Origin of the sequence: Cytobacillus sp. (assembly GCF_032154635.1) — a bacterium.
Taxonomy (GTDB): Bacteria; Bacillota; Bacilli; order Bacillales; family Cytobacillaceae; genus Cytobacillus.
This window is the reverse complement of the sequence record NZ_JALDXW010000020.1, coordinates 1-57,412: the sequence shown is the minus strand read 5'-3', so window position 1 is coordinate 57,412 and position 57,412 is coordinate 1. Positions and strand designations below refer to the sequence as shown.

Sequence of the window (57,412 nt, the reverse complement as noted above, 5' to 3'; positions counted from 1 at the left end):
GGCGAAATTACGAAGAGATTAGTTAAACAAGCTCAAGCTCAAATGGCAGGAAATAATAATCCACAAATCTAAATAGAAAAAGTCCGGTTATTCACCGGACTTTTTTTAGTCATCTTTATAATTTTTATGTTGGTCTTTTTTCTCTTTATCATTATTTTGTGATTTTCGATCACTATTATTATTCCTATGATCTTGCCCTTTTTCCTGTTTATTATTCTGACCAGGGGGATTAGGCTTATCTTTGTTATCCCTGTCCTTAATAGGCTGTTGTTGCGTTTTCTCCACTTTCTTTTCATGGCCTGGAGGGTTTTTTGTCCCGTTATTAAACTCTTTATTGTTTCTATTGCTATTGCCTCTGTTATTGCTATTTTTATTTTCATGATACTTTCCTGGCGATTGCACTTCTGTCTTTTGCTCCACCTGTTGTTCTTGCGGTTTCTTTGATTGATTTTGAGTTACATTCTTCTTTTCAGTCGGCTTTTCTAAATTTTGGGAAGTATTCTCTATTGGCTTTTTTTCTGTTTGTTGGGTAGATTCAGGTTTCGTAATATACTGTTTTATTTTATATTGACCTGTTGTTAATCCCTCTTCAATCGCCTGTTTTCTGTCTTCTCTTGACCCTTCGACAACCTTCAGCTCTAAATTTTCTCTACTAATAGCATTTTTAATTTCATTCATTTCTGTTTCCCAACGCTTTTTCTTCTCTTGTTGTTCTTCTGTATAAACGGTAGCTATCACTATTTCTCGATTCTGTTTAATATATCCCTGTACTTTCATCTCATGAAGAATTTCACTTGTTAATACATGGATATTTTTCTTTTTCCAGTGTTTGATTTGTTCGATTAATTTTTTTCCTTCATTGTTATACGCCACAAATTCGATCACTTCAAATTGTTCATTTATCCCTAGTTCAATACTCGGATTTACATCAATGGACATATAGGCGTATACGTCATTCGATCCTATCAATGGAATAAGACTAGCAAAGGTTAACATTAGGATAAGTGCGACAGAAAAAATAGCTTTCCCTTTAAAGCTTTGAAAAAAGGGAGGAAGGACTGACTTCTTCGTTTCATCTATTTCAACCGGGAAAAACTCTATTTCTTGTCCAAGCTGATAATGATTATGATGGTTATGTGCACGAAGAAACTCACCTTCGGGGGTTAACAGTGTTAAAAAACGCTCGTTCATTTCCATTATGATTCCTGTTTTCACGTTTCTAACACCCCTTTAATATAATCCTTTAAATAAACATAATCACCAATTAGTATAAGAGCGATCGCTATAATGTATTTACGGTTTCTTTCGATCGTTTTCCGACTAATCGATACCTCCTTTTCAAGTTGTTTGATAGGGAGTCTTTTCTTGTCTAGTAGTATTCGTTTAAGCTCTTCATTTTCCGTAAGCTTCTTTGCCACAATCATGGCGTTCTTCCTTGCATCTGCATGTTTTGGAGATTGCTCAAGCAATGCCTGAAAGCTAAGCTCAAACTCATGGAGTAAAGATGTAAATTGAACAATTTCGTCCCTTCTAAGTTGTTCATCGGTCTTTTTTCTAAATTCATCTATCGACCGTTCATTTTCTACGATCATACCTGCCTGCTGCTCTTCATCTTCGATAAAGCCATAGTTGAAATCAACACTTAAATTTTGATATTTTGCCTGTTGCCGAATATAATCAATCACTCGTCTTTTTATTAGAACTTCCGCAAAACTGATTAATGAGCTTCCTTTATCAGAACTATACTTTTGAATCGCTTCATTAAAAGCAATGAGACCAATGCTAAATTCATCATCCGATTCATGAATATATCTCTTACACACAGAGGAAACTGTTTTAGCGATAAATGGCTTATAGGAATCTATGATTTCATTCTGTAAGGCCGCATCACCTTGCTGTATTAAATGAATCGCTTCTTCCAGCGTTCTTTTTCGTTTTTTTGCCATGAATAGCATACTTAGCATAGCCTCACCTCTTCATTCAAGACATTATATCATACGATGTCCCGTTAGAGTTTATAAGGGTACGCTAGAATGAAAAGGAAAAGTAGTCCACATTTGGACTGCTCTTCCTTACCTATTAAAGTTAACAAATTAATTAATGGTTTCCTTTTTTTTCTTGTTCTTTTTCCTTTTGTTTCCCTTTATCTTTTTCTAATTTTTTTTCTTCCTTTAATGCCTTTTTATTCTCTTTTATCTCTTGCTTTTCAATTTTTCGAGTATTTTTGCTTTCTTCTTTAATCAAAGCTTTTTGAATTTTTGCCTCTTCATGAGTTGCTTTCTTTTCTTGCCTTTGTACAGCTTTTTCTTGTATTTTTTGTTTTACTGGAAGGGCATCATCTTCCAGTTCCACTTTTGTTACTTCTTCTTTTACTTTAGCATTTTTTTCTGCTGGCATATTTACAGTCAAGTTTTTATCTACTGGTAATGCTGTACTTGTAGTGCTCTCTTCTATCGCCTCATGATCTTTAATTAGATCTTTATTTAGATCTTTTTTTTCCATTTTTTCTATTTTCAAAGCGATCTTGGCATAGCTTTTTTCAATATTTTTTTGTAAAGCAGCTTTCGCTTTTGGATTTTTCACTTTCTCCATGGCAGCGGTTAATGCAATAATATTTTGCGATAATAACTTATCTACATCCGCATCTTCTTCAACGTCTACTTCCTCTGATTTAACATCTGTTTCTGATTCATCTGCTTTAGAATCATCCCTTTCTGTCTTTTCCTCTGCTTCAGCAGCATTATCGACAGACCCTTCTTCTCCGATGATAGATTCTACATTTTCTAAGCTTTCAAATGCATGCTTGATCGCCTCAAGAGCTTCATCTTCCTTGCCCTCTTTGAAAAGTGCCTCCGCCTCGGCTAAACGCTCTGCTGCAAAAGCAGCCAATAGCTTCGCTTCTTTTTCTTCATTAAATGTGAATGCAAGTTTTATTTTTTCTAAGGCAATTTTGGCAAAGTAGAAAAAGCTTCCCGGTAATAAAGAGGGAGCTTCATTTTCGACTTTCTCCCCCTTAGCTTGTTCAGGATTTACTTTAGGTACATCCAGATTATCTGGTAGGTCAACTGTTTCATATTGATCTGTTTCATTTGTGTTTTCAGCGGCAGAGGCCAATGTAGTTGAAAATGTAAATGTCCCTGCTAGCACCCATGCTAAAGTTGTTCTTCCTAATTTTTGTAATTCTTTGTTTGATAAAAACTTCAACTCTTTCACCTCATAAAATGTTTTTTAGCGGCCGCTTGTTCATTACAACTGTACGATACGCAATGAGGTGTTTTTGGGGGTTGCTGAATAAAATTTATTAAAGCCTTAAATCAATGAGATGTTTCTTATTTCTGCAAACGGTATTTTTTTATTGATAAAATGATCCACCTGATTATGAATCCAATCATTAAACCTGGAATTAAAGAAAGCATAGGTAAAAAAACTGGTCCAATTAAGATGCCAAATACTTTTATCCTGGTAGAGTACATTAAGCCTACTGTAACAAAATAGGCGCTAAAAACAAATGGGAGAAAGGATAATTCTTCCTTCTCTGGCATCGACGTCCGGTAAGCATCCCACATCGCAAAAAAGTATAGACAAGGATAAAACATCAGCCATTGAAAATTTGTTACTTGGATGGCATGATCAATTTCTCCTAGAAAACTGAACATGATAGCAGAATTAAAATTACTATACATATTAATAACGAATTCAAGTAATACAAAAAGCGTGCCCTTAATTATTTGGCCCGAAAGTAGCTGACTGAATCCTGGTAGTGCAATACTCCATAAAACAGCCTCAAGTTTACCTAGCGTTTTCACCCTAAATCACCAACCGCTCCATTATTGGATCACTCTCTTTCGATCAAACTAATTCTAATTTCCCATTTTTGATATATATCTTATTATTACTTTTATGGCGTAAAAAAACCGCTAATCGACTGATTAACAGCAAATTTTTATTTATTGGAAATAAAAAAGTGCAAAGACAGCAATTTATGCTGCAGCCTTTGCACTTTTTGTAATTGTTAAGCCGGTCAACCCGAATCCAACTGTTAGTATGGGCGAAAGTAAACAGAAGAAGGTGAATGGTAAATAGTCGATTGTAGCAACACCTAAAACCCCTGTTAGAAAAACACCACAAACACTCCAAGGAACTAATGGATTAATGACCGTTCCTGCATCTTCAAGTACCCTAGATAAGTTTTTCCGTTCCAGACCTGCCTTATCATAAGATTCTTGAAAAGCATTTCCGGTTAATAATATGGAAAGATATTGTTCCCCAAGAAGAAAATTAATTCCGATTGCTGTTCCAGCAGTCGCAGAAATTAAAGAGGACCGCTTACTTAAGAATCCCTTTATACCTTCTAAAAGGGCAGGTAATATCCCTAGTTTAAAGAGAAGGCCACCCATTGAAAGAGCTAAAAGTACTAAGGAAATAGAGAACATCATACTTTCCATCCCTCCCCTTGTTAAAAGGGAATCGATTTCTTCTACTCCAGTATCTGATTTAAACCCAAAAAATAATAAATCCATCATCTTCTGAACACTTATATCGTTCTGGACGAAAAAGCTAATCACTAAAGCAGCTAAAATGCTTGATGAAAGCGTAATAAGCGCAGAAATTCTCTTTATCGCTAGAAACGTTAATAGAATAAAAGGAATTAATGAATACCAATGTACAAATTCTAGCTCTATTAGCTTTGCTTTCAGCATATGAATCATTTCAAAGCTTGCCGAAGCTTCAGTTGGCGATAAAAAGGCAAATAGGATGAGTGTGATACCAAAAGCTGGGACTGTCGTCCAAGCCATATTTTTTATATGTTCAAAAATATCCACCTTAACAATCATGGAAGCAAGACTCGTTGTATCTGATAATGGAGACATTTTATCACCAAAAAAAGCACCAGAAATAATTGCGCCAGCTGTCATCGCTTCTGACAACCCTAGTGCTGAGCTTACACTCATGAAAGCAACCCCAATCGTAGCTGCAGTTGTAAGTGAACTGCCCACACTTAATCCGATAATGGAAGAAACAATAAAAGCAATGGCATAAAAGAACTTCCCATTAACCACCTCTAAAGCAAGATATATAAAAGTTGGAATCGTTCCGCTAGCCATCCAGCTGCTGATTAACATCCCAATAAAGAAGAAGATAAAGACAGCACCAAGACCCGATTTTGCTCCTTCTATTAGTCCCTCTTCTATGTCCTTTACGGGAACCCGTTTAATTAATCCATATGCCATTAAAATAATAACTGCTAAAACAATTGGAACGTGTGGACCAACCCCAGTAAAAATGATTGAGTAGCTGATTCCACCTAAAAGTATAAGTGTAATTATAAGTGCTTCTAGCGGCCTAATCGTTAATTTTTGCTGTTCATGCTGCATAAAAAATCCTCCTCTAGTTGTATACGCAGCATTTATTCTGCGAAACTACCTTTTCACTATTTTACTTAGACGCTTTTTGGCGTTAAAGCAAAATAACATGCTATTACTATAATATTTTTAAAAAGGCTTGTCAATGAACACCTAAAAAAATCACGGTGGATGAACACCGTGATTTATCTATCGAGTCTTTAGAATGGCATGTTCTTTTAATCCCTTTCCAGTTATTCCAAAAGCCAAAACAGTCATTATAGTAAATATGCCTGGGAATGTTACATACCACCAGCATGTGAACAAGAATTCTCTTCCTATATTCATGAGAAGCCCCCATTCAAGCTCAGGCGGCTGGGCTCCAAGACCCATAAATCCTAATGCAGCTACCATTAATATAATTGTCCCCATATCTATTAATACCCGGGAAAGGAATAAGGCCATGTTGTTACTTGAAACAATTCGCTTAAAAATTATGATCCATGCCGAGCCATCTAAAGAATGCGTTGCCTCAACAAGCCCGCGTTCTTTCAATGAATCAATTTGTTTCAAAATTGGGATCGTATACCATGGCCACCAAGATACAGAAATAGCGATAATTGCCGACTTCATAGAGGCACCCACTAAAGTAGCAATTCCGATGGAAAATAAGAACGAAAGCGCTGGAAACTTTTGGAATATCTCACAGATGCGCTTAATCGTTTCAGAAACCCTATTTCCAAAATACAACACCCCTGCCCCAAAAAAGAACCCAAGCGCTGCTGACAAACTAAGTGAAATTAGACCAACTTGGAAAGCTATTCTTGTACCATAAATCACACGACTAAATAAATCTCTTCCTCGTTCATCTGTTCCAAAAAGATGCTCCATATTAGGCGGCTGAAACTTTTTTTCTAATTGAGAACCTCCATTAATATCATCAGGATAAGGAATTATAATAGGGGCAAAAATGGCAATTAAGATCAAGATTGAAAGAAAAATAAAACATACAAATGAAAGTTTTTTCTTTTTTATAAGTGTACCTATCTCCTTCCATAGCAGTTTTCTTTTCGCTTGCTTCTTTATAAGAACCTTTTCCACTGAAGTAGAAGGTACTTGTGAGTCTTCATTTTTGATTTTATTTACCTCCTCATTCCTATTTGCCATCCATTAATGCTTGATATTAGTATAATTGTCTATTAATAACATACAATATTTTCCTAACAATCAAAGTATACTAATTCACAACTGGCAGATTAATAAAAAAAACGGCCCCGTTATCGGAACCGTTTTTCATATTAATGCTCAGAATCCATGGGATTGTATAATTTAACTTCTGGATTTTTATCTTGGAACCATCTTAACGCGAAATCATTTTCAAATAAAAAGACTTTTTTATCATAACGGTCATGAACAAGAAGGCTTCGAGAACTGGAGAGATTTTCACTTACTTCATCCCCCTCAACCCAACGGACAATTTTCGAACCAATTCTTTCCATGTATACTTCTGTGTTATATTCATTTTTCATTCGGTGCTCAAATACTTCAAATTGAAGCTGACCGACTGCACCAAGCAATAGATCTTCCGTTTTTACCGTTTTATAAAGCTGAATCGCACCCTCTTGTACAAGCTGCTGAATCCCTTTATGGAAGTGCTTTTGCTTCATGACATTCTTCGCAGAAACTCTGACGAAGAGCTCTGGTGTAAATTGCGGTAGACGGTCGAATTGGAAATTTTCCTTTCCGGAAGTTAATGTATCCCCGATTTGGTATGTGCCTGGATCATAAATTCCAATAATATCCCCACTTACGGCAAGATCAACCGTACTTCTATCATCAGCCATAAATTGAGTGGATTGAGCAAGCTTGATCTGCTTCCCAGTTCTCGGAATATTTACGGTCATTCCTCGTTCAAACTGACCTGAACAAATTCTCAGGAATGCAATCCGATCTCTATGTGCAGGATTCATATTCGCTTGAATTTTAAAGATAAAACCAGAGAAATTTTCTGATAGCGGGTTAATTTCACCAGCTGTTGAATTCCGTGGCTGTGGAGATGGTGCAAATTGTAAATACGACTCTAAAAATGTTTGCACACCAAAATTTGTTAATGCGCTACCGAAGAATACAGGCGTTAACTCCCCTTCAGCAATTCTTTCTTTAGAGAACTCATTGCCAGCTTCATTCAAAAGCATGATTTCCTCAAGGGTTTGCTCATACAGCCCCGAATTCTTCAAAGCATGCTCCCCTTCAATTTCTCCTTCTTCATTTAAAGAAATAAAGCGCTTGTCTTCATCCACACGGAATTGCTCAATTCGATTATTAAAACGATCATAAATACCAAGGAATTCCTTCCCCATTCCAATTGGCCAATTCATTGGATACGATTCAATCCCCATGACTTCTTCAAGCTCTGCAAGAAGTTCCAATGGTGTCTTTCCTTGTCGATCCAACTTATTAATGAAGGTGAAAATAGGAATCCCCCTCATTCGGCATACTTTAAAGAGCTTAAGCGTTTGCTCCTCAATCCCTTTTGCAGAATCGATAATCATGACCGCACTGTCTACTGCAGTTAATGTCCGATACGTATCTTCACTAAAATCTTGGTGTCCTGGTGTATCTAGAATATTGACTCTCGCTCCATTATAATCAAACTGCATCACACTGGAAGTTACTGAGATCCCTCTCTGTTTCTCTATTTCCATCCAGTCACTTGTTGCATATTTTCCGGTCTTCTTTCCCTTAACCGTTCCTGCATCCCGAATAGCCCCCCCGAATAGCAGTAATTTTTCTGTTAATGTCGTTTTACCTGCATCCGGGTGGGAAATAATTGCAAATGTCCGGCGTGATAAAACTTCTTCTTCAAACTTTTTTGCCATGGTTAATTCCTCGCTGACTCTCAAATTTATCGCAGATTACCTACCAGCGCAATTGACATCACGCTGAAGGAATTCTCAATTTAATCATACCTTTCATTTTATCGCTCTGAAAAAAAGAATGCAATGCTGCATTTACACATCTTATTGCTTTTTTCTAGAAGGTTCATGAACTATACTAATTATAGACAAAACATTTTGATTCGGAGGTGCTCGATTGGATTCCATTACTCATACTTTATTTGGGCTTGCTTTATACGGAACTGTTGATAAAAAGAACATGGATATTAAGCATAAACGAGCCTATCTCGTTACTGCAGTTGGTGCAAGTCTCATTCCCGATATAGATGTCCTATCCCGCTTTTGGGATACAGAAGGAATGTACCAAATGTGGCACAGAGGCATTACACATTCGATTTTTCTCACCCCTTTTTGGGCACTCCTTTTTTCACTCCTCTGTCTACTATTGTTTAAGAGTAAAGATATAAAACTGTTCTTTCTTGGATGGATAGCAGTCATTATTCATAATACAAGTGATCTATTTAATGCGTGGGGAACCGGCTATTTAGAACCATTTTCATCAGTAAGGATTACATTTGGGACCATTCCCATTGTTGATTTTGTTGTATGGATGATTATGGGTATAGCCTATATTTTTTCAAAGAAGAAACAGGGAATATCTCCATTTTATTTTAGAATGGCATGGATGTTTATCATCCTGCATTTTATGGTACAAACCATACAAGGACTATTTATTTACAACCAGTATAGTGAAAATTATGATCAAGTGGCACTATCCGCTGGCTTTATTCCTTGGACCTATTCTGTGATTACTAAAAAGGAGAAAGAAGTTACAATTTTTTCTGATAGTCTATTTCAAAAGAAAAGGGCGCAGTATGTATTACAGTCATCCGAAGATGCTAATTTGGACATGCTATTTGATAAACGTCCTGAAGCAAAAACTCTATATCAATGGGCACCATTCGTTGTTCTCGTCGATGATAACGATCGCATCGGCTTATTTGATCCACGGTTTTACCGGAATGGACAATCCTTTTTATTTGAATATATCGAGAAAAACAAATAATTACTTTAATGGAGGAAAAAATATGTCAAATAAAAAAGACTATGAAACAGGCTATAAAAAATTTCTTTCAAAAGCTAAAAAATATTTAGACAACCCTCGTGAAACAAATCGTTTACTTAAGAAAACAGAAAAAAAAGCAAGAGTAAACAAAGCATCTTTTACTGGAGTATGGCAGAAATTTCAACTTCTTATTGATCTCGTTAAGTCTTGGTCAAGCGGTGAATATCGAGCAATATCAAAGAAATCCATCTTATTCATTATTGCTTCTATCCTTTACTTTATTTCCCCCCTTGATATCATACCGGATTTCTTAATTGGTATCGGCATGGTGGACGATGCAGCCGTCATTGCATTTGCTATCAAACAGCTTTCTGATGAATTGGAAAAATATAAGAGTTGGAAACAAAATCAGCCCATTGAAGCAGGAGAAAAAGAGCATATATAATCGTGAATATGTTTTTGATGACTGTGATTCTTCCACCGCCCCGATCTTAGAAGCAAAGTGCCTCTTTCCACAAAAAAAGAACATCTCCAAAAATACTCAGGAGATGTTCTTACTTAGCAAAGCGATGATTTCCAATTTCTTCAGTTACTGTTTGTGCTCTTAGCCATGTACTGCTTGTTTTATCGGGATTGAAAAAGTATACGGAGTCATTTCCTTTTCCTTCAAGAACAAGTGCCTCCATAACCGCTTTTTTAGAATCATTGTCAGCAGGCTCGTTAATAGCTCCATTATCCACTGGCTGAAACTGCCTTTCTTCATATATAACATCTTTTATATTATCAGGAAAACGTTTGTCCTTTACTCGGTTTAAAACGACCAGTCCGACTGCAACCTTTCCTTTATAGGGCTCCCCTTTTGCTTCCGCATGGACGAGTCGTGCAAGAAGATCCTTTTCTTCTTTTGTAATTGATTTTGGTAAAATAATCTTTTCACCAGGTTGGACTTTTCCTGAATTTTTATGATTAATCTTCATTAAATCTATCTCAGATACTCCATGTTCCATTCCAATATCAAAAAGGGAATCCCCCTTCTGAACTGTATAAATATCAACATGATCTAAAGTTTCAGCGTATGCGTAATTTTTATCAGTTTGGAAAAACGGGAATGAGAGCATCACGAGCCCTGCAAAAACTACTGCAAGTTTCTTCATCATTTCTCCTCCTTTTTTCCTGCTTGAACAACATCTATAACCGTAACATAGAAAATTGAACACTTCTACACCTCAATTATTCCCATAGAAATCCAGTGAAATATTGGAATTTGTTCAAAATAAGGTGATAGTTAAGATAAATAGTACTTTTTTCTAGTCATTTAGAACATTTCTGTTATAATGGGTTAGGAATAAAATCGCTTTTAAAAAATGAATAGGCAGAATTGTAGGGGAACCGTGTAATCGGTTGAGATTTCATCAATAAGGTGATAACCCTTTGAACCTGATCTGGTTGATACCAGCGGAGGGAACATATTCTAATACATAGATGTGTTTAGTTTATATGCGCCCTGGTTCATGCCGTGGGCGTTTTTATTTTGCAAAAAATCCATAGATTCTGGAGAGCATAAGTATAAATCACCTGGAGGTTAAGAGATGAAGAAATGGATAGCAATCCTAAGTTCTGCCTTGCTGCTTGCTGGATGCAGCGGCGGTGAGAATCAAACAAAAGAAAAGGACAATAACGAGTTAGAAAAGGTTACAGTTGTTCTAGATTGGACACCAAATACGAACCATACTGGCTTATATGTTGCCAAGGAAAAAGGATACTTTGAAGAAGAAGGTCTTGATGTGGAGATCATTATGCCTGGTGAAGCTGGCGCTGATCAGCTAACTGCATCTGGAAAGGCTGATTTTGGCGTTAGTTATCAGGAAAGCATTACACAAGCACGTGTGCAAGGAGTTCCTCTCGTCTCTGTTGCAGCCGTGATCCAGCATAATACATCTGGGTTCGCTTCACCTGCTGAAAAAAACATCACCTCTCCGAAAGACTTTGCAGGGAAAACATATGGGGGATGGGGCTCTCCAGTTGAGAAATCCGTTCTTGATTCATTAATGAAAATCGAAAAAGCAAAAGTTGAGGATGTTTCAATTGTTAATATGGGAGATGCCGACTTCTTCACAGCTGTAAAACGCGATATTGATTTCGCTTGGATTTATTATGGCTGGACAGGCGTAGAGGCAGAGCTGCGCGGGGAAAAAATAAATATGGTTTATTTAACCGATTATAGTGATAAGCTTGACTATTATACCCCTGTACTTGCAACCAATGAAAAAATGATTGAGAGTAATCCTGAAACGGTAAAAGCTTTCGTTAAAGCAGCATCAAAAGGATATGGCTATACCATAGACAACCCTAAAGAAGCTGCAGAAATCCTATTAAAAGCTGCTCCAGACCTAGATGAAGAGCTTGTGAAAAAAAGCCAGGAATGGTTAGCACCTCATTATCAAGACGATGCCTCAAGATGGGGTGAACAGAAGCTAGACGTTTGGAAAAACTATGCAGATTGGATGTTTGAAAACGGTTTGCTTGATAAGAAATTAGAAGCTGAAAAAGCATTTACAAATGAATTTTTACCTGAGTGAGGAGAGTTAGAGAATGGCAAATGCATTAGTAAGTATTCAAATTATACCAAAAACAAAAAACGGGGAAGATGTCATTCCTTACGTTGATGAAGCAATTCGTGTCATTGATGAGTCAGGAGTTAAGTATGAGGTTCACCCGCTGGAAACAACGATGGAAGGTGAATTGGAACAATTATTAAGAATAATAGCTGAAATGAACGAAAAAATGATCGAAAAAGGGAGCAGAAATGTCATTTCGCAAATTAAAATTTTATATCAGCCTTCAGGAATTGAAATGACCGATCTAACGGAGAAATACCGTTCATGATGAACCATTTATTAAAAGGATGGAGACCAGCATTTGTTCTCCTCCTTTTATTCATTATTTGGGAAATGACAGTTAAACTGGCTGATATTCCTGCGTGGCTTCTCCCACCGCCTACAGATATTTTTAAAGAAGCAATAGAAGGCTGGGGAAACTTTCATGCTCATCTTGAATCAACCATTAAACTTTCATTACTTGGATTTTTGATTGGTTCAGCAATTGGATTATTAACAGCTATTATCCTTCATCTCCTTCCTTTAGTTAGAGAATCAATCTACCCTTTATTAATTTTATCACAGAATGTTCCAATTATTGTTCTTGCTCCATTATTGGTCATTTGGTTTGGGTTTGGCTTACTGCCAAAAATCATTGTTATTACACTCGTTTGTTTCTTCCCAATCACTGTTGCAGCTTTAGATGGGTTTAGACAAACTCCACATGAACTGAAGCATTATATGATGATGGCTGGTGCTCATCGAAGACAGCTTTTTTGGAAGCTTGAGCTTCCTTTTTCCTTGCCAGCAATATTCTCTGGTTTAAAGATTTCAGCTACATATAGTGTGATGGGGGCAGTCATCTCGGAATGGCTCGGTGCCAAATCTGGAATTGGAGTTTATATGACCTTGGCTTCCTCCTCCTTCCGAACAGATCGTGTGTTTGTTGCCATTTTATTTATTATGTTGTTAAGTCTATTATTATTTATTATCATTCTGCTGGCAGAGCGTTTTCTTGTCCGATGGAAAAGAAAGGAGGCTGAAAGGAATTGAGTTTACTTTCAATCGAAAATGTCTCAAAAAGGTTTGGGAAGAATGAAGTCATCCGAGGACTAAGTTTGGATGTTAAAGCAGGTGAATTTGTTTCTATCCTTGGGCCTTCAGGCAGTGGTAAGAGTACGATTTTCAACTTAATAGGAGGACTGCTAACTCCAGATGAAGGTACGATTCAATTACAAAACAAGAGCATTATTGGTAAACGCGGGTCCATTAGCTATATGCCGCAAACCCCATCATTGCTTCCGTGGCGAACGATTCTGCAGAATGTATTATTAGGCCAGGAGCTTCAAGGGAATATTAATCGAGATAAAGCGATTGATATGATTGAAAAGGCAGGACTGAAGGAAAATATTCATTCCTATCCTCATGAATTATCAGGAGGAATGAAACAGCGAGTAGCCTTTATTCGTGCACTCTTAAGCCCACAGCCAATCATTCTGCTGGATGAACCGTTTTCTGCATTAGATGAATTGACAAGGCTTGATATGCAAAAGTGGCTGCTCAATATTTGGGATTCTCATAAACCAACCATCCTTTTTGTTACCCATAATATTGAAGAAGCACTTTTCCTTTCTGATCGAATTTTAGTTCTTTCCCATCGGCCTTCACATGTTATTAGTGAGCTTAAGGTTCCTTTTAACCGGCCGAGAGGTGAAGAACTTTTACTTGAAGATCAATTTTTGGCAAACAAGAGAACGATTTACTTTACATTAAAAAGGAGGGATGGGGAATGAAAACAATGATCGATTCACACATTCATCTCGATCATTACAGGGATGAGGAAATACAAGAAATTATCTCTAGTTCCCCATCCATTCAGTCCATTATTTCTGTTTCATATGACTTAGAGTCTGCAAAGAGAAATCTTTTATTATCTGAAAAATTTTCAAAAGTGCAGCCAGCTTTTGGGTATCACCCTGAACAGCAATTACCGAATGAAAAAGAACTGGCAAAACTAATCACATGGATCGAGTCACATAAAGATAACATGGTTGCCATTGGTGAAGTAGGACTTCCCTATTATTTACGAATGGAAACAGCCGATCCATCCTTTCCATTACAAGGTTATATCGAGCTATTGGAAACATTTACTATCCTTACTAAAAAGTGGGCAAAGCCAATCGTGCTTCATGCCGTTTATGACGATGCCCCTATCGTTTGTGATCTTTTAGAAAAACACTCAATTGAAAAAGCTCATTTTCATTGGTTTAAAGGAGACAGCAAAACTGTAGAAAGACTCATTAAAAATGGCTACTTTATTTCCTTTACACCTGATATCGTCTATGAAGATGAGATTCAGGAAATTGCAAAAGTGTTCCCAATTGATCAGGTTATGGTCGAAACTGATGGACCTTGGCCATTTGATGGTCCATTTCAAGGGTTAGTTACTCATCCGCAAATGATGAATGAGACAGTTGGAATGATTTCTAAGCTAAAAAGGTTGCCCAAGCAGGAAGTCTATCGTCAACTACTTGCAAATACACAAAGCTTTTATTCCCTCTAATAGCCGTCTAAACTAAAAAAAAGCAGGAAGTCTCCTGCTTTTTCTAAATCGAATGATCTAGAATCTAAAACAAGCTGCGCCTACAATGATTAGAAGGATGAAAAGAACAACGATTAAGGCAAAACCGCCGCCGTATCCAAATCCTCCACCATATCCACAGCCGCCGTATCCAAAGCCGCCATATCCATACATACACTATCTCCTCCTTGCTGTCTTAAAATTCATATCTCCTATTACTAATATCCGTAACCACCGTAGCCCCATGAAGCACCAATGATTATTAATAGGATAAACAATACGACAAGTAGAGCGAAGCCTCCACCGCAACCTACGCCTCCACATTCATTTCCCATGTTCAAATACCTCCTTTGTTTGTTTCCATATATCCTATTCATTTACCCTAGATTGTGCGATAGACGAATGCACAATTTTAGGTACACTCCCCATAATGAAGGAGGGGTCCTTATTGAAAGGACCCCTCTAAATAGATATATATCTTCATTTTTTCATTCATTTCTTTTTATTAAAATGGGCGTTTAGTGCCTAAAGAGTATGCTTGTTACCTGCTATTGTCACTCACTCTTATCTTCTTTTTGTTTATTCTCTTTCAATTCCAGTGTTAAATGATCTAGGCTTTCACGAACATTAGATTTTCCTGAGAAATTTTCCAATAATTCTTTGACATCAATACCCGATGAAGCTTTCAAGCTTTCCTGCATCGTAGACATAAGATTTGTTGCATATCCAGTGACCTTATTCGCCCCGCCGCTTTTCCCATCACTGCCTGTATCAACTACAGTAATTTTATCAATGTTAGAAAGCGGGCTTGCCACTTGCTTCGCATATTCTGGGAGCATTTTCAAGACCATGTCCATAATCGCAGCTTGACCATACTGCTCGAACGCTTCAGCAATTTTGCGCTTTGCTTCAGCTTCAGCTAGACCCTTCAGACGAATGATCTCAGCTTCTGATTCACCTTGTGCACGCTGTGAGTCTGCTTTTGCAAGTCCATCCGCTCTCACACGCTCAGCTTCAGCCTTTGCTTGTGCTTCAATTCGGTACTTATTGGCATCTGCTTCAGCAAATTGCTTCTTCTTCTCTGCTTCTGCCGCTTGCTCAACCGCATAACGGTCCGCATCCGCTTTTTTCTTTACTTCAGAGTCATATTGGCGTTCTCTTCTTAAAATCTCTTTTTCCTCTAATTCAATTTGCTTTTGACGCTCGATAATCTTAATCTGCATTTCTTGTTCCGTTACTTCCTGTTTAGCACGAGCTGTTTCAAGATCATACGCTTGGTCTGCACGTGCTTTAGCAATATCCTGATCTCTGCGATAATCCGCCATTTTCATTTGGTTTTCTTTTTCTGCTTCAGCAATTTCAGTCGCTCTCTCAAGCTCTGCCTTTTGTGCATCCTTATCTGCTTCAGCACGTTTTATCCGTGTTTCTTTTTCTGCTTCTGCTGTTGCAATATCAGCATCCCGTTTCACTTGTGCAATTCTTGGCTTTCCTAATGAATCAAGGTAGCCATTTTTATCACGGACATCTTTAATTGTGAAGGAAACGATAATCAGACCCATTTTCGCGAGATCCTGTGAAGCCACTCTTTGAACTTCTTGAGAAAATTTATCCCGGTTTTTGTAGATTTCTTCAACAGTCATTGAACCAAGAATGGAACGTAAATGGCCTTCAAGCACTTCTTTTGCTTCATTTTCCCTGTCTTCTTTCTTTTTTCCAAGGAATTGTTCTGCTGCTGTAGCAATTTCACCAATTGATCCGCCAATCTTTATAATGGCTGTTCCGTCAGCCATGACCGGTACACCCTGCTCGGTATATACCTCTGGTGTTGAAACTTCTAATTTACTAGAAAGCAAGCTTAATGGTTCTGCCTGTTGAAATACTGGCAGTACAAATGTACCTCCACCTCTAATAATCTTAATTCTGTTGCCTGATTCATCCACGTGAACATTTTTACTGCCTAAATAGCTTCCAGTTACGATTAAAGCTTCATCTGGCCCCGCCGTCCGATATTTCGAAATAAAAACTCCTAATAAGGCAATTAATAAAAAAGCAACAATCCCAACAACAATCCAAATTTGAAGCATTTTTTCTCCCCCTATCTAATATTCATTTCGAGGTACTACATAAAGAACCCCATCTTTCACATCGATAACAAGAACCTTTTGTCCTTCACCAATGCCTTTATTATCAAAGCTAGCAGCAGGCTTTGAAATCCTTCCACTATAGCTTTCGATCAAAATTTCTCCAAACCCATTCACTGGAATCGGGATGATTACGGAAGCAATTCTCCCTTTTAAAGATTCTTCCGTATAAACAAGTGATTCTTCCGTATTGGCTAATGGAATTAGTACAAAAACATTTAATAAAATATCTAAAATAACAGAGGCAATTGCAGCAATGATAAGTATAAGGACACTATTCATCCCTGTAAGAATCTCCAATAAATAGCCTATTGCTGATAGAAAGGTGAAGAAAGCTAACACTAGAACTGGATTGAGAAACCCAGCAGCCTCAGACAGCCCTTCGACCATGTCGCCAAAAAATAAGTAAAGGATAATTAAGCTACCAGAAATGACAAGTACATAGAGATAAAGTGTTTGAATAGGTACGCCAAAAAGTTCCATTTTTTCACATCCCTTCTTTATCTATTATCAGATGTAATTGATTTAATTTATATACGAATAACCCGTATAAAAGTTTCAAAATTCTAACAAAATAAATAAGCACTAAGAATATACACTCTTAGTGCCTGCCTTTATCTTATAATGATCTGTGGATACCTAGAGCGAGCTGAGCATAACGTGACATTCTATCCTTTGTCCAAGGCGGATTCCAAACGATATCTACATCAACCTTATTGATTTCTGCAATATTATCTAAAATGGCACTTTTCACCCCGCTTACGATTTGCCCAGCCATTGGGCACCCCATTGATGTCATTGTCATATCAATATGCACATCATTCTCTTCATTGATGCTTACTTCATAAATCAATCCTAAATTCACAACATCTATCCCTAATTCCGGATCTATTACTAATTCCAGCTCTTCAAAAATTTTCTCTTTTAAAGTGTTGCTCATATACTTACCTCCTACCTTTGAAAAACATGAAATATAATTGATATTTATTATCATTATAAAAAATAAAAAAAGACAAAGCAGTGAATCGCATCACACTTTATCTCTTCATTGAAGATCTTTTTATCATTTCAACACTGAATCCTGCCATTGCTTGATGACTTAGGCGACGACTGCCCTTAAAGACTGTTTTGCAAATTGCGATAAATACTTTGAATTTAACCTACTATACTGTGAGATTAAATAGGCAGACTGTGTTGAGTTTTCTTTTCTTAACGTATTTAGCGCTTTAATCATCCCTTCTTCTGATTCAATTCCAATCCCGTGACCAAAATATAAACCATTCCCTAAGTAAACAGTATTCTCTCCAGTCCAAACAGGATGAGCAAAATCAGGATTATAAAAATAAACGACATCACCTGGAATAAAATCTCTGCCGACTTTAGTAATAATCCCTAAATCACGGTCATAATTCCAATCCCAAACAAGCAGCCGCTGGAACAACATATTGAAATAGCTTGTCGAGATCGAATCAAGAACTGCTTTATAATAAATAATTACAATTGCTGTAGAACATTCAAATGCATATTGATTGCTATTTATAAAAATATCATTAATTGCTTCAGAAGGCGGAACAGAAGGTTTGAGCAAATACCCATATTTTATCTTTTGCCAAATTTTCGGGTTAAATTTAGACGTTTGAAACGGAGCAAACGCAACATTACTTTCATGAAGCTTTCTGGCCGTTCGAATAATATTTTCTCTCAATTGGAGGTCAAATAGCAATTCATGGAGAGAACCGTACATATGCTGTAGTGGACTATTCTCTAAAGCAAGATAAATCTCTCGCTTTACCCCTTGAAAACTGCCTGCAGCTGGCTTTAATCCATAATCGCTAAGAACGATCATTTTTTCCCCAGCCTTTCTATAAGGTTTTATTTTACCTTATGGCATTTCATACAGGTTGGTTCCAATTTACAAGTCATTCAACATACTTTTCCGACCGTTGGGAATAGAATTTACTTTACAAAAGATTGATTTAAATGCTAACGTAATAAAATAATCTTGTTTTTAAAAAAGGTGAGGACATGAATAAAGAAATTATAAAATTCATACGTGAAAGCTATAATATGACACAACGAGATTTTGCTAAAATTGTTAGTTGCAGTTTTTCGCTAATCGCCTTAGTAGAAATTGGAAAAAGACGTGTAACATCTAATTTAGAAAGTAAAATAAAGGTTGCTTTCGATTTAGATGACCAACAGCTGCAATCAATCGCCTCTCTCGTCTCAGAGTTCAGTAAGGGCATTCCCCCATTTATGTAAATGGAGGATGAATCAACCCTCCTATTATCGGTTATGTTAAAAGCGAGCAAGCATTTAGTTGCTCAAATAATCGTGGTGGGAGTGATGTATCATGGCAAGAAACAAACTTTTAGTACCCGGTGCTAACAATGTATTGGATCAAATGAAGCAAGAAATTGCGGGTGAGTTTGGGGTTCAGCTAGGTGCTGATACGACCGCACGAGCAAATGGCTCTGTCGGAGGCGAGATGACCAAACGTCTTGTCGCCATGGGACAGGAGCAGTTAAAAAATCAGCAAGGTCAATCTTGATGATTTTTTGGAAAAGACCCTCTATGGGTCTTTTCTTTTTATCTACTATTGTAATTGATCCGCTTCCACTATCAGCTTAACTAAAATCTTTGCTCCATAGATAAGTGCCTCTTGATTAAATGACATTTTTGGATGATGCAAGCCGGGAGTTAAATCACAGCCTAAACCAATCATCGTTGCTGCAATGTCGGGATTTTTCAACGTATAAAAATGAAAATCTTCTGCTCCTGGGGATTTACAAATCGCCTGCAGACTTTCTTCATTAAGAATAGAGATAATGGCCCTTTCAGCTAATTTTATAGCTTTGTCATTCTTTATTGCTGCTGGAGAATACTCTTCAAGACTAAAATCAATAACAGTTTCCGTTAACTCAGCCATTTTTTTAATTGTATGTTCAGACTGTTTGATTAACTTTTCCATTGTTTCATTTGTTTCAGCCCTTAAATCAAATGTAAACCTTGCAGTTTCAGGTATTACATTTGATGCCTCTCCTCCATGTAGCTCCGTTATTTTAATCGAATAAGGATAGTCATCCTTTAAACGAATTTGCCTAATGGCCTGGATTAATAGCGCTGCCGCCTCAAGCGGGTTATTTCCTTCCTCAGGACGAGCTGCATGTGCCTGCATCCCTCTTATTGTTCCTTTAATGCTTACAGTTGAACCGTGGACAATGACTGGAGATGCTTTTCCAAAAGGAACCTCAAAGCTTGGGCGCAGATGAATACCTCCAAGAAATTTTACATTCTCTAATACACCCTCCTCCATCATTTTAAGCGCACCTTCTGCTTTCTCTTCAGCTGGCTGAAAAATAAACCGGACCGTATGAGTAAGAGGTATTTTTGTTTTTGCAAGCGCGAGTGCAGCGAACAACATCATGGTACTATGTGCATCATGCCCACATGAATGATTGGCCCGGACTATTCCATCTACCTCCTGCACTAATGCGTCCATATCCGCGCGAAGCGCAATTACATCTTCTTTTTTTCCTGGAATTTCAGCTACCAGCCCATAATGATCAGAAAATGTCTGAGTACTAATGCGGGATGCTACAAGCATTTTTTTTATATATTTAGAGGTTTTCTCTTCCTTCCAGCTTGGCTCAGCTAGTAAATGGAGTTCTTTATACGTCTGAAAAATATGTTTTCGCTCTTGATCAATAAACAAAATCGGATCCAATTATATATGCCCCCTAATCGAAATAGTCAAATAAATTAATAACATCATAAACAAAAATGAATGCTTTTGAAAGAAAAATGATATAGTTGAAACAAGGGGCAGGAGGGTAAAGATGATTGCAAGATGGCTTACAATCAATGTAGTTACTGTCATGTTGATTTTTTTGTGGAGCCTGCATCAAGGGAATAATTCTACCTATATTTTAATCGGAAAAATAATTGCACAGGTTGCGTTCATATTATTGCTAATCAATGTAAATATGTATTTTGTATTCTTGCTTATCCGTAAAAGCAAAGGTAGAAATGTAAAAGTAAGACTGGCGAAAATATCAAAAAGGATGATGAGTTATCATATTCCTATTGCCGTTACAGCTGCTTCACTAGTGAGTATACATGCAGCCATTATGATTTCCTTACACTATGAACACCTTTGGAAAGCAAAAACCGTAAGCGGGGTAATTAGCCTAGGTCTGTTACCGCTGCTTTTGTATAGCGGACTGCTAAGAAGATGGAAGGCCACAGGATATAGAAGAACGTTTCATTATATAATGGCATTTGTCTTTATCATTCATATTTTTATCCATATTTTTACTAAAGGGTCCTCCTGAAATACTATCATCACCAGTACGCCCAGACAATAAAACCAAAAAGATTATGATAAAATAATCGTGAGGTTACAATTAAAGGAGATGTTCATAAAATGAAAAATGAAATTATTGAACGATTTACTACATATGTAAAAATTGATACGCAATCCAATCCGGACAGTGACACATGTCCTTCCACACCAGGACAGATAGCTTTAGGAAAAATGCTCGTTGAAGAATTAACATCAATTGGGATGGATGAAGTCACTATTGATGCCAACGGATATGTTATGGCAACTCTCCCTGCTAATACAGATAAAAAAGTGCCAACAATCGGCTTCCTCGCACATCTTGATACAGCAACTGACTTTACAGGGACAAATGTGAACCCCCAAATCGTTGAAAATTATAATGGAAACGACATCATCTTAAACAATGAATTACATATCGTCCTTTCACCAAAGGATTACCCTAATTTAAGCAACTATAAAGGCCACACTTTAATAACAACAGATGGCACCACCCTTCTTGGTGCTGACAACAAAGCTGGCATTGCAGAAATTATGACTGCCATGGCCTACTTAATCAAACATCCTGAAATTAAACATGGAAAAATTAGAGTAGCATTTACTCCTGATGAGGAAATAGGCAGAGGACCCCATAAATTTGATGTCGAAGCATTCCAAGCAAAATATGCGTACACAGCTGACGGTGGCCCTCTAGGCGAACTTGAATATGAAAGCTTTAATGCAGCAGCTGCCAAAGTTACAATTAAGGGGAATAACATTCATCCTGGTACAGCTAAAGGAAAAATGGTCAACTCCGCTAAAATCGCTATGGAGTTCAACAATAAACTGCCAGTAAACGAAGCACCTGAATACACAGAAGGATATGAAGGGTTCTATCATCTATCCTCTATTAATGGTGATGTTGAGCAAACCGTTTTAAATTATATTATCCGTGATTTTGATAAAGATAACTTTCATGCTAGAAAATCAACGATAGAGAATATTGCCGATGAGCTCCGCGAAAAATATGGGCAAGATACAATTTTCTTAGAGATGAGCGACCAGTATTATAATATGAAGGAAAAAATCGAACCTGTAAAAGAAATTGTCGATATTGCCTATAAGGCAATGGAAAGATTGGATATTAAACCGATCATCAAGCCAATACGCGGTGGAACAGACGGCTCTCAGCTTTCCTACATGGGGCTCCCAACACCAAACATTTTCACTGGCGGCGAAAACTATCATGGCAAATACGAATATATTTCTGTTGATAATATGGTAAAGGCAACGAATGTGATATTGAATATTATTAAGATTTATGAGGAGAAAGGCGAGATTTAGTAAAGTATTTTTCTTTTTTAAAGGTGCTGTTTCAAAGTTGAGGTCTATCAGACATCATCTTAAAAATACTAGAGAGATAATCTCATAAGAAAGTTCCTTGAGAATATCCTCCGAAATCTGAAGGAAATGTCTCATTGTGTACAATTAAAAAACCGGCATATAGCATTTAAAAGTGCTATACACCGGTTTTTTATTTCTTCATACTATTAGTAAGCTAAGCTAAATAGTGCTTTAATATGTGATAAATAACGAACATTACTTGCTTCCTTCATTAATGAAGCAGGCATGCCTTTTAGCGATGTATTGTTTGCACCGATTGTTGCAACCGCATCTTTGCGTCCAAGGCTAGCAAGTGTGCCAGAATTAACTGGTGCAAATGATTCAAACGTTTTCTCTTGAAGGTATGCAAATAGATTGTAACCAACAAGCTCACCCATTTGCCAAGCATTTTGAGCAGTTGGTGCGTATGGACGTCCACCTTCTGCAGGGAATGCAACAGCACTATCACCTACAACAAATACATCATTGTGTGATGTTGATTGGAGGAATTCATTTACAGTTGCACGGCCGCGGTCACATGCAAGACCAGATTCTTCAACGATTGGAAGAGCTTGGATGCCGCCTGTCCAAACAAATGTATTAGCAATGATTTTTGTACCATCTTTTAGATCAATTTCATTGCCGCTAACATTTGTTACAGGAAGACCTGTTAAGAATTCTACGCCACGTGCTTCTAAGCTTGCAGTTGCACGTTCAATTAAGTGATCTGGCAATACCGGAAGAATTTTTGGACCTGCTTCAACAAGCTTGATCTTTAATTCCTTTGGATCTACGCCATAGCTCTTAGCAATTTTCGGCATATTGTCAACAATTTCTCCGACTAATTCAACGCCGGTTAAACCGCCGCCACCGATTAGAATTGTTGCATCCGCTTCATTTTTTGTGTTTGCATATTCACGAATTCTGCCTTCAATATGCTTGAAAATATTGTTTGCATCATCAACTGATTTTAAAACCATACTGTTTTCTTCTAGTCCTGGAATACCGAAGTAACCAGTTTTACTTCCTAAAGATACAACAAGTGCATCATATGTTAATGTTGAACCATCAGAGAGCTTCACTTCTTTATTATCTACTGAGAATGATTCAACCTTTGCGATTTTAAGATCAATATCTTTTCCTTTGAAAAGCTTATCTAATGGCATAGAAACTGCTTGTTCAGAGATTGTGCCACCTGCAAGACGGTGTAATTCCGTAATGATTTGGTGTGTTGGATATTGATTTACTACTGTAACATAAGCTTCATTACTATCTAAATATTTTCGAACAGTTAAAGCTGAAAGAAGTCCGCCGTAACCTGCACCTAGAATAACAATATGTTTCGTCATTATTTTCCCCGTCCTTACTTTGTTGTATAGAAAGAATTATTTTTGGCTGCTGCGTTCTGAAGAAATTTCAAGATATGCTGTTATAAAACGGAAAAGTTTTTGTGCTTGTGGGTCTTTAATCATTTTTAATAGACCAAAAAGACCGATCACTTCATGGCTTGCTTCTGCACGATCCTTTGCTTCAATGGCAGTTGCAGCAATACTTTTCACAGAGTTTTTAACAGGATCAACGATTTCTTTAATAGCCCCAACAGTATCATTCTTTAATACATCATCAGTTGCAACTGATTGAGCAAAGTCATAAGACTTATTCAATACATTGAGAAGTTCAGTTAGTTTTGGCAATTGATCAACTAATGCTGTTAAGGATTCTTGAACTTCTGGTTTTAACAGCTGATCAAGGATATCTTGTCTTTCACGATTGGATGACATGTCGAAATGTTCTTGTTCTGGCTTTGTTTGAGTAAGCGTAGCTGTCATTTTCTATTCCCCTTTGCATCTAAAAATATTTTGAAAATAATAAACTGAAAGGAAATTGTGACTTGTGTGTTTTTTCACAAAAAGGTTCAAAAAAAATTCACTTGCATGCTTCCTATCAGTTACCCCTTAACTACTATACTCCTATCTTTTAAGAATTTCAAATACATATTTAAAAATATTAACATTAGTAATAACTTAATATAGTAAAAAATGACTACAGGGGCTCTCATCATTGGAAAGACCTCCTAATCGTGTATAATTATATTGACAACAAAGAAAAAGGTGCGATTTCTATGATAAAAGTTATGATAATTGAAGATGATTTCAAACTAAGATCAATGATTGCTGAGTATATAGAGAAGTGGAATTTCATGCCTCTCCTACTCAGTGATTTTGAAAGAATTGATGAACAAGTAGCTGATAATATGCCAGATTTAATTTTACTAGATATTAATCTGCCAAGCTTTGACGGCTTTTATTGGTGCGGTAAAATTAGGCGAATATCGAGTGTGCCAGTTATTTTTATATCCTCTCGAACAGAAAATATGGACATTGTGATGGCAATGAACATGGGTGGAGATGATTTTATTCATAAGCCATTTTCTTTAGAGGTTCTTGTTGCTAAAATGAATGCCATTTATCGAAGAGCAAGCCAAAATCATCCAAACGAACGGTTAACGATATCAGCCGGTGATCTTGTTTTAAATCTAAGCAACAGTGTAGCAGCCTATCAAGATGCAGAGACCTCATTAACTAGAAATGAATATCACATTCTATATCTGCTCATAAAAAAAAGCGGTCAGATCGTTTCAAGGGATGAAATGATGAGAGCGCTTTGGGAGGATGAACAATTTATCGACGATAACACATTGACGGTAAATATAAACCGCCTTCGAAAAAAGTTAGAAGCGATTGGACTCTTCCATGCAATCGTAACTAAAAAAAGACAAGGATATTTATTGCAATGAACTTTATAGGCTATTTACGTTCACAAAAATGGCTTGTTCTTATGTTCACTGCCCTAATGATCTTTTTTACGCTCATTACGATACTAGATCCTGTTTATCAAATTCATATTTCAAGCCTGCTTTATATTGAGGGAATATCTATTCTTATTTTTGTTCTATACGGTTGTTTTGATTTTTTCCGCAAAAAAGCTTTCTATCGTGAATTGCAACGGCGAAGTGAATTAGATGCATATACCCCCTTCCCTGATTCAATAAATGATATCGAGAACACATATCTTCAACTCATGAAAACACTGCAGGACAAACATATAAAAAAGCTTGAAATAATGGAGCATGAACGTAAAGAATGGCAGGAATACATGACTTCCTGGTTCCATGAAATTAAGACACCTATTGCTGTTAGCCGCATGATCTATGAAACTGGCGGTACCATGGAGAGCCTAGCTGAGGAAATGGATAAGATTGAGCATTTTATTGAACAAGCTCTTTATTTTTCTAGATTAAATGATTTTCATAAAGACTATTTCATACAAGAAGTCGACCTCGAACGTATTGTTAAAGAAGCCATTAAACTTCATATAAAAACATTTATAGCACGAAAAATCCACATCAACCTTAATTTACAAAGGTTTGAAATACTTACAGACAAAAAAGGGATACTCTTTATTTTGAATCAGTTATTATCTAACTCTTTGAAATATACCGCATCTAATGGAGCTATCTCCATTCATATTGATCCCTTAAAAAGGACACTTCGAATAAAGGATAATGGTATTGGTATTGCGAAAGAGGATCTTCCACGTGTTTTTGAGAAGGGGTTTACTGGAAAAAATGGGCGGCAGTTTCATTCATCAACAGGGATGGGACTTTACTTAACAAAAAAGACAACCGAAAAGCTCGGACATCACTTGGAAATCTATTCAGAAAAAGATCAATTCACTGAAGTTGTTCTGTTCTTTCCCAGTACAGAGGATTCATTATACAGAATAAAAAATTAGCATCGGGAATCCCGATGCTAATTTTTTATTCTATTTTATCTCAAACACTGCTCTATAGATAAACAAGAAGGTGATTATTGTTTGCGGCAAATATAGACAAATGCGGGCGGCATGTTAATAGGGACGAAATTAATTTTTTCAATGATAAAGGAATTTGAAAGCTCCTTCCTCATTTGTAAAGAGTATTGAAAAGCAATAAAATATCCACCAGGTCTTAACGCTTCTACTATTTGATCAAGTAATGCGCTTCGTAACTCTTTTGGAAAATTGAAAAACGGCAGCCCGCTAATAATACAATCTAATTGAGTAAGCCCTTCTTCTTTTATTGCCTCTGTTAAACTTAAAGCATTTGCATAGCACTTGAAGGTAGGAAACTCTTGTTGAAGCATATCCTTCATTCTTTTATCTTTTTCAAATAAAAAAACGTTAGCTGAATCTAAAGTTCTAGTTTGAATAACTGAAGTAATTGCCCCAGTACCGGAGCCAAGCTCTGCAATCGAATGAATCCTGTCCCACGGAACATCCCGTACCATCCTCTTTGCCAAAAAAGAAGAGCTTGGCCAAATACTTCCGATCTGTTTTGGTTTATGAAAGAACTTTCTTAAAAATAATAATGATTGAGAAATTTCCAAAACATCTTTCTCCTCACCCTTCACTTGCAATTTTTGTATATTTAGAAAGAGTAAGAAAGTAATACACCAAATACAATAATAGATAGGAACCAATTGTAATCAAAAATGGTGTAACCATGCTTATTCCAAGAAATGCAGACAGAGCTAGAATGATAATCGAACTATGAGATATCGCAATAACGAGAGGAATCAGGTAAATAACTATCAATTGCTTAGCTATCAATCTTCGAAGCTGCGATTTGCTCATGCCGATTTTTTTTAATATTTTGTAACGTGGCTGATCAGTTGTTGCCTCTGTTAAAAGCTTATAATGTAGCATACTTCCTGCTGCCAGCAAGAAGACAAACCCTAAAAACGCACTAATAAAAATTAACAGACCATATACTTGAATAAACTTATGATAATTATGATAAAAGCTTGAAAAGATTTTTTCTCCTTTCGTAGCAAAATCAGCATAAGGGTCCACATAGAAAAGCTTCATAAGCTTTTGATCTAGCTCTTTTATCGATTTTTCGTTTTTCAAGCTATACAATTGCAATTCCATTGATAAACCATCATTTTTTAGCTGCTGAAAAAAAGAGTCCGTAATAACTATTGGAAAAACATAAATATCAAGATTTAATAACGCATAATCTTCATAAGCTGCAATTGTAACAGTTTGGCTATCTGTGAGAGGAATGCTTTTTCCAGTAAACGGGTCTGTACGTTGATCTAAATTGCCATCATAAAAGGCAATGGCCTCCCCATCATTAATTGGAATAACCTTTTTTTCTAACTTTTCTGCAAGAAAGTGGTAAGCAGTTTCTGGTATCAAAACAACTGGAAACTCATTTGGCACCCTGCTAATTTCCGATAGGTCTCCATCCATTTGCAGATACTCTATCCTTTTGGAAAACTCAATTTGCCGCTGCCCATTCTCCATAATTAACTTTTCTACTGCCGTATTTTTTTCCTCATCTGGTACAGTATACATAATGCTATACGGAAAATTTTTCTTCGAAATCTCTTGAATATTAGAATATAGGCTAAATGTTGTCCCAAATGAAATTAAAGTAAATGTACTTAATAGTGAAATAACAGATAGGATAAGGACATTCCCTTTAATTCTGTGAAGAAGATGGGTGATACTAATTAAATTGACTCCTTTATAATAAACGGCTGTTATTTGCTTCATTTTTTCAAGAATATACATAACAAAGGCACGAACAAATAAATTCGTTCCAATGATCATCATGAGAAAGGAACCAATGATTGCTTGAAAACCGTAGTTGTCCCAAAATAAGGCATCACTCGGCTGCAAAATAATGGTATAACCCATTCCAATAAAAAGAATGGATAGAAGAGCAGCAAGCCATGAAATTTTCTTCGGCTTTTTCTCACCTTTCTTTTCTGCCTTTATTAGCTGTAATAAGGAATGCCGATAAATTAAGCGAAAATTATGTAAAGATGTGATTACAATAATAAGGGAAAAACTAACCACGGTTTGCAAAATGGCTTGAATAGAAAGTGACAACTTGGCAATAATTGCTATTCCCATTAATTTCATTATTAGCATGGCAAACAGCTTGGAAAGGAGAATTCCTAAGAATAGGCCGATAAATAAAGAACCTAAGCCAAGAATAATATTCTCATAGAACAGCAGCTTGCCAATTTTCTTTTTTTCAATGCCAAAAAGTGAATAGAGAGCTATCTCCTTCTTTCGACTCCTAGTAAAAAAACCATTTGAAAACCAAATGAAGGCAGCAGCAAAGAAAAATAATAGAATCGAAGCTGCTTGGAATGCTGGTTCGACTTTGTCATATATCGTTAAAGAATCAATTATTTGCTTATTATATTGCAAAGATGCAAATGTGAAATATATGATTACACTAAATACCATAGGATAAAGATAGAGCAAATACATTTTTGTATTCCGAAGAATATTCCTTTTTGCTAAGTTATATAAAGTCATGGTGCCCACCGCCCCCAAGCGTTGCAAGGATATCAATAATCGCTTGAAAAAATTGCTTCCGTGATTGCTCGCCTTTGTAAATTTCAGTGAAAATGACCCCATCCTTTATAAAAAGCACTCGCTTGCAAAAGCTTGCAGCATACGCATCATGTGTAACCATTAAGATGGTTGCATCCTCTTTCTCATTTAATAGTGATATAGTTTGCAGCAGATTGTATGCAGACTTTGAATCAAGTGCACCTGTTGGCTCATCAGCAAAAATCAAGCTTGGATTTGATATAATTGCTCGTGCTGCAGCAGTTCGCTGCTGTTGTCCGCCAGATAATTCATAAGGGTATTTGTTAAGTATTTTTTCGATTTCGAGCAGCTTGGAGATTCGGTCAAGACGCTTTTCTATTTCCTTAGCAGAAATGTTAGAAAGTGCAAGTGGCAAGGATATATTCTCCTTTGCTGTTAATGTATCTAGCAGGTTAAAATCTTGAAAAATAAAGCCTAGCTCTTCCCTGCGAAACCGAGCCAATTCATGCTCTGAGAGATTCATAATGTTTTTACCGTTGATTTTTATGTAGCCTCCAGTAGGTAAATCTATCGTTGAAAGAACATTTAATAATGTAGATTTCCCAGCGCCTGAAGGTCCCATAATACCAACAAACTCTCCAGCTGCTATTTGCAAATCAATACTATTTAATGCTAAGTGGATATTTCCTCGTTCTCCATATACTTTTTTCACTCCAGCTGCTTCTAGTACGACCATTCTTTGTTTCTCCTTTATATGAAAATTTCATTTTCTGTTCATTTGATATCTCTACTATAAAAGACGAATGAATTGTTAACCATAACTTATCCTTACGATTGATCATGAAAGCTTACATTTTTGTAAGATTAATGTAAAAAAAAGGCTGGCCCATTTTTCAGGGTCAGCATTTTTAAAGGTTTATTTTCACATCTGACTTTTCTTATGTTCATTCACAGCTATTCTTGGCTTTCTTGTTAAAGGCATATGAATTCCTGCGAATACCCTTGCTTCATACACAAAGCCAAACAACGCGGTTCCAAGTGCTAAATGCAAGACAGCCCATGGGATGTCTAGATAAGATAGGATCGTCCATACTCCTACTAGCAGTTGCAGCAGCAAGATTAATATTGCTATGGATAAGCGATTTTGCATAGTCACACCCCATCTTTTTGAAAACGACCAAAAACTGATTAGAAAAAGATAGATGGTAGATATGAATGCTAATACTCTATGAATTGTCTGAAGTATGCCTGGTAATGTATTTGGCAGAAGTGATTCCCCACAGGTTAGCCATCCGCAAGCTAGTCCATAAGATTCATGCTTAATATAGGCGCCAAATACGAGAGTTAAAAGCAACAGGACTAAGACAATATTTAGATGATTGATGATTTGTTTACGCTTTTCAATATTAATAGAAACCGGATGAATTTTATGCTGTAATTCCATATGACCCGTACTCCTCCAAAGCCAAATAAGGCTGGCAAGGAATACCATCGCAACTAATAAATGTCCTGTTACGACAATAGCAGGCAAATCAAGAATAACAACCACAGCTCCAAGAAAAATTTGAACTATTAATAAAAAAAGCATTCCCCATGCAACTGAACGAATGGTTGTATTAGCATGTGACCGGATGATCTTTACGAATAAAATAATGGCCACTATTCCTAGAATAGCACCAATCACTCTATGAGCAAATTCAATTAAAGTATCACCTTGCAATTTAGGGATCACTGCTCCGTTACACAACGGCCATTCTGGGCCACATCCCATACCAGACTCTGAAGAGGCAACAAACCCTCCAAACACAATCAAAAGATATGTCAATAAAATAGTAAATAACGCCAATCGAGCACGATTCAAACAGTACACCTCTCTCGTTTTATTAAAAATTTAGAATTTTAATTCTATATTAATAGAGATAAATGAACCAAACGGTGATATAAATCACAAAAATCACGATTCGCCAATAGTAGTGGGATTTCGATAAAAGTAGTGTTCATTCGCTATGATCGCAATCACAGCATTTTGTCATTATTTTCGTATAGTTAAGATAGATAAAAAATGAAGAAAGAGAGGGATGATTACTAGATGTCATTTTATAAAGGATTGACAACCTATTATGATCAAATTTTTCCTACAAATAAAAATACACAACATTTTCTATCCACTCATTTATGTAATGGCAGGAAAATCTTAGATGTTGGTGCTGGAACTGGGAATATGGCGCTTGCTCTTGCCAAAGAAGGCTTCATCGTTACTGCGACTGAGCCTGAAGAAAGGATGGCTGAAGAGATCCGAATAAAGGCATTAGCCGAAACTCTTTCCCTTACTATTGAGACTAAAGGCATGCAACAGTTAGATGAACTAAAAGAAACCTATGACGGCATCTATTGCATTGGCAACACTCTTCCACACCTAAAAAACTTGGAAGAGATCAATCAATTTTTTCACGTAGCCTTCAAAATGATAAATGGAAATGGAATATTTATACTTCAAATAGTAAATTTCGAAAGCGTATTAGGAAAGAAAGATTTCTCCTTCCCTGTCATTCGAAACGAACATTTTGAATTTCAGCGCCACTACGATATAGCAGGAGAGAACATTCATTTCACTACTTCTTTGACAATAGAGGGGAAAACTCAATCCAATACTATTTCTTTATACCCTGCAACAGCAAGCCAGCTGCTGCCATTGCTCGATAGCTGCGGATTTAAAGAAATTAACACATATGGGAACTTTACTAGCATCCCCTACTCAGCTGATACACCTGCCCTCATTGTTACTGCCAAAAAATAATACGGTGCCTGGCACCGCTCGTGGACATTTCCGCTATTATTGTCCACCCTAGACGGACAAGGAGGGGTTCAGCACACTCGGAATGAAAAAAAGCTACAATTCGTATGGTCGATTGCAGCTTTTTCTCGTATTAGTGTGATGTACTTGAAAAAGATTGATCTGTTGTTACCCCCCCATGCTTTGGAACTCGCATGAGCAATACCCCTCCGATTACAAATAAAAGAACGAGACTAAAAACCCCACTGTTCGTATTTCCTGTCATTTGTGCGGTAGCGCCAACAAGGACAGGACCAGCAATCGCAGCGAATTTCCCAAAAATATTATAGAATCCAAAAAATTCATTCGATGATTCCTTCGGTACTAGCTTAGCGAAATAAGAACGGCTTAGAGCTTGAACTCCTCCTTGGACTGTTCCAACAAGCAGAGCAAGAATCCAGAAATCAATAGCTGTCTTCAGGAAGTAAGCATAAATACAAATAAAAATATACACAAGAATACCAACCATAATGGTTCTTTTTTCATTAAACCTTTGCCCAAGCTTGCCAAATAGCACTGTAAATGGCGCGGCTATTACCTGTGTAACAAATAAGACAATTAATAATGTCGTTGAGTCGATTCCGATGTCAGAGCCATAGGCTGTTGCCATCGTAAAAATGGTATGAACCCCATCAATATAAAAGAAATAAGCTAATAAGAACAAGAATAACGCACGATAGGCTTTAATGTTTTTCAATGTGTTAAACAGCTTCTTAAAACTAGCAGAAACAGGATTCGTCACTCGTTCTTCATAGTATTTTTGCTCGACATTTCTCAGCATCGGCATTGTGAATAGTCCCCACCATAACGCTGTAATAACAAAAGCGATCTGGCTGGCAATTCCTACAGACAATGGGATAACACCCTGCTGTGCTAAAATAATAATGGCAATAGATAATATAAAAGGAATGGTGCTTCCGATATATCCAAGAGCAAATCCATTTGCAGAAATACGATTCATTCGTTCATCACTTGTTACATCAACAAGAAAAGCATCATAAAAGATATTAGCGCCTGCAAATCCAATCGAAGTCAGCACAAAGCAAATTAATAGAATTAGCCACTGTTCAGTTGGTACAACCGCCAATATTAATGTAAAAACAATTCCTAAACAGGCAAAGAAGGTAAAAAACCTTTTCTTAAACCCTTTAAAGTCAGCTATCGTTCCTAAAATTGGCGCCAATATGGAAACAATTAATGTAGCAAATGAATTCGCATATCCCCAATAGGCTGTTGATGTTGCGGCAGAAATTCCTGCCTCTGTTGCAGCTGATTTAAAATATAAAGGAAAAATGGCAGTTACAACAACAATAGAATAGGCAGAATTTGCCCAATCATAAAGAACCCAGCTGCGTTCAGGTTTCGACATTTTCTTCATTAAACAACCTCCTTAGGTGTCCTCTAATTTCAAGAATTGCTCCATTACTTCTCCATCTGTTTGACCTAAGTCCACCCCTAGCAATCTAGCTAATGTAGGACCGATATCAATGAGTCTCATAAAAGGAATTTCCACATTCGCAAGCACTCCTTTTCCAGAGGCAAGGAAAAACGTAGAATATTCTTTCTTCTCTGGCGAATACCCATGACAGGCAAGCATATACTTATTATTTTCCCAGACATCTTTCTGCGTCACATGCTTTATATACTCGCCCTCGTAAGGCTCAACAAAGTAATAGCCACGACTTGCCTCGACCATATAAGCACATGTGGGATCTGCCCCTCTATTACCAGCCTCCTCCCCAGTAAAGATTTGTTCAATACCGTTGTCAGGATCAGCAATTAATTCTTCTAGTATGGCTTTCACTTTTTCCTTTGTTTCGAAGTCATGACGATTTTTTAAATATATGTATGCTGAGCCGTCACAGCTATTGCAATAAGCTTTCCATTCGATTATTTTCCCTTTAAAGTCAACCGATATTAAGTTCTTTTCCCGAAAAATTACATTTAGATGAACGGCTTTATTCACATCTAATGCACTATGATCCCCAAGTATAACAATCGTTGTTTCCTCATAGCTGCCGTTTTCTATAAGGGCATCTAATATACGTCCAAGTCTTATATCATGGCGGCGGATAGCCTTTGTTGCTTCATTTGAATATACTCCATAATTATGCCGCATTGTATCTAAATCCGTAAAATGAACGAGAAGTAAATTTGGTTCTTTCGTCAAAATTGTATGTACAGCTGATTCTAAAACAAAATCATCTAATTCAGGCTGATTGATCCCTTTCCGTATATATCCAAAACGCTTGTTAAGCTCCCATTGATACGATGGGGTGCCACTCATAAGTGAAACAAGAATTTGGTTTTGCCACGGACGATTCGGAAATATTTCTGGCAAATTGTATTGAATATTCTTCGCTTTTCCAGTAACTGGCCATAATAGTGCAGCCGTTGTTAAGTTAGCTTTGTACGCTTCATCGTATAATGTCGTACCTTTGATTGCTCTGCGAAACCAATTCCAATCAGGTGAAGCAATACCTGGCTGTAATCGTGTATTATTTACTACTCCATGACGGTTAGGGTAATTCCCTGTAACAATCGTTGCATGACAGGGATATGTAACAGAAGGATAAATCGTTTTCACACGTTTTGAAAATGATCCTTTTTGAAAAACCCTTTTAAAATTTGGCAGTGTATGTATGAGCGGAAAATCAAGTGCAGATAAACAATCAAAAGATATAACAATCATATTTTTAGTTAATGCTGTCAATATGAATAGCCTCCATTTGAACACTCTTCTACTTATTTTACCATTATATAGGAATGAGTTATATGAAAATATAATTTATTTATTATGAATTTTTTGTAAATATTTAAAACCTCTGTTTCTTCTCATAAATAAGCCCCCCTTAAAAATCTAAGGGAGGCTCATAGTTTTATTCAATTAGACAATTTTGCTTCTTTTTAATTCTGTCTTTAGATAAGTTAAAAATTCATCCGCTTTCTTCTCTGGCGCTTTCGTAAGTAAACTAACACCAATAAAAAGGATAGAAGAAATGACGATTCCCCAGATTCCTGATGCAAGTCCAAGCGGTTTGATTTTAGCTAATTCTAAAATAATCACAACCACCCCACTAACAATTACACTTGTCATCACACCAGCTGCTGTTCCTCTTTTCCAAAAAAAGGCGCCAATTATTGCTGGAACTGCTACTAGTAATCCAGCTGATGATGCAACTGATAGCACGGCAATTAAACTTACATTCATCTGGGCAAATAAATAGGCCAATATCGCAATGATTGGTATAACAATTTTCCCAACAAGGAGCTGCCCTTTGTCACTTGAATCTTTTTTAATATATCCATATACATCTCTGGCAAATAAAGAGGAAAGTGTAAGTAAGATAGAATCAATCGTTGAGATTGCCGCTGCCATAATACCCACCATAACAATAACCGCAAGAATCGGCGGAACTAATTCAGATGACAATATTTTTGGTGTTGCAAGATCAGCATTAGCTAAATCAGGAAACATAACTGACGCAGAAAATCCCCATACAACAGAAACAATCGTATAAACAAAACCAAAAATTAAAAAGCCCATCAACATCGTTCTCAAACTTTTCATTGACGATGGCATAAACAGCCTTTGACTTACTTGGGGATTAGACAAACTAAAGAAAAACCAAGGAATCGTTAATCCTAAAAAGGTTAAAAAGCTAAAAAATCCGTTTCCTGGAACAGTTAAGAATTCAGGCTGATTCGTTTCAAGTGTTTGAAAAAATGACCCTAAGCCGCCTAACCCTTTTATAATCAGAATAACTACTAATGTAGCCGAAATAATCATAAATAAGGATTGCAGAGAATCTGTCCAAGCAACTGACCGAATTCCAGCAATATAAGAAAAAACAATGGCAAGGACGGTTGCAATAATTACCCCAGTCGTAAAAGGAATCGCATTATTCGTCATTCCTTGTAATAAATAACCGACTCCTGCAAGCTGAACGGCACTGTAGGGGATAAGAAATAAACAGCTGAAAATAGAAACAACCATTGCGACTTTTTTATTATCATAACGATCACCTAACATTTCTGATGGTGTCACATACCCATATTTCTTACCAACTAACCAAAATCTTGGACCGAAAAAGGCAACTAATGATACTCCCATAAAATAAATTATTTCAAAACCAAATGCGCCAACTCCGCCTTTATAAGTTAATCCAGCTAAACCAACTAGCATAAAGGCACTATAAGTTGTTGCACTATAACTTAAAGCGGATACGAATCCCCCTAATTTACGATCCCCAAGAAAATAGCTTGCCATATTCGTTTGTTTTCCACTTCTTGATAAATAAGCAACAAATAATGAAATAATGATATAAATAGCAATTGTCCACCAAACCATATTCGTACTCAAAATTACTCACCCCAATTCCTCGATATCAAATAATTAATTCCTATAATGGCTATTGCCAATAGCGTCCATACTAAAAAACTCCCATACCATGCGGCTACATTAGTAAATAAAGTGTATGGAAGAATATAGCCTAGCAAAACAATCACAAGAATTAACAATGCCCATTTTAACTCAGCAGATTTCATATATTCACCCCCAGCTATACGAACGATAATAGCAAATCAACAAAACTAATTATACACCAGAATACACAAGTGTAAAGACACTTGTGTAAATAAAAAATAGCCCCAACTCCTTTATAGGAATTAGAGCTATTTTATTTTTTGTTTAAAAAAACGATTTATGCATGAACAGATGCTAATTTTTCTGCTGCAGCTTTTACTCGCTCCATGCCTTCAGAAACAATTGCTTCTGCACGGTCAGGATATTGATTATGACCTTCAATAATTACGTCTTCAATTTGTTGAATCCCAAATAGGTTCATAATTTGTTTCACATAATTTACACTCATTTCAAGTGGCGCCATTTGTGGTGTAGAATAATCTCCTCCACGTGCGTTTAAAATGATCACTTTTTTCTCAGGCACTAATCCAACTGGTCCATTTTCAGTATATTTAAAAGTTACACCTGCGCGGTAAATATAATCAATAAAAGTTTGTAGTGCTGCTGGGATCGTTTGATTCCATAATGGGAATGCAAAAACTACTGTATCTGCTGCCATAAATGCATCCATGGCTTTTGTTGAAGCAGCAAGAATACGTTGCTCGATATCATTTAATTCTTCACCTTGTGCAGTTTTCCCCATGGCATTAAAGAAATCTTGGCCGAAATATGGCATATCTTCAGCGAAAACATCAAAAGTATTTAGTTCAATACCGGATACTTTTCCCGCTTCCTCCATGAAAACTTCATACATTTTACTTGAAATGCCCTCAGATGCAGGACGATTATTAGCTTTAACAACTAAAACATTCATTATATTCTTATCTCCTAACTATACTATATGTTATTTACCTCGAAACAAAATATGTTTAATTCAAGATACATTGATATACTACAATAATAGTTACGCGCCGTCAACTGATAAGACATTTCCTTTACACATAAAAAAGTGAACCAATTATAAAATTTGATTCACTTTTCTCATTTTTATTACCGCTCCTTCTTCAAAAATAGCCATACAATTATTTGTGCAGCTAGAAGGATATATAAAATCACAAATATCATATCGATCCAAAATTCTTTGTTTACAATAAATTCATTCCCCATATGTTCAATAACATAAAAAACTGGCGGGAATAGCCATAATATCCATTTCAAAAAGGCAGCTGTTTCTATCAATGACTTTGATGCGAGTGAACAAACCAATACAAAAACAGCCGATAGCCAGGCATACTTCTTCGTAGCAAAACGGGTTGCCGAAAAAAGTGTTCCTACCAAAACACCAAATATACCAAAAATAACATGGCAAAATAACGCTAAAACATAATATTCCGACGTCATTCCACCTTTAAAACTTCCAGTTAGAATTGGAAAGAAAATAGCAAATAACATGAGTGGAATCATCGAAATAAATATAGCTAGCCATTTTCCTCTCAAGTACTTCGATTTGCTTCCAAGATGTGCAAACAGAATATGTTTTTCACCTTCTTCTTCCATCGTAAACATTGCCATAGCCATCCATGTCATCGTTAAGTATAATGCAATGGATGAAGCGCCATAGCTGCTTAGTATTGGTACGTTTTTATAAGCATACATTATAAAAACCCATGTGAGATATAACACACTTGAAGGAATAAACTTTAATGATCGAATAAAGTTCAGAAGTTCATAACGGACAAAAGCTGACAATTTCCTACCTCTTCTCTTTTAACTCCACAATTGAACAGCCTCTTTGTAAAAGCTTAGTTAGAACATCATCAGAATGATCATTCAATACTGTCATCTCAATTGTGTTTGCTTCTAGATTATGAATTTGAATACTAGGAATTTCTAAAGCTATCGATTGATTTGGAATGATGGCTTTAATGCTTTTATATTTTTTCTTTATTTCTTTTTTATCATCTTCTATGATCCTTCCATTAGCAACAGTGATCACCCGATCTGCCAAACCATCAATCAACAGTGACTCATGTGCTGTAAAGACGATTGTAATCTCTTTTTTATATGTATCTAAGACGTTTAAAAGTTCATATTGTGTACCTTCATCCAAACCTGTCAATGGCTCATCTAACAATAGTATTTGAGGGTCCATTAGCAAGGCTTGAATAATACCTGCTTTTTGCTTGGTTCCCTTTGAACAATTCTTTAAGGGAACATTTAAGAATTCTTTAATAGTAAATATCTCTGCATATATATGTATTTTCTCCATAAGTTCAGACTCCGATTTACCGCTCATTTTACCCATCAGCAGCAAATATTCCTGCATTTTAAAACGAATATTTTCAGGAAAATGCTCAGGTACATACCCGGTTTTACTCATCGCTCTTTTTACTTGACCTGTGGAACTTTCATATATGCCGCCAATCAGTTTTAATAAACTGCTTTTTCCAGACCCATTATGCCCGGTGATTGCAATTTTTTCCCCTAGTGATATACGTAGAGATATATCATTTAAAATACTTACACCATCGATTTTTTTCCCTGCACCAACTGCTTCAAAAATGATCATATTACTTGCCTCTGCTTTTTTCTTTATTTTACCATTACATAGGATGGTTTTTAAGATGTTCTCCCTTATTCTTGGAATCATTTTTATTAAGATATATAATTAAGAAAAAACCGATAGGGTTAGTGTGGGATTACAATATTCTTATAAGAATGCATAATAATGTCGATTAAATGTAAGGGATGATTGTATGAAATTTCAAGATACACAGAGTATGGATGAGCGTCTTGAGTTAATGAGTGCGCTGTCAAAATCGTTTTTATTTAGAGCAGCAAAGATTGATGAAGAAGGAGCGTTTCCCTACGAAAATATTTCTGAGTTAAAAACGTCAGGATATACATCGTTAACAATCCCTAAAAGATACGGAGGCGAAGAAATATCTCTATATGATCTTGTACGTTTTCAAGAATATATCGCAAGAGGAGATGGAGCAACTGCTCTATCCATTGGCTGGCATATGGGGATCATTAAGGATTTAGGAGAGAAAAACAACTGGAATGAATCCATATTTCGAATGCTTTGTGAAGATGTGAAGAATGGGGCACTTATTAATAATTGTGCTTCGGAACCGCAAACTGGCAGTCCAACAAGGGGAGGAAAGCCAACCACAACAGCTGTTAAACAAGACGGATTTTGGCTGATTAACGGACGTAAAACATATACAACCATGTCCCCTGTCCTCGATTACTTTAATGTAACAGCTACTATACCAGAAAGTAATAAGGTTGCCTATTTCTTAATATCAAGATCAACTCAAGGCGTTGAAATTGAAGAAACATGGGATAGTATTGCAATGAAGGGAACAGGAAGCCATGATTTAATATTAAATAATGTTAAGGTTAAGGAAGAGAACTTAGTTGAATATTTCGAACCGGGAAAAAAAGGAGCTTCAGGATGGCTGCTTCATATCCCAGCATGTTACCTTGGTATCGCTCAAGCTGCAGCAAACCACGCAATAGAATTTGCGAAAAGCTATTCCCCAAATAGCATTAAGGGAACAATCAGTGATTTTCCTAATGTTCAGCAAAAAATTGGAGAAATGGAATTAGAATTAATAAGAGCCAGACATTTTCTCTATTCGGTTGCTAAACAATGGGACCTTTCAGCAAAAGATGAACGGAATCAGATGAATCCTGAATTAGGAGCAGTTAAACTATCAGTCACAAACAGTGCGATTACAATCGTCGACTTAGCGATGCGAATAGTCGGTGCAAGCAGTTTATCAAAGAAAAACCTTCTTCAACAATACTATCGGGATGTCCGAGCTGGACTTCATAACCCTCCGATGGATGACATGACGATCCTGCTCCTAGCGAAGAATGCGATTAATCGATCCGTTGATTGATATCAGGAATAAAGAAGCTGAAAATCCACTTTATGGAGCTTCAGCTTTCTATTTTCTATAGTTCATTTAGGATCGATTTTTGAATTTTTCTGATCACATCTCCCCTGCTGATTACACCAACAACCCTATTATTTTGGTTTACGACTGGGAGCTTTTTAAAATGATGTTTGGACAATAATGTAACCGCATGCTCGATTTCATCATCTGGAGAGACGGTAATAAGTCCTTTTGTTTTGGCAATTTTGATGATTTCCTTCTCTGTTAGATCTTTTAAACGGCTTTGTAAATTTTCCTCCCCCAAGTATTCCATATAAAAGATGAAATCATAGACACGCTGCTCGATCGGCTTAATCGATCTCAAAATATCCCCATCAGATACCATTCCTACCAATGTCCCATCCGTTTCGCAAATTGGCAAACCGCCAACTTTCTTTTCAACAAACATGGTCATTACTTCCTTAATGCTATCATTTGGATGAGCTTTTATTACATTTGTAATCATGAATTCTCTAACCTTCACGTTATCAACACCCCATTGATGGAACAAATAGTATAAACTTTGAATCGTAGTTCAAGTATTTCATGCTAGGATATTGAAGTCAAGATAAAACATGAACCAAGATTCACATTTCATATTCATCTTTACTTTCATACAACTTCTTCATAATTTGTGGAGGAAAAACAAGTCTGCAAATGACCTTAGCCATATCATCATATTCTAGCGGATTCCCACTTTGTTCCGCTTTTTCAGGACTGTTTTCAACCATTAGGATGATTGTCCAGGCAACCGTATCTAAATCTAGGTCTTCCCATGTAAGCCCCTTATCTTTGGCTCTTTTTAATCCTTTATATATTCTTCCATGCAAACTCTTTCTTGCTTCTAACATGACCTCTGATAGCTCTGGATCTTTTGGCAATAACTCCGGAAGCACACGATGTATGCCAATTGCTTCTAATGAATTATTGTAGTTTTCCAAAAGGGATGCAAGCAGTTGTTCAGGATTCCGGTGCATCCAATTAGGTACAGGCGGCATTAGCTTTTCCATTTTATCCTCCAATAATGCTAATAGAAGCTGCCTTTTATCAGAAAAATAGCGATAAAATGTTCCCGTTGCTACTCCAGCATTGGAAGCTATATCTTTTGCTGTTGTTTGCTCATACCCTTTTTTAATAAATAGGCTTCGTCCGCTCTCAAGCAAAGCAAGTCTTTTTTGTTGAGCACGAATTTGCTTAGGAATAGAAGGAAATGTCCCTACTAGCTGCCCTTCATCTCTTTCAGACATCAAAATCACCTCATTCTATATCATATCACAAGCAAAACATGAACTACGATTCACTTTAAAATTGACAGACAATTAATTGCGTGTAATAATTGAACCACAGTTCACGTTTTTTCGCACATCTTAGATTTCCGATCTCATATTAGATAGGGGAATGTTGAAAATGTATACTAGTAAGATAGCTAACGAAGGGGATCAAATCCGTTTCAAACGGAACAATCTTTCAATTAATGGAGAAGTTATTAAGGTAAAGGAATCGAGTGTAATTGTACAAATCAGTCCTTCAGATGCCGATCGAATCAATATCGATACTCCCTATACCGTTGTGTCTCATCGAAATTATAAGCTATTGAAAACAAACAAGCATTTGTCATTTTCAGACTCAGTTAGAAATTTGTGAACGATAGAATATCAGCTTTTAACTGATTAAACTTAAAGCCCAAGTTCTCGACAACATCACTTAGAACTTGGGCCCCGATCAGAATATATCCACCTATTTTTATTTAAACTTATCAGGTAATTACTTGACAATTCCTTCTGTTAGAAAATCTCCCATATGGATTAAATGTGTTTCATTGCGGTCTGCTGTGCGTATATCTCTATCCCAATCCTTTTGTAATTTCGCCACCACCTCATCTGTTGTCAATTCAAATTAGTATTCCTGCATTAGTTCCTCTCTTATTCAAAAAAAATCATGCAGGATTCACCCCTCAGGATGGTCTACATGAATGATTTTCAGGTCGATATTTATTTAATCCGATACGTATTCCTTCCAGCTCTTTTTGCTTCATAAAGTGCGAGATCAGCTGCCTTTAGTATACTTGATTCATTTTCATATTCATCAGTTGCAATCGCGATGCCCAAACTAGTGGTAATTTTAAACTCATGTCCATAAATGTTCCAAGGCTCATCCATAGATCTTTGAATTTCCTCTGCTATTGCCGCTATGTCATTTTCTGACTTTCTATTTGGTAAAAGAACAGTAAATTCATCCCCGCCAAGCCGAGAAACCATTTCATCATCTTGAAGACAATTACTAACCCGCTTGCTAAATTCCACTAAAACTTCATCGCCAATATCATGGCCCATTTCGTCATTGATACTTTTAAAGTGATCAATGTCCATTATGATGACAGCAAATCTGGTGCTATTTTTCTTTGATTCATTGAATGTGTAGGTTAATTTATCTTTAAATAATCGACGATTTGGCAAATTGGTTAATGAATCATGGAAAGCAATATGCTGCAGTTTCAATTCGTATTCTTTTTGCAATTGAATGTCTCTTGTCACACACACCATATGTATGAATTGACGTTGATTATCATATACAGGTGTGCCACATAATTCACACCAAATCCACCCTTTTGTCATATGCTTGTTCAGTACTTGCAACTTCCATGATTCTTCATTTTTAATCGATTGCAAAACCGATTCCCACAATTGATCCTTATGTTCCAAATGAATATTATGAAAAAAATACTTTCCTAAATATTCCTCCTTATTAAAACCTAGTACAGTTTTATAAGATGGGGATACATATATAATCTTTCCCTTTTCATCAAGCATCGTTATCAAATCTTGAGAGTTTTCTGCAATAATTCTAAAACGCTGTTCACTTTCCTGATACATTTTCAGAATCATTAATTGTTCAGTAACATCCTTTAAAATCCAATAAATACCAACCACTTCACCATTCACGATTGTCGGAGTGAATTTTGAAATGACTTCCACTCGGTTACCAGATTTATTAGTAATAGCAATATTTACATGCTGATTTTTCCCTTCAACTGCACGATTAAAGCTATCCATTGTTGTATTAATATGTTCAACAGCAACCAGTGAAATAAAATTAGAATCGATTAGGCTATTTGCATCGTAGCCAGTCACATCTTTAACAGCAGCATTTCCTTTGATGATCTGACCATTCCTATTAATGGAAAAAATAGCATCTACATTAAATTCATACAAGGAACGATACCGTTGTTTGCTTTCAAGAAGGCTATCCCAATAGCTCTTTAATTCAAATTCACCCCATTTTTTTTCTGTTACATCATGAACAACTGCAACGATATGTGTACATTTGTTTGAATCATCGAAAAGAGGAGATAGTGTTATTTCTGAATAATACATTTCACCTAAAAGAGAAGTGTTTGATTCTTCATATGTTACACTTTCAAGGCTAATAACAGCTTTTTTATATTGTTCAATTAAAAAATCCGCTCTTTCGGCTGTATAAATTTCACGAATTGATTGTCCTATTATATTCTTTGTTAGTCCTGTTTTCTCCATAGCGGCACGGTTTAAATAAACATAGACAAAATCCAAGTCATTAATAACCTTCACGATGAAGACACTTTCTTTTATCCCTTCCATTAAAACACTATTTAATAAATCCCCTTTGACTTCAAACATGAATCATCACCCTTCTTATTTTTCTTCTACTAATATATTTTATTTAACCTATTGTGATGAGGATAATAGTATATAACCTTTTTCTTCAGAATAATACTACACATATTTAATTTTCTTAGCAATAACTAAAAAGTAATATATTTTCCCTTGTGATAATAATGACCATGAGATGGTCCAAAGATCTAACAATCGTATTAATTAGGAGAACATAAGAAAAAGACATTATGATTATGTCTTTTTCTTGCAAACTATTAAACTATAAAATATTTAGCCAAATCTTTACTGATGTTCCCAGAATTAATAAAGCTAAAATCATCTGTAAAGCTCTTGTATTCATCTTTTTGCCTGAATAAGCTCCAAGAGGTGAAGCAATGAGACTTGCAGCTACCATGATAAGTGCCGGAAAATATTCAACTTGCCCTGTCGTAATCTTTCCAGCAGCTGAGCCAATTGAAGAGATAAATGTTATGGCCAGTGAGGAGGCAATAGTCATCCGTGTTGGTACTTTTAACACAACAAGCATGATTGGCACCAACAGGAACGCCCCTCCTGCACCAACGATTCCTGACCCTATTCCAACTATTAATGCAAGGAATGCTGCAAGCCATTTATTAAATTTCACCTCATCTAAAGGTATATCATCAATGCCCTTTTTCGGAACGAACATCATAACTGCTGCTATTAAAGCAAGGATTCCATAAACAAGATTGATTCCTCCTTCAGTCATCTGAGTGGAGCCAAATCCGCCAAAAAAACTGCCAATTAGAATACTAGTACCCATGTAAGCAATTAATGTTTTATTTAAATATCCACCTCTACGATACGCCAAGACACCACCTATAGTAGCAAAAAATACTTGAATGGCGGTTATTCCAGAAACCTCATGTGCACTAAATTCTGCCACACCAAGTACTGCGGGAATAAACAGCAGCATCGGGAAGTTAATTATCGATCCTCCTACACCTAGCATCCCAGAAATATAAGAACCAATAAATCCAATTAAAAAAATCGTCATAATAAATTCAACATCCATCTTATTTCCTCCTAATAAAAGGGAACCTCTTCAGGTTCCCTTTTATAGTAGATTTTTTTGCTCTAGAATTTTACTAATGTCTTACTCTACTTATAGTAGCTTCATTAAGATTACCTAACAGCACAGCGATTAGGACCCATTTCCATTTCACGCTGCTGCTCTTCACCAGGATGGATTTTCCCCATATTTGTTTGACGAATTTCCTGATAGGCGTTTGGTTGTTGCGGCAAATTTTCTGTTACAAGTTTTCTAAATTCGTTTTCATCTTCAATGTTTAATCCATGATTGTTTTCAAACAAAGTGCCTAATTTTTCTGCAACACTTCCATTCTTATTTAACTCATCAATGATCATAAAGTGTGCAGGCAGAACGGTGAGTTCCCAGGAAAGTTCTCGATAGCGTGAGTATAAACTTTCTCTTAAATCTCCAACCCAGTCCTCTGCCATTCCAGCAAGATCAGGTCTTCCAATCGAATCAATGAATAGAATATCCCCTGAAAGTAAGAACTTTTCATCAACGACAAACGAAGTGGAGCCAATTGTATGTCCTGGAGAATATACTGCGTAAATATCAATTGTTGTATTTCCAATTTTCACGATACTTCCACCTTCAAGCGGACTGTAATCAAAGGTTACCTCCACTGCGTCTTTAGGAGGCAGCCAGTAGGCAGCTTTTGTTTTCTCTGCAATCATTCTGCCGCCTGATATATGATCTGCATGTAAATGTGTATCAAATACATGTGTAATCGTTACATCCAAGTGATTGGCAAAATCAAGATAATAATTAATCATACGTGTAGCATCGATAATAGCAGCTTCTCCATTAGAAACCACCATATAGGATAAGCAGCCTTTACCGATACGAACGAATTGAAAGATTTCCCCACCGCTGTCTAGATCCCCAACTTTCACAGGCTCTAAGTGTTCGCTCCAAGCCTTCATCCCTCCCTCTAGATAGGATACTGATAAGCCTGCTTCGGCTAGCATATCGGCAACCATGATAGAGGAACCTTCCTTTGCACATACGACAAGGATATCTTTAGCAGAAGGCAGCTTTTCAAGAATATCTTCGACCCCATCAAGCAAATCAAAGTAAGGAACATTTAAATAGTCAAAGTTTTTCCCTTCAATTTTCCAGTCTGCAAAATCTGATTCAGTTCGCACATCTAAAATAAATAATTCTTCTCGATTGATAACTTTTCTTGTCACTTCTTTTGGTGTCATCCGTTTAACAGACATCCCTAATTACCCCCTGTGGTATAAAATATGTTAAAATTTTTTACTTTTTTTGAACACTTTCTGTTTCTCCAGACCATTGACTCATGCCAGGCAGCACATTAACAACATGGATAAACCCTTTTTCTGTTAATTTTTGGGCAGCAAGATCACTGCGGCTTCCTGTACGGCATATAACGAAAATGTGATCTTCTTTGTTTAATTCGTTTAATCGATCTTCTAATTCTCCCAACGGAATAGATCTTGCATTTGGAATATGGTCAAATGCAAATTCTGCCGCTTCCCTGACATCCAGTACAACGATATTATCATTCGTGTTTAGTTTTTTCTGAAGCTCTTCATTATTTATTACATTTTGATGTTTTTTTTCAATAGTTTCATCACTAGATGACTTTCTTAAATAATGTTTTAATACCTCTCCCGCTTCAAGTGTTCCCAAATACTGATGACCGCTGCTCGCAGCCCAAGCTTTTAAGTCTGCTTTTGAGCCTTTATCTGTTGCCTGAACTTCTAGAACAAGTCCAGCTTCCAAATCGTTCATTGCCTTTTTTGTTTTCACAATCGGCATTGGACATGCTAATCCTTTTGCATCTAGTCGTACATTTGCTTTAATAGTTTCCATTATTATGCCTCCAATTCACCATGTACCCATATAGGTATTATTGTTCTTAAAAAATTTTAATCTTGTATCTTTTTATTAGATAAATAAGTTTACATTCCCATCCTCTGCATCTGCTAAATAGGCTGCCACTCCGGCGTATTCAATATTCTCTAATAGCTCTTCTTGCTGCAATCCTAATAAATCCATTGTCATCGTACATGCAACTAATTTAACCTCTTGTTCTTGCGCCATTTCAATTAGCTGCGGAAGAGACATCGCATTATGCTTATTCATAACATCTTTAATCATTTTTGGACCAAAACCAGCAAAGTTCATTCTGGAAAGACCCATTTTCTCTGCACCTCTAGGCATCATCTTTCCAAACATTTTTTCAATAAAACCTTTTTTAACGTCAATCTGCTCATCTTTTCGCAAGGCATTTAATCCCCAAAATGTATGGAAGATCGTTACTTCATGATCATATGCTGCTGCACCATTGGCAATGATATAAGCTGCCATTGCCTTATCATAATCCCCACTGAATAATACAATCGTTGTTTTTTTCTTTTCGCTCATAATTTCCTCCGTTAAAATTATTTTACAGTTACCCGTATAGGTATTTATTAAACTAAAAAATTATCCCTTTTTAATCCAAAACTTCAGCACATCATTATCTTCTTTGTGCTTCAAAAGCTCATGTCCACTAGATTTTGCCCATGCGGTTAGATCATTTTTAGCACCTTTATCAGTTGAATGAACCTCTAATACCTGACCAGATTCTAGTTCATTTATTGCCTTCTTTGTTTTAACGATTGGCATTGGACATGCTAAACCTTTTGCATCTAATACTTTATCTACAGTCATATTTAATTCCTCCAAGTTTTTATTTTACCATTACCCCTATAGGTATATTATTAAAAGAAAAAAAGAAAGTCAATCAAAAATTTAAAGCATTTATAACAGAGCATTAAAATTGACGATACAAAGCAGGTAAATTTCATTTGTATGGAAATCTCCCTGCTTTGTAGGCTTAACACTTTATAGCTTTTGTAGATAAATGCCCCTTAATTGCGTCCGTAAACAAAAGAATACGTCTTCCAGCCACCATCCACATTCTTAACATTAAACCCGTTATTTTTTAAAATCCTGCTAGCTAAATACCCTCTTAGGCCAACTTGACAACTAACATAAATGGTTTGATCCTTCGGAAGTTTCTCTAATTTCTCACGGATTTCATGTAAGGAAATATTTACAGAACCATCAATATATCCATTTTCGCGTTCTTTTGGTTCCCTAACATCAATTAATAATCCGCCTTCAGCAATAATTTCATCTATCTCATGCCATTGTACCTGTTCCAGTTCCCCCTCCATAACGTTCGTGGCCACATATCCCGCCATGTTCACTGGATCTTTTGCAGAGGAATAGGGCGGGGCGTATGACAGTTCTAAATGAGTTAAATCTTCAACGGTTAATCCGCCCTTTATTGCTGTTGCAATTACATCTATTCTTTTATCCACGCCATCTGCTCCAACTGCTTGAGCCCCAAAGATCCTTCCGGTTTGTTGATCAAAAATTAATTTTAATGAGATTGGTGCAGCACCAGGATAATATCCCGCATGAGAGCTTGGATGAATATGAACAACTTCATATGGGATGCCTAAACGTTTTAGTGTTTTTTCGTTATTTCCAGTTGAAGCGACAGTTAAATCAAACACCTTCGCAATGGAAGTGCCAAGAGTACCTTGATATGTTTCTTTTTTGCCCATCATATTATTTGCGGCAATCCGTCCTTGGCGATTAGCTGGGCCAGCAAGCGGAATCACCGCCTTTATGCCGCTAATGTAATCGACTACCTCTACGGCATCACCAACAGCATAAATATCCTCATTTGAGGTTTGAAGATATTCATTGACGATGATTCCACCACCTTCACCTATCGCAAGCTCAGCCGACTTTGCTAATTCATTTTCCGGCTTTACACCAATAGACAAAATCGTCATATCTGTTTCTAGTTCCATTCCGTCTGACAAGATAACCTTCCTGCCTTTGTCAGCAAATGACTGGACACCATTTTCTAAAATTAGCTTCACACCTTTATCCATTAAATGTTTTTGCAAAATACTAGCCATTTCAAAATCAATCGGTGCCATAATTTGATTAGCCATCTCGATAATTGTTACTTCTATCCCTCTTGCCGCGAGGTTTTCAGCCATTTCTATTCCTATGAATCCTCCCCCGATCACTACAGCATTCTTAGGATTTTGGTTATCAACATAGTTTTTGATTTTGTCAGTATCCGGGATATTTCTTAGCGTAAATAATGTTTTATTTTCTTCTAATCCAGGGATTGGCGGAACAATTGGTTTTGCACCAGGCGAAAGTAAAAGCTTGTCGTATGTTTCATGATATAGTTCATCTGTTTGTAAATTTTTTATAGTAACTTTTTTGTTTTCTGAATCTATCTCTATAACTTCACTTAAATGGCGAATATCCATATTAAAGCGTTCAGACATCCCTTTAACCGTTTGTACTAATAACTTTCCTCTTTCTTTAATCGTTTCACCAATATAATAAGGCAAACCACAATTGGCAAAAGAGATATATTCGCCTCGTTCAATGAGAACAATTTCTACATCTTCGCTAATTCTTCTTAACTTTGCAGCAGCCGTTGCTCCCCCAGCAACCCCGCCTACGATGATCATCTTCTGTTTCATACCTTCTCCTCCAAATACATACCCACTTAGGTACTATTTTATATTAATTATTATTCAATTTTCCCTTCCCATGAAAGCATACCACCAGTCATATTAATGACTTGAAAGCCATGGCTATCAAGTAATTGTGCTGCTCTCCCACTTCTTCCACCAGATCGACAAACGATTATATACTCCTTTGTCTTCTCTAACTCATGCATACGAAATTCAACTAAACCTAGTGGAATATTAACCGCTCCTGGAATCTTTCCCTCTGCAACTTCCTCCGTTTCTCGAACATCGATAATATCGAGTTCTTTTCCTTCATTTAATCGTGTTTCTACTTCTTTCGCAGTAATTGATTTCATTATTCATTTCCTCCTCTTCTTAGTTACGACCATGCGTTCATGCCGCCTTTGACATTCGTTACATTTTTAAATCCTAATGTTTTTAATAATTTGCTAGCTTTGTTGCTTCTCATGCCACTTTGACAGATAACAATTACCTCTTTATCCTTTGATAGCTCATTTGCTTTTTGAGCTAATTGTTGAAGAGGAATATTGTTAAATCCACGGATATTGCGCGAATGAAATTCTCCAGGTGTTCTTACATCAATAAATTGTTTATTTTTATTAGTTAATTCTTTTTTCAATTCTAATGTACTAATTTGTCTTACACCTTTAGTCGGTAGCATCCGTGATATAATTAAAAGAATGACAAGCACGAAAATAATATACTTTAAATATTCCATTTGCATCCCCTCCCATTACCCCTATAGGTATATAAATATCTAAAAAAAGAAGTTTCCTTCTTCTTTATTACCTGCTTTTCACAAGCAGGTTAACTGCTTCTTTAATCAATTCATCTGTTTTTTCTCCATTTCTTTCTGCCTCAAGAACACATTCCACTAGATTAGAACTGACAATGACTCCTACTGTTCGATCGACGGCTGAACGAACCGCTGACAATTGGGTAATCACTTCTTTACAGTCTTTTTTGTCTTCCATCATTTTTAAAATTCCTCTTAGCTGCCCTTCCATTCGCTTCACTCTATTTTTAATTTGATCATTATACTCCATGTAATAACCTCTTTCTATCACTTAATCGTTCATTTTCCTATTACTTATCGTGCAGAATTAGTATGGATCTTATATCGTTATATTATACCCTTACAGGTATATTGTCAACGAAACATTTGTAGCTAAAAGAGGATTTTTTTATCGTTACTGGGGAAAATAGCCTATGTAGTTGAAAAATACTAGTACACGTATGTTTATTACCACCAAAGGAGATAGGTAGATGACAAATGAACAAAGCAGTCATGAAACGAATGTAGAAAACGAAAATACGTTAACGAACAGGCAAGGTCACCCAGTTACAAATAACCAAAATATAAGGACCGTTGGAAATCGAGGACCGGCTACATTAGAAAATTACGATTTCATTGAGAAAATCAGCCACTTTGACCGAGAACGTATTCCTGAACGTGTCGTTCATGCCCGCGGTGCTGGAGCGCATGGTTATTTCGAAGCATATGGAACAGCTGGTGATGAACCCGTTTCTAAATATACACGTGCGAAATTATTCCAGGAAAAAGGAAAACGAACCCCTGTGTTCGTGCGATTCTCTTCAGTTATCCATGGCGGACATTCACCTGAAACTCTTCGTGACCCACGTGGATTTGCGGTTAAATTTTATACAGAAGACGGAAACTGGGATCTTGTTGGGAATAACTTAAAAATTTTCTTTATCCGGGATGCCATTAAGTTTCCTGATATGATTCATGCCTTTAAGCCTGATCCAATAACCAATATTCAAGACAGTCAGCGCTTTTTTGACTTTTGTGCGAGCTCCCCTGAAACGTTCCATATGGTGACATTTGTCTATTCTCCATGGGGAATTCCAGCCAACTACCGGATGATGCAGGGCTCAGGGGTAAACACATATAAATGGGTAAACAGTGATGGAGTTGCAGTCCTTGTTAAATATCATTGGGAACCAAAACAAGGAATCAAAAACCTAACAATGAAGGAAGCAAGCGAAATTCAAGCAACAAACTTCAATCATGCAACACAGGATCTATATGAAGCGATTGAGCGTGGGGATTACCCTGAGTGGGAGCTTCTTGTTCAAATTATGAGTGACGATGAGCACCCAGAATTGGATTTTGATCCACTCGATGATACAAAGCTTTGGCCAGAGGATCAGTTCCCATGGCTTCCAGTAGGAAAAATGATCTTAAATCGCAATCCAGAGGACTATTTTACAGAGGTAGAGCAAGCTGCATTTGGAACGGGCGTGCTTGTGGACGGGCTAGATTTTTCAGATGATAAAATGCTTCAAGGTCGAACCTTCTCCTATTCCGACACTCAGCGCCATCGTGTGGGAGCCAATTATTTACAGCTGCCAATTAATGCACCAAAAAAACGCGTAGCAACCAATCAAAGCGGCGGTCAAATGCAATATAAAGTGGATCGCGCCCCTGGTCAAAACCCGCATATTAATTATGAGCCATCCATTTTAGGCGGATTAGAGGAAGCAGAGCAAGTTGGAAAGGAGTACACGCCACATATTGAGGGAAGGCTTGTCCGCCAATCCATCGATAGGCAAAGCAATACGAAGCAAGCTGGTGAAACGTATCGCAGATTTGAACAATGGGAAAAGGATGAGCTATTAACAAACCTTATTACAGACCTTTCAACATGCGATCAGCGAATTCAAGAGAAAATGATTGCACTTGCTGAAGAAGCAGACAATGAATATGGCAAGAGACTAAGAGAAGGATTAGCAAAAGCATCCAAAGAGGGCTCCAATCAGAAGCCTCTTGGAAACAGAAATGGGGATCAAGCACCTGAGAAGGCCATTGAAAAAGGACACGAAGCTGAACCATATTAAATTTATTAATAAAGAGGAATATCTTAACTGGTGAGGGGCTTGAAAAGTAGTGAATCGCCAAGAAAATGGGTGAAGACAAATTCGGAAGCTTCTTGAGCTTCCGAATTTGATTCCACTTCAAAATTCTTTGACGGTTGTGAAGCTTTAGTGTCCGAACACGAGGAGCATTCGGTTTATTTGAGAAGAATTAGGGAGCTCATTTCTAACTTATATGTAACCTCTTCATTTAATAATTTTTTTCCCATATTCGGTCAAAATGTACTTCATTATTTTTAAAATACAAACGAAACACATCTGGATTACTTAATTGCTGCCATTCATCAAAGCCAAACGTCTGATTGTAGAAGTTTAATAGTAATGCCATGAGATTCCCATGTGTGACGATTACAGAACTTTGTGCATCGCTTCCGATCCATTCATTTACTACCTGTACGATGCGATCCATCGCTTCTTTACTAGATTCTCCGCCTTCATACTTTAATTCCATATCACTGAATGTCATCTTAAGTTTTTCGAACCAATCAGGCATCGAACTAACACTAAGTAAACGTTCTGCTAGTCGTTCATCCGTCTCAATTTCAATCATTGTTTTCTGTGAAAAAGGCTTAATGGTTTCGACAGCTCGCAAATAAGGACTTGAGATGATTCTGTCAACTTTAAAAAGACTGAGAAAAGTAGCTAACTCTTCTGCTTGCTTTATCCCCTCTACAGTCAATTGTGATTCAGGTGGCTGTCCTTCTGCTTGGCAATGTCTAACTAAATAAATCCTTTTTTCCATACATCTCCCCACTTTCATAGAATCTCGAATCTTAATCCAAGTCCTGAGCCAATCGGATCATATCCCTGCACCATATTCCATTTTCAAAAATATCTTCCTCGTAATGTCTTATAAAGAAATCTATATCAACACCGATCATTCTAAATCCGCATTTTTGATAAAGAGCCAATTGCCCTACACTTGAATTCCCTGTTCCTATTTCAATCGTCTTATATCCTTTTTCCTTTGATCGATGTAATGCATCTTCTATCAATCTCTTACCTATGCCTTCTCCTTGTCTGTCCTCTTTCACAGCAATATTTACTAGTTCTACAGTTTCTGGTCTGGTAGGCAGTAAAACATAAACTCCAATAATTTCGTTTTTATGATCTAAAACATAACATTCTCCACGTTTTACATACTCCTTCACCAATTTATGAGAAGGATCAGCTGTTAACAATAAATCCATTGGCAGCTGTTCATTATCATTTAGTCGTCGAATTTGCATAAGATCCCCCTAATTAATATCGATTTTCATTCTTACATTATAAATAAAAAAGTACTAGTAAAGGATAAATTTCATTTTATAGTGCCCTGCTTTATCAGATGGGTAGAAGATGTTAAGAATGGCCATAATAATTATATAATACCACCTGAAGGGAGATTGACACTATGAATAAAAAAGACAAGTGAAATGAAAAGTCTACTGAACAAATGCAAGATGAGTTACAAACTAGTAATGATATTTCAAAAAGAGAAAATGGTCAGCCAGTTCCTCAACCTAAGGATTATGATGAAATAGAATATTAAGTTCACTCCCATTTATACAAGTACCGAATAGTCACATGCCAGATTCTTCTTTTTTTTGAAAATCTGGCTTTTTTCACTTCTTTCACAAAAAAGCTCGTTAACAATATTTACTTGGAATCAATTCAGTTTTTCTGGCAAAAATATGTAAATACTCACCTACACTAAAGAGCCGGAGTGACTTATGATGAAAAAATGGTGGGTTGTAATAGCCTACATAATTATCTTAGTTATAGGTCTTATTTATAAAGATTCGATATTTACCTGGATACAGAGAAGTGAACCTAGTGACCTTCCTGCTATGTTTTTCCTTTCATTAGTATTCGCAGCTATCCCTCCAATTCCTTTCACTTTATTTGCAGGAGTAATGGGAGCAAAATATGGTGTGTTAATTGGATTGCTAATTAATTGGTTTGGGGGAGTTTCAGCCGCCATTATTTACTTTCTTTTCTCCCGCTATTATTTTTGGAACTTTTTTATTAATTATTCGAAACGATTTTTGGGAGTCCAAAGATTTCAAATGATGCTTGAAAAAAATTCATTTATTGCCATCCTTTTTGTCAGGATGGTACCCATTATTCCTCCATTCATCGTTAATTCCTATTCAGGTGTTATAAACATTTCCTTTCGTACTTTTACCACTGCAACAGCAATCGGACAAGTGCCACCTATGTTTATTATTTCTTATTGTGGAAATCAAATGTTCTCATCCCTTCTTCATCTTTTACTGGCGATATTTATTTACCTTTTATTTCTTCTCTTCATTCTTTTGATATATAAAATCTGGTTTTTACAGAATTCCAAATTTAATTAAGTTGTCTAATTTACAAAAGGTGCCTATTTAAATAGACACCTTTTCATTTCATTCTCCTCTCACTTAATAATTTCCGCTATTATTTCAGAAGGTTCTTTGTCATTAATAAATGAGTGATATTTGGCTACTTGATTTTGATATGTATCCCTTTCATCAAAATTCTGTAGTATGGAATATAATTGTCCGGGAATATCCTGCTTATCAAGGGGAAAAACCAACCCTAAATCTTTTAATTTCTTCAGATTGATTTCTTCTTGTCCAGGTAAAGCATCATAGATAAAAATCGGTTTTCTCTTAAAAATACTTTCGCTAACTGTAACTCCGCCAGGCTTTGTTAAAATGGCATCTGCTTTTTCATAAAGTTCGTTCATTTTCTCTCTGCAGCTAATGTACGGGAACGGAACAATATGATTCTTTTGCATACCTGCAAGCTTTTCGTATAAATTTATATTTTTTCCGCATAAAACATAATATTGTATACGGTGGTCAGACTTCCCCTCCGCAATATTTAGAATTAATTTCTCGATTCCTCCTACTCCTAGGTTCCCTGCAGAAATTAAAACTGAAGGCATAGATGGAGTTCTGGACCCTGTTTTTTCTCTTTGTTTCTTAATTTTTGAATGAATCGGGATTCCTGTAATGATAATCCGTTCGTCACTAATTCCTTTTTCATTCAAGAACTTTTTCATTTGAAGTGAGGGTACAAAATGATAATCAATGTGCTCTATCCCCCAAAATCGGTGTATAAAATAATCTGTATACACATTGATTACCGGAATACTAACTTCTGATTTTCCTTTTAAGTAATTTAACATGTATGCAGGTAAGGAGTGAGTACAAACAATGAGATCTGGTTGCTTTTCTTTTATTAATTTTTTTATAAAAGGGATAAACAACATTTCATATACCCAAAAACGTTTATTATGCTCGATATTTTTATAGACTGAGGTTTGATAAATAAGATTATAAAAGCTTGGAAATATTCGTATCCATTTTAAGTATATTTTCGATATGAAGAATTCTACTCTTCCATAGCTGTAAGAAAGAATATCAACTTTTTCACACCGAATATGAGAATGAATACTTTGAATTCCATCAATTAATGCATTTGCCGCTTGATGGTGTCCAGACGGTATTTGCAAAAAAGGTAAAAATAATACAATCTTTGACCTTTTCATCCTGCACCTCTCTTCGGTTTTTTTCTCCAGACTTGATTTAATGGAATATGCTGACATGGGACCTTTACCAGCTATTACTTGTAAAATACTTAGTTTTTTCATGTATAATTTGTGTTAACGAAGGAGTGATTTAAATTTGAAATTATTGTTATTTTCATTATTAATCATATTTTTTCTTTACTTGATAAAATCAGCCTATAATAACACAAAGAAAATTGTGATTAATAAGATTAAAGTCAATAAAGAAGAGCCCAATGGTCACTGCCCTAAGTTAAAGATCCTTCAACTATCCGATCTGCATCTTGAAAATATATCTATTTCCCCTGAAGAGCTGTTTGAACAATTAAAAGATGAACCTATTGATATCATTGCACTCACTGGAGATTTTCTCGACCGTAAACGTACTATTCCTAAGCTTGCCCCCTACCTCAAAATTTTGAACCAATTAAATGCAAAGCATGGCATCTTTGCTGTGTTAGGGAACCATGATTATGTTTTACGCGATCATCATTTACATGCATTAATAAAAATGCTTGAACAATATAACTGCAAGGTTTTGAGGAATGAAAATGAGATGATTATTTTTCATGGCGAACCGGTTCATATTATAGGAATTGATGATTTTAGTACAAAACGCAGCAACCTAGAGGATTCGTTTAAAGGAATTAAACAAGGAACAACCTTAGTGTTAACCCATGATCCTACTGTTGTTTTGCACATGGAAAAATATCATTTTGACTATTTACTTGCTGGACACTTTCATGGAGGGCAGATCTGTTATCCGAAAGCTTATCATCTTGCAAAAATGGGCAAACTTGCAAGGATGAATATTATAAAAGGATTTCATATGCGAAACGGAAAACCGTTTTATATAAGTGAAGGGCTAGGGCAAACAGGTATAAACATCCGTGTAGGAAGTCGGCCTGAGATTACCTTTCATGAGTTATCATTGCTAGTAGATGTTCATAAAGGCGTTACAGCAATATAAGGAAAGGCTCCTATTTACAGCTTTTCCTTTTTTACATTCAGATGCCCATACATATTTGATAATTTACTTGTGGACATAAATAAATAATATGGATTTTGTTGCTTAAGAATATTCCAAATAGAAGTATCTTTAGTAGAGAGAACTCCTATTGACAAAAAGGCAAGGCGTTTAAACCATTTGTAAACCGGGTGAATGATATCAACTACCTCAAAACCAAGCCTTTCACAGCCCTTATTAATATGAGTAATACCTATAATTCCTTTTATCTCGTTAGAATTGCAATAGTTCCTAATGTAGGTTTCAACGGCAGGCAATGACTTTTGAACGTAGCGATAAATTACTTTTGCTTTTTTCAAATCACTATTTATATCTTTTATTTCCTTCAGTAATCTGACATTGTGAAGATGAATTTTCACTAACAGATCATTTTTATTGATAAGTGTTCCATCTGATAGAACAATACACCGCCCTTTATATTTTGTCAGTCTGACTCTCAATATACTGCCTTCACTTGGTAGGTACGAAAGGCGTGTGCAGTGATAGTAAATGGGGTCAATTAAGCTCCATAATGAAAGAACGTAACCTCTCATGTATCCTAACTCTCCTTCTAGGTCTCCTCTGTCATTTTATTTTTCACATGGTCCCAATATATTATTTGTGGAATTTTTGCACTAGGAGTAAAAAAATGGAAAAATAAAAGAAGCGCATTCCAAATTTTGGAATGCGCTTTAAGGAATGATCTGAGAGGGATTTGAACCCCCGACCCCTACCCTGTCAAGGTAG

Annotated in this window: 65 protein-coding genes and 1 riboswitch (1 of these 66 cut by a window edge); of the genes, 20 read left to right on the top strand and 45 right to left on the bottom strand. The window is 36.4% G+C overall.

Annotated elements, in window-relative coordinates; genetic code table 11:
- Positions 1-72: the 3' end of an alpha/beta-type small acid-soluble spore protein gene (locus RUH74_RS14810; protein WP_053475352.1), read on the top strand. Its footprint begins 135 nt before the window's first position; 72 of the gene's 207 nt are visible here — the last part of the coding sequence; its start codon lies off the left edge, out of view; its stop codon occupies positions 70-72.
- A gap of 33 nt (positions 73-105) precedes the next feature.
- On the opposite strand, the gene RUH74_RS14805 is transcribed toward RUH74_RS14810, so the two are convergent.
- The 7 genes from RUH74_RS14805 to RUH74_RS14775 form a co-directional block, all read right to left on the bottom strand.
- On the bottom strand, positions 106-1,215 hold the full coding sequence (locus RUH74_RS14805; protein ID WP_313801280.1) for an anti-sigma factor domain-containing protein: 1,110 nt from the start codon (positions 1,213-1,215) through the stop codon (positions 106-108).
- Positions 1,212-1,964: an RNA polymerase sigma factor SigI gene (gene sigI / locus RUH74_RS14800; RefSeq protein ID WP_313801278.1), complete on the bottom strand. Its 753-nt coding sequence runs from the start codon at positions 1,962-1,964 to the stop codon at positions 1,212-1,214. Before sigI ends, RUH74_RS14805 begins: the two co-directional genes overlap by 4 nt.
- Positions 1,965-2,097: 133 nt before the next feature.
- Positions 2,098-3,204, bottom strand: a complete 1,107-nt coding sequence (locus RUH74_RS14795) for a DUF5667 domain-containing protein (protein ID WP_313801276.1) — start codon at positions 3,202-3,204, stop codon at positions 2,098-2,100.
- A 125-nt stretch (positions 3,205-3,329) separates the two neighbouring features.
- Positions 3,330-3,806, bottom strand: a complete 477-nt coding sequence (locus RUH74_RS14790; RefSeq protein WP_313801274.1) for a hypothetical protein — start codon at positions 3,804-3,806, stop codon at positions 3,330-3,332.
- Positions 3,807-3,980: 174 nt separating this feature from the next.
- A complete protein-coding gene (gene nhaC, locus RUH74_RS14785) occupies positions 3,981-5,375 on the bottom strand; it encodes a Na+/H+ antiporter NhaC (RefSeq protein ID WP_313801272.1) in 1,395 nt (464 codons plus the stop codon).
- Between the two features lie 177 nt (positions 5,376-5,552).
- Complete coding sequence (locus RUH74_RS14780; RefSeq protein WP_313801270.1) at positions 5,553-6,509, bottom strand: ABC transporter permease; 957 nt, start codon at positions 6,507-6,509, stop codon at positions 5,553-5,555.
- Positions 6,510-6,640: 131 nt separating this feature from the next.
- Complete coding sequence (locus tag RUH74_RS14775; protein WP_313801268.1) at positions 6,641-8,221, bottom strand: peptide chain release factor 3; 1,581 nt, start codon at positions 8,219-8,221, stop codon at positions 6,641-6,643.
- Between the two features lie 214 nt (positions 8,222-8,435).
- On the opposite strand from RUH74_RS14775, the gene RUH74_RS14770 reads away from it, so the two are divergent.
- Both RUH74_RS14770 and RUH74_RS14765 read left to right on the top strand, forming a co-directional pair.
- Positions 8,436-9,305: a metal-dependent hydrolase gene (locus RUH74_RS14770; RefSeq protein WP_313801266.1), complete on the top strand. Its 870-nt coding sequence runs from the start codon at positions 8,436-8,438 to the stop codon at positions 9,303-9,305.
- A 22-nt stretch (positions 9,306-9,327) separates the two neighbouring features.
- A complete protein-coding gene (locus RUH74_RS14765) occupies positions 9,328-9,750 on the top strand; it encodes a YkvA family protein (protein WP_313801264.1) in 423 nt (140 codons plus the stop codon).
- 109 nt (positions 9,751-9,859) lie between these two features.
- Here the strand turns inward: RUH74_RS14765 and RUH74_RS14760 are convergent, their stop codons facing one another.
- Positions 9,860-10,462, bottom strand: a complete 603-nt coding sequence (locus RUH74_RS14760; RefSeq protein WP_313801262.1) for a cell wall hydrolase — start codon at positions 10,460-10,462, stop codon at positions 9,860-9,862.
- A 215-nt stretch (positions 10,463-10,677) separates the two neighbouring features.
- Positions 10,678-10,786: riboswitch (TPP riboswitch) on the top strand.
- 108 nt (positions 10,787-10,894) lie between these two features.
- Here RUH74_RS14760 and RUH74_RS14755 point away from each other — a divergent pair.
- From RUH74_RS14755 to RUH74_RS14735, 5 genes are read left to right on the top strand one after another with little or no spacing between them, the layout of a single operon-like run.
- Entirely contained in the window at positions 10,895-11,884 is a 990-nt protein-coding gene (locus RUH74_RS14755) for an ABC transporter substrate-binding protein (protein ID WP_313801260.1), read from the top strand.
- Positions 11,885-11,897: 13 nt separating this feature from the next.
- Entirely contained in the window at positions 11,898-12,191 is a 294-nt protein-coding gene (locus RUH74_RS14750) for a thiamine-binding protein (protein ID WP_313801258.1), read from the top strand.
- Positions 12,188-12,955, top strand: coding sequence for an ABC transporter permease (locus tag RUH74_RS14745; RefSeq protein WP_313801256.1), 768 nt, complete (start codon positions 12,188-12,190; stop codon positions 12,953-12,955). Before RUH74_RS14750 ends, RUH74_RS14745 begins: the two co-directional genes overlap by 4 nt.
- A complete protein-coding gene (locus RUH74_RS14740) occupies positions 12,952-13,695 on the top strand; it encodes an ABC transporter ATP-binding protein (protein WP_313801254.1) in 744 nt (247 codons plus the stop codon). The genes RUH74_RS14745 and RUH74_RS14740 overlap by 4 nt, the downstream gene beginning before the upstream one ends.
- Positions 13,692-14,465, top strand: coding sequence for a TatD family hydrolase (locus RUH74_RS14735; RefSeq protein ID WP_313801253.1), 774 nt, complete (start codon positions 13,692-13,694; stop codon positions 14,463-14,465). The genes RUH74_RS14740 and RUH74_RS14735 overlap by 4 nt, the downstream gene beginning before the upstream one ends.
- Positions 14,466-14,522: 57 nt before the next feature.
- Here the strand turns inward: RUH74_RS14735 and RUH74_RS14730 are convergent, their stop codons facing one another.
- From RUH74_RS14730 to RUH74_RS14705, 6 genes are all read right to left on the bottom strand, one after another.
- Positions 14,523-14,657, bottom strand: coding sequence for a YjcZ family sporulation protein (locus tag RUH74_RS14730; RefSeq protein ID WP_313801251.1), 135 nt, complete (start codon positions 14,655-14,657; stop codon positions 14,523-14,525).
- A gap of 44 nt (positions 14,658-14,701) precedes the next feature.
- Positions 14,702-14,818, bottom strand: coding sequence for a YjcZ family sporulation protein (locus tag RUH74_RS14725; RefSeq protein ID WP_313801249.1), 117 nt, complete (start codon positions 14,816-14,818; stop codon positions 14,702-14,704).
- Positions 14,819-15,037: 219 nt separating this feature from the next.
- A complete protein-coding gene (locus tag RUH74_RS14720; RefSeq protein ID WP_313801247.1) occupies positions 15,038-16,567 on the bottom strand; it encodes a flotillin lipid rafts scaffold protein FloT in 1,530 nt (509 codons plus the stop codon).
- Between the two features lie 15 nt (positions 16,568-16,582).
- The gene (locus tag RUH74_RS14715; protein ID WP_313801245.1) at positions 16,583-17,107 is read right to left on the bottom strand and encodes an NfeD family membrane protein; all 525 of its coding nucleotides are present in this window, start codon (positions 17,105-17,107) and stop codon (positions 16,583-16,585) included.
- A 136-nt stretch (positions 17,108-17,243) separates the two neighbouring features.
- On the bottom strand, positions 17,244-17,564 hold the full coding sequence (locus RUH74_RS14710) for a metal-sulfur cluster assembly factor (protein ID WP_313801244.1): 321 nt from the start codon (positions 17,562-17,564) through the stop codon (positions 17,244-17,246).
- Between the two features lie 159 nt (positions 17,565-17,723).
- Positions 17,724-18,470, bottom strand: coding sequence for a protein-glutamine gamma-glutamyltransferase (locus RUH74_RS14705; protein WP_313801243.1), 747 nt, complete (start codon positions 18,468-18,470; stop codon positions 17,724-17,726).
- Between the two features lie 179 nt (positions 18,471-18,649).
- Here RUH74_RS14705 and RUH74_RS14700 point away from each other — a divergent pair, with 179 nt between their 5' ends.
- Both RUH74_RS14700 and RUH74_RS14695 read left to right on the top strand, forming a co-directional pair.
- A complete protein-coding gene (locus RUH74_RS14700; protein ID WP_053475331.1) occupies positions 18,650-18,886 on the top strand; it encodes a helix-turn-helix domain-containing protein in 237 nt (78 codons plus the stop codon).
- A gap of 91 nt (positions 18,887-18,977) precedes the next feature.
- Complete coding sequence (locus RUH74_RS14695; protein WP_313801242.1) at positions 18,978-19,175, top strand: alpha/beta-type small acid-soluble spore protein; 198 nt, start codon at positions 18,978-18,980, stop codon at positions 19,173-19,175.
- 45 nt (positions 19,176-19,220) lie between these two features.
- Here the strand turns inward: RUH74_RS14695 and RUH74_RS14690 are convergent, their stop codons facing one another.
- Complete coding sequence (locus RUH74_RS14690; protein ID WP_313801240.1) at positions 19,221-20,351, bottom strand: amidohydrolase; 1,131 nt, start codon at positions 20,349-20,351, stop codon at positions 19,221-19,223.
- Between the two features lie 112 nt (positions 20,352-20,463).
- Here RUH74_RS14690 and RUH74_RS14685 point away from each other — a divergent pair, with 112 nt between their 5' ends.
- Positions 20,464-20,958, top strand: coding sequence for a hypothetical protein (locus RUH74_RS14685; protein ID WP_313801238.1), 495 nt, complete (start codon positions 20,464-20,466; stop codon positions 20,956-20,958).
- Between the two features lie 92 nt (positions 20,959-21,050).
- The gene (gene pepT / locus RUH74_RS14680; protein ID WP_313801236.1) at positions 21,051-22,289 is read left to right on the top strand and encodes a peptidase T; all 1,239 of its coding nucleotides are present in this window, start codon (positions 21,051-21,053) and stop codon (positions 22,287-22,289) included.
- Positions 22,290-22,495: 206 nt separating this feature from the next.
- Here the strand turns inward: pepT and RUH74_RS14675 are convergent, their stop codons facing one another.
- Both RUH74_RS14675 and RUH74_RS14670 read right to left on the bottom strand, forming a co-directional pair.
- Complete coding sequence (locus tag RUH74_RS14675; RefSeq protein ID WP_313801234.1) at positions 22,496-23,677, bottom strand: NAD(P)/FAD-dependent oxidoreductase; 1,182 nt, start codon at positions 23,675-23,677, stop codon at positions 22,496-22,498.
- Positions 23,678-23,713: 36 nt separating this feature from the next.
- Positions 23,714-24,157: a helical membrane plugin domain-containing protein gene (locus RUH74_RS14670; RefSeq protein WP_313801232.1), complete on the bottom strand. Its 444-nt coding sequence runs from the start codon at positions 24,155-24,157 to the stop codon at positions 23,714-23,716.
- A 293-nt stretch (positions 24,158-24,450) separates the two neighbouring features.
- Here RUH74_RS14670 and RUH74_RS14665 point away from each other — a divergent pair, with 293 nt between their 5' ends.
- Positions 24,451-25,125: a response regulator transcription factor gene (locus tag RUH74_RS14665; protein WP_313801230.1), complete on the top strand. Its 675-nt coding sequence runs from the start codon at positions 24,451-24,453 to the stop codon at positions 25,123-25,125.
- A complete protein-coding gene (locus RUH74_RS14660; RefSeq protein WP_313801228.1) occupies positions 25,122-26,123 on the top strand; it encodes a sensor histidine kinase in 1,002 nt (333 codons plus the stop codon). Before RUH74_RS14665 ends, RUH74_RS14660 begins: the two co-directional genes overlap by 4 nt.
- A 74-nt stretch (positions 26,124-26,197) precedes the next feature.
- Here RUH74_RS14660 and RUH74_RS14655 read toward each other — a convergent pair whose 3' ends face one another.
- From RUH74_RS14655 to RUH74_RS14640, 4 genes are all read right to left on the bottom strand, one after another.
- Complete coding sequence (locus RUH74_RS14655) at positions 26,198-26,755, bottom strand: class I SAM-dependent methyltransferase (protein WP_313801226.1); 558 nt, start codon at positions 26,753-26,755, stop codon at positions 26,198-26,200.
- Positions 26,756-26,768: 13 nt separating this feature from the next.
- The gene (locus RUH74_RS14650) at positions 26,769-28,706 is read right to left on the bottom strand and encodes an FtsX-like permease family protein (RefSeq protein WP_313801224.1); all 1,938 of its coding nucleotides are present in this window, start codon (positions 28,704-28,706) and stop codon (positions 26,769-26,771) included.
- Positions 28,693-29,460, bottom strand: coding sequence for an ABC transporter ATP-binding protein (locus tag RUH74_RS14645; RefSeq protein WP_313801222.1), 768 nt, complete (start codon positions 29,458-29,460; stop codon positions 28,693-28,695). Before RUH74_RS14645 ends, RUH74_RS14650 begins: the two co-directional genes overlap by 14 nt.
- A 186-nt stretch (positions 29,461-29,646) precedes the next feature.
- On the bottom strand, positions 29,647-30,585 hold the full coding sequence (locus tag RUH74_RS14640) for a COX15/CtaA family protein (protein ID WP_313801220.1): 939 nt from the start codon (positions 30,583-30,585) through the stop codon (positions 29,647-29,649).
- 228 nt (positions 30,586-30,813) lie between these two features.
- Here RUH74_RS14640 and RUH74_RS14635 point away from each other — a divergent pair, with 228 nt between their 5' ends.
- Positions 30,814-31,521 carry a class I SAM-dependent methyltransferase gene (locus RUH74_RS14635; protein ID WP_313801218.1) on the top strand — a complete coding sequence of 236 codons (708 nt, stop codon included), beginning with the start codon at positions 30,814-30,816 and terminating at the stop codon, positions 31,519-31,521.
- Between the two features lie 130 nt (positions 31,522-31,651).
- On the opposite strand, the gene RUH74_RS14630 is transcribed toward RUH74_RS14635, so the two are convergent.
- The 7 genes from RUH74_RS14630 to RUH74_RS14600 form a co-directional block, all read right to left on the bottom strand.
- Positions 31,652-32,935, bottom strand: a complete 1,284-nt coding sequence (locus tag RUH74_RS14630; RefSeq protein ID WP_313801216.1) for an MFS transporter — start codon at positions 32,933-32,935, stop codon at positions 31,652-31,654.
- 12 nt (positions 32,936-32,947) lie between these two features.
- Positions 32,948-34,249 carry an alkaline phosphatase family protein gene (locus tag RUH74_RS14625; RefSeq protein ID WP_396230051.1) on the bottom strand — a complete coding sequence of 434 codons (1,302 nt, stop codon included), beginning with the start codon at positions 34,247-34,249 and terminating at the stop codon, positions 32,948-32,950.
- A gap of 195 nt (positions 34,250-34,444) precedes the next feature.
- Complete coding sequence (locus RUH74_RS14620; protein WP_313801214.1) at positions 34,445-35,920, bottom strand: sodium:solute symporter family protein; 1,476 nt, start codon at positions 35,918-35,920, stop codon at positions 34,445-34,447.
- Positions 35,921-35,922: 2 nt separating this feature from the next.
- A complete protein-coding gene (locus RUH74_RS14615; protein ID WP_313801212.1) occupies positions 35,923-36,105 on the bottom strand; it encodes a hypothetical protein in 183 nt (60 codons plus the stop codon).
- A 155-nt stretch (positions 36,106-36,260) separates the two neighbouring features.
- The gene (locus RUH74_RS14610; protein ID WP_313801210.1) at positions 36,261-36,896 is read right to left on the bottom strand and encodes an FMN-dependent NADH-azoreductase; all 636 of its coding nucleotides are present in this window, start codon (positions 36,894-36,896) and stop codon (positions 36,261-36,263) included.
- A 176-nt stretch (positions 36,897-37,072) separates the two neighbouring features.
- Positions 37,073-37,771, bottom strand: coding sequence for an ABC transporter permease (locus RUH74_RS14605; RefSeq protein WP_313801208.1), 699 nt, complete (start codon positions 37,769-37,771; stop codon positions 37,073-37,075).
- A gap of 4 nt (positions 37,772-37,775) precedes the next feature.
- The gene (locus tag RUH74_RS14600) at positions 37,776-38,591 is read right to left on the bottom strand and encodes an ATP-binding cassette domain-containing protein (protein WP_313801206.1); all 816 of its coding nucleotides are present in this window, start codon (positions 38,589-38,591) and stop codon (positions 37,776-37,778) included.
- 187 nt (positions 38,592-38,778) lie between these two features.
- On the opposite strand from RUH74_RS14600, the gene RUH74_RS14595 reads away from it, so the two are divergent.
- On the top strand, positions 38,779-39,933 hold the full coding sequence (locus tag RUH74_RS14595; protein WP_313801204.1) for an acyl-CoA dehydrogenase family protein: 1,155 nt from the start codon (positions 38,779-38,781) through the stop codon (positions 39,931-39,933).
- Positions 39,934-39,988: 55 nt separating this feature from the next.
- On the opposite strand, the gene RUH74_RS14590 is transcribed toward RUH74_RS14595, so the two are convergent.
- Positions 39,989-40,453: a CBS domain-containing protein gene (locus tag RUH74_RS14590; RefSeq protein ID WP_313801202.1), complete on the bottom strand. Its 465-nt coding sequence runs from the start codon at positions 40,451-40,453 to the stop codon at positions 39,989-39,991.
- Positions 40,454-40,556: 103 nt separating this feature from the next.
- Positions 40,557-41,216: a TetR/AcrR family transcriptional regulator gene (locus RUH74_RS14585; protein ID WP_313801200.1), complete on the bottom strand. Its 660-nt coding sequence runs from the start codon at positions 41,214-41,216 to the stop codon at positions 40,557-40,559.
- Between the two features lie 160 nt (positions 41,217-41,376).
- Here RUH74_RS14585 and RUH74_RS14580 point away from each other — a divergent pair, with 160 nt between their 5' ends.
- Positions 41,377-41,613 (top strand): DUF2187 family protein, encoded by a 237-nt coding sequence (locus RUH74_RS14580; protein ID WP_313801198.1) that lies wholly within the window; start codon positions 41,377-41,379, stop codon positions 41,611-41,613.
- Between the two features lie 120 nt (positions 41,614-41,733).
- On the opposite strand, the gene RUH74_RS14575 is transcribed toward RUH74_RS14580, so the two are convergent.
- The 11 genes from RUH74_RS14575 to RUH74_RS14525 all read right to left on the bottom strand — a co-directional run bounded on the left by RUH74_RS14575 (position 41,734) and on the right by RUH74_RS14525 (position 50,269).
- The gene (locus RUH74_RS14575; RefSeq protein ID WP_313801196.1) at positions 41,734-41,859 is read right to left on the bottom strand and encodes a hypothetical protein; all 126 of its coding nucleotides are present in this window, start codon (positions 41,857-41,859) and stop codon (positions 41,734-41,736) included.
- Positions 41,860-41,960: 101 nt separating this feature from the next.
- The gene (locus tag RUH74_RS14570; RefSeq protein WP_313801194.1) at positions 41,961-43,625 is read right to left on the bottom strand and encodes a sensor domain-containing protein; all 1,665 of its coding nucleotides are present in this window, start codon (positions 43,623-43,625) and stop codon (positions 41,961-41,963) included.
- Positions 43,626-43,881: 256 nt separating this feature from the next.
- Complete coding sequence (locus tag RUH74_RS14565; protein WP_313801192.1) at positions 43,882-44,658, bottom strand: sulfite exporter TauE/SafE family protein; 777 nt, start codon at positions 44,656-44,658, stop codon at positions 43,882-43,884.
- Positions 44,659-44,768: 110 nt separating this feature from the next.
- Positions 44,769-45,896 (bottom strand): MBL fold metallo-hydrolase, encoded by a 1,128-nt coding sequence (locus RUH74_RS14560; protein ID WP_313801190.1) that lies wholly within the window; start codon positions 45,894-45,896, stop codon positions 44,769-44,771.
- 40 nt (positions 45,897-45,936) lie between these two features.
- Positions 45,937-46,515, bottom strand: coding sequence for a sulfurtransferase TusA family protein (locus RUH74_RS14555; RefSeq protein WP_313801188.1), 579 nt, complete (start codon positions 46,513-46,515; stop codon positions 45,937-45,939).
- Positions 46,516-46,590: 75 nt separating this feature from the next.
- The gene (locus tag RUH74_RS14550) at positions 46,591-47,070 is read right to left on the bottom strand and encodes a DsrE/DsrF/DrsH-like family protein (protein WP_396230046.1); all 480 of its coding nucleotides are present in this window, start codon (positions 47,068-47,070) and stop codon (positions 46,591-46,593) included.
- Positions 47,071-47,130: 60 nt separating this feature from the next.
- The gene (locus tag RUH74_RS14545; protein ID WP_313801187.1) at positions 47,131-47,358 is read right to left on the bottom strand and encodes a sulfurtransferase TusA family protein; all 228 of its coding nucleotides are present in this window, start codon (positions 47,356-47,358) and stop codon (positions 47,131-47,133) included.
- Between the two features lie 200 nt (positions 47,359-47,558).
- Positions 47,559-49,211, bottom strand: a complete 1,653-nt coding sequence (locus RUH74_RS14540) for a CoA-disulfide reductase (RefSeq protein WP_313801186.1) — start codon at positions 49,209-49,211, stop codon at positions 47,559-47,561.
- 50 nt (positions 49,212-49,261) lie between these two features.
- Positions 49,262-49,558 (bottom strand): rhodanese-like domain-containing protein, encoded by a 297-nt coding sequence (locus RUH74_RS14535; RefSeq protein ID WP_313801185.1) that lies wholly within the window; start codon positions 49,556-49,558, stop codon positions 49,262-49,264.
- Positions 49,559-49,581: 23 nt separating this feature from the next.
- On the bottom strand, positions 49,582-49,941 hold the full coding sequence (locus RUH74_RS14530; RefSeq protein WP_313801184.1) for a rhodanese-like domain-containing protein: 360 nt from the start codon (positions 49,939-49,941) through the stop codon (positions 49,582-49,584).
- Positions 49,942-50,008: 67 nt separating this feature from the next.
- Positions 50,009-50,269 (bottom strand): metal-sensitive transcriptional regulator, encoded by a 261-nt coding sequence (locus RUH74_RS14525; protein ID WP_313801182.1) that lies wholly within the window; start codon positions 50,267-50,269, stop codon positions 50,009-50,011.
- Between the two features lie 220 nt (positions 50,270-50,489).
- On the opposite strand from RUH74_RS14525, the gene RUH74_RS14520 reads away from it, so the two are divergent.
- On the top strand, positions 50,490-52,085 hold the full coding sequence (locus RUH74_RS14520) for a catalase (RefSeq protein WP_313801180.1): 1,596 nt from the start codon (positions 50,490-50,492) through the stop codon (positions 52,083-52,085).
- Positions 52,086-52,311: 226 nt separating this feature from the next.
- Here the strand turns inward: RUH74_RS14520 and RUH74_RS14515 are convergent, their stop codons facing one another.
- Both RUH74_RS14515 and RUH74_RS14510 read right to left on the bottom strand, forming a co-directional pair.
- Complete coding sequence (locus RUH74_RS14515) at positions 52,312-52,863, bottom strand: histidine phosphatase family protein (protein ID WP_313801178.1); 552 nt, start codon at positions 52,861-52,863, stop codon at positions 52,312-52,314.
- 31 nt (positions 52,864-52,894) lie between these two features.
- Positions 52,895-53,350 carry a GNAT family N-acetyltransferase gene (locus RUH74_RS14510; RefSeq protein ID WP_313801176.1) on the bottom strand — a complete coding sequence of 152 codons (456 nt, stop codon included), beginning with the start codon at positions 53,348-53,350 and terminating at the stop codon, positions 52,895-52,897.
- A gap of 483 nt (positions 53,351-53,833) precedes the next feature.
- Between RUH74_RS14510 and RUH74_RS14505 the strand changes: the two genes are divergently transcribed.
- On the top strand, positions 53,834-54,463 hold the full coding sequence (locus RUH74_RS14505) for a TVP38/TMEM64 family protein (protein ID WP_313801174.1): 630 nt from the start codon (positions 53,834-53,836) through the stop codon (positions 54,461-54,463).
- Positions 54,464-54,522: 59 nt separating this feature from the next.
- Here the strand turns inward: RUH74_RS14505 and RUH74_RS14500 are convergent, their stop codons facing one another.
- Positions 54,523-55,641 (bottom strand): MGDG synthase family glycosyltransferase, encoded by a 1,119-nt coding sequence (locus tag RUH74_RS14500; RefSeq protein ID WP_313801172.1) that lies wholly within the window; start codon positions 55,639-55,641, stop codon positions 54,523-54,525.
- Between the two features lie 136 nt (positions 55,642-55,777).
- Between RUH74_RS14500 and RUH74_RS14495 the strand changes: the two genes are divergently transcribed.
- On the top strand, positions 55,778-56,629 hold the full coding sequence (locus RUH74_RS14495; RefSeq protein ID WP_313801170.1) for a metallophosphoesterase: 852 nt from the start codon (positions 55,778-55,780) through the stop codon (positions 56,627-56,629).
- A gap of 14 nt (positions 56,630-56,643) precedes the next feature.
- On the opposite strand, the gene RUH74_RS14490 is transcribed toward RUH74_RS14495, so the two are convergent.
- Positions 56,644-57,219 (bottom strand): YkoP family protein, encoded by a 576-nt coding sequence (locus RUH74_RS14490; RefSeq protein WP_313801168.1) that lies wholly within the window; start codon positions 57,217-57,219, stop codon positions 56,644-56,646.
- Positions 57,220-57,412 lie beyond the last annotated feature (193 nt).

Excerpts from the sequence above, each read along its gene's own strand:
- RUH74_RS14525 (WP_313801182.1), bottom strand. The coding sequence starts at position 50,269 with ATGGAGTATAATGATCAAATTAAAAATAGAGTGAAGCGAATGGAAGGG.
- pepT (WP_313801236.1), top strand. The coding sequence starts at position 21,051 with ATGAAAAATGAAATTATTGAACGATTTACTACATATGTAAAAATTGAT.
- RUH74_RS14530 (WP_313801184.1), bottom strand. The coding sequence starts at position 49,941 with ATGGAATATTTAAAGTATATTATTTTCGTGCTTGTCATTCTTTTAATT.
- RUH74_RS14645 (WP_313801222.1), bottom strand. The coding sequence starts at position 29,460 with ATGGTCGTACTAGAAGCAGCTGGAGTGAAAAAAGTATATGGAGAACGA.
- RUH74_RS14755 (WP_313801260.1), top strand. The coding sequence starts at position 10,895 with ATGAAGAAATGGATAGCAATCCTAAGTTCTGCCTTGCTGCTTGCTGGA.
- RUH74_RS14660 (WP_313801228.1), top strand. The coding sequence starts at position 25,122 with ATGAACTTTATAGGCTATTTACGTTCACAAAAATGGCTTGTTCTTATG.
- RUH74_RS14585 (WP_313801200.1), bottom strand. The coding sequence starts at position 41,216 with ATGTCTGAAAGAGATGAAGGGCAGCTAGTAGGGACATTTCCTTCTATT.
- RUH74_RS14515 (WP_313801178.1), bottom strand. The coding sequence starts at position 52,863 with ATGGAAAAAAGGATTTATTTAGTTAGACATTGCCAAGCAGAAGGACAG.
- RUH74_RS14735 (WP_313801253.1), top strand. The coding sequence starts at position 13,692 with ATGAAAACAATGATCGATTCACACATTCATCTCGATCATTACAGGGAT.
- RUH74_RS14580 (WP_313801198.1), top strand. The coding sequence starts at position 41,377 with ATGTATACTAGTAAGATAGCTAACGAAGGGGATCAAATCCGTTTCAAA.
- RUH74_RS14610 (WP_313801210.1), bottom strand. The coding sequence starts at position 36,896 with ATGAATGTTTTAGTTGTTAAAGCTAATAATCGTCCTGCATCTGAGGGC.
- RUH74_RS14705 (WP_313801243.1), bottom strand. The coding sequence starts at position 18,470 with ATGATCGTTCTTAGCGATTATGGATTAAAGCCAGCTGCAGGCAGTTTT.
- RUH74_RS14570 (WP_313801194.1), bottom strand. The coding sequence starts at position 43,625 with ATGTTTGAAGTCAAAGGGGATTTATTAAATAGTGTTTTAATGGAAGGG.
- RUH74_RS14490 (WP_313801168.1), bottom strand. The coding sequence starts at position 57,219 with ATGAGAGGTTACGTTCTTTCATTATGGAGCTTAATTGACCCCATTTAC.
- RUH74_RS14685 (WP_313801238.1), top strand. The coding sequence starts at position 20,464 with ATGATTGCAAGATGGCTTACAATCAATGTAGTTACTGTCATGTTGATT.
- RUH74_RS14750 (WP_313801258.1), top strand. The coding sequence starts at position 11,898 with ATGGCAAATGCATTAGTAAGTATTCAAATTATACCAAAAACAAAAAAC.
- RUH74_RS14535 (WP_313801185.1), bottom strand. The coding sequence starts at position 49,558 with ATGAAATCAATTACTGCGAAAGAAGTAGAAACACGATTAAATGAAGGA.
- RUH74_RS14500 (WP_313801172.1), bottom strand. The coding sequence starts at position 55,641 with ATGAAAAGGTCAAAGATTGTATTATTTTTACCTTTTTTGCAAATACCG.
- RUH74_RS14595 (WP_313801204.1), top strand. The coding sequence starts at position 38,779 with ATGAAATTTCAAGATACACAGAGTATGGATGAGCGTCTTGAGTTAATG.
- RUH74_RS14700 (WP_053475331.1), top strand. The coding sequence starts at position 18,650 with ATGAATAAAGAAATTATAAAATTCATACGTGAAAGCTATAATATGACA.
- RUH74_RS14625 (WP_396230051.1), bottom strand. The coding sequence starts at position 34,249 with ATGATTGTTATATCTTTTGATTGTTTATCTGCACTTGATTTTCCGCTC.
- RUH74_RS14745 (WP_313801256.1), top strand. The coding sequence starts at position 12,188 with ATGATGAACCATTTATTAAAAGGATGGAGACCAGCATTTGTTCTCCTC.
- RUH74_RS14730 (WP_313801251.1), bottom strand. The coding sequence starts at position 14,657 with ATGTATGGATATGGCGGCTTTGGATACGGCGGCTGTGGATATGGTGGA.
- RUH74_RS14545 (WP_313801187.1), bottom strand. The coding sequence starts at position 47,358 with ATGACTGTAGATAAAGTATTAGATGCAAAAGGTTTAGCATGTCCAATG.
- RUH74_RS14665 (WP_313801230.1), top strand. The coding sequence starts at position 24,451 with ATGATAAAAGTTATGATAATTGAAGATGATTTCAAACTAAGATCAATG.
- RUH74_RS14600 (WP_313801206.1), bottom strand. The coding sequence starts at position 38,591 with ATGATCATTTTTGAAGCAGTTGGTGCAGGGAAAAAAATCGATGGTGTA.
- RUH74_RS14505 (WP_313801174.1), top strand. The coding sequence starts at position 53,834 with ATGATGAAAAAATGGTGGGTTGTAATAGCCTACATAATTATCTTAGTT.
- RUH74_RS14615 (WP_313801212.1), bottom strand. The coding sequence starts at position 36,105 with ATGAAATCTGCTGAGTTAAAATGGGCATTGTTAATTCTTGTGATTGTT.
- RUH74_RS14765 (WP_313801264.1), top strand. The coding sequence starts at position 9,328 with ATGTCAAATAAAAAAGACTATGAAACAGGCTATAAAAAATTTCTTTCA.
- nhaC (WP_313801272.1), bottom strand. The coding sequence starts at position 5,375 with ATGCAGCATGAACAGCAAAAATTAACGATTAGGCCGCTAGAAGCACTT.
- RUH74_RS14550 (WP_396230046.1), bottom strand. The coding sequence starts at position 47,070 with ATGAGCGAAAAGAAAAAAACAACGATTGTATTATTCAGTGGGGATTAT.
- RUH74_RS14560 (WP_313801190.1), bottom strand. The coding sequence starts at position 45,896 with ATGTCTGTTAAACGGATGACACCAAAAGAAGTGACAAGAAAAGTTATC.
- RUH74_RS14510 (WP_313801176.1), bottom strand. The coding sequence starts at position 53,350 with ATGCAAATTCGACGACTAAATGATAATGAACAGCTGCCAATGGATTTA.
- RUH74_RS14565 (WP_313801192.1), bottom strand. The coding sequence starts at position 44,658 with ATGGATGTTGAATTTATTATGACGATTTTTTTAATTGGATTTATTGGT.
- RUH74_RS14715 (WP_313801245.1), bottom strand. The coding sequence starts at position 17,107 with ATGGAACTTTTTGGCGTACCTATTCAAACACTTTATCTCTATGTACTT.
- RUH74_RS14540 (WP_313801186.1), bottom strand. The coding sequence starts at position 49,211 with ATGAAACAGAAGATGATCATCGTAGGCGGGGTTGCTGGGGGAGCAACG.
- sigI (WP_313801278.1), bottom strand. The coding sequence starts at position 1,964 with ATGCTAAGTATGCTATTCATGGCAAAAAAACGAAAAAGAACGCTGGAA.
- RUH74_RS14720 (WP_313801247.1), bottom strand. The coding sequence starts at position 16,567 with ATGCTTCAAATTTGGATTGTTGTTGGGATTGTTGCTTTTTTATTAATT.
- RUH74_RS14555 (WP_313801188.1), bottom strand. The coding sequence starts at position 46,515 with ATGGAAACTATTAAAGCAAATGTACGACTAGATGCAAAAGGATTAGCA.
- RUH74_RS14650 (WP_313801224.1), bottom strand. The coding sequence starts at position 28,706 with ATGACTTTATATAACTTAGCAAAAAGGAATATTCTTCGGAATACAAAA.
- RUH74_RS14780 (WP_313801270.1), bottom strand. The coding sequence starts at position 6,509 with ATGGCAAATAGGAATGAGGAGGTAAATAAAATCAAAAATGAAGACTCA.
- RUH74_RS14675 (WP_313801234.1), bottom strand. The coding sequence starts at position 23,677 with ATGACGAAACATATTGTTATTCTAGGTGCAGGTTACGGCGGACTTCTT.
- RUH74_RS14520 (WP_313801180.1), top strand. The coding sequence starts at position 50,490 with ATGACAAATGAACAAAGCAGTCATGAAACGAATGTAGAAAACGAAAAT.
- RUH74_RS14695 (WP_313801242.1), top strand. The coding sequence starts at position 18,978 with ATGGCAAGAAACAAACTTTTAGTACCCGGTGCTAACAATGTATTGGAT.
- RUH74_RS14670 (WP_313801232.1), bottom strand. The coding sequence starts at position 24,157 with ATGACAGCTACGCTTACTCAAACAAAGCCAGAACAAGAACATTTCGAC.
- RUH74_RS14725 (WP_313801249.1), bottom strand. The coding sequence starts at position 14,818 with ATGGGAAATGAATGTGGAGGCGTAGGTTGCGGTGGAGGCTTCGCTCTA.
- RUH74_RS14630 (WP_313801216.1), bottom strand. The coding sequence starts at position 32,935 with ATGAAGAAAATGTCGAAACCTGAACGCAGCTGGGTTCTTTATGATTGG.
- RUH74_RS14635 (WP_313801218.1), top strand. The coding sequence starts at position 30,814 with ATGTCATTTTATAAAGGATTGACAACCTATTATGATCAAATTTTTCCT.
- RUH74_RS14775 (WP_313801268.1), bottom strand. The coding sequence starts at position 8,221 with ATGGCAAAAAAGTTTGAAGAAGAAGTTTTATCACGCCGGACATTTGCA.
- RUH74_RS14710 (WP_313801244.1), bottom strand. The coding sequence starts at position 17,564 with ATGAGCAACACTTTAAAAGAGAAAATTTTTGAAGAGCTGGAATTAGTA.
- RUH74_RS14760 (WP_313801262.1), bottom strand. The coding sequence starts at position 10,462 with ATGATGAAGAAACTTGCAGTAGTTTTTGCAGGGCTCGTGATGCTCTCA.